This window comes from Mesorhizobium sp. M0571 (assembly GCF_040320985.1).
Lineage (GTDB): Bacteria > Pseudomonadota > Alphaproteobacteria > Rhizobiales > Rhizobiaceae > Mesorhizobium.
Window position 1 is genome coordinate 163,918 of sequence record NZ_JAMYQT010000006.1, and the last position, 55,986, is coordinate 219,903.

General features: G+C 62.0%; 53 protein-coding genes, 1 tRNA gene and 3 pseudogenes (1 of these 57 only partly in view). 26 read left to right on the plus strand and 31 right to left on the minus strand.

The window, feature by feature from the left end; genetic code table 11:
• Positions 1–8 precede the first annotated feature (8 nt).
• The gene (locus NKI85_RS10315; protein WP_352523313.1) at positions 9–800 is read left to right on the plus strand and encodes an SDR family NAD(P)-dependent oxidoreductase; all 792 of its coding nucleotides are present in this window, start codon (positions 9–11) and stop codon (positions 798–800) included.
• A gap of 15 nt (positions 801–815) precedes the next feature.
• Here NKI85_RS10315 and NKI85_RS10320 read toward each other — a convergent pair whose 3' ends face one another.
• On the minus strand, positions 816–1,415 hold the full coding sequence (locus tag NKI85_RS10320; RefSeq protein WP_352523315.1) for a LysE family translocator: 600 nt from the start codon (positions 1,413–1,415) through the stop codon (positions 816–818).
• A gap of 92 nt (positions 1,416–1,507) precedes the next feature.
• On the opposite strand from NKI85_RS10320, the gene NKI85_RS10325 reads away from it, so the two are divergent.
• Positions 1,508–2,377 carry a LysR family transcriptional regulator gene (locus NKI85_RS10325; RefSeq protein ID WP_352523404.1) on the plus strand — a complete coding sequence of 290 codons (870 nt, stop codon included), beginning with the start codon at positions 1,508–1,510 and terminating at the stop codon, positions 2,375–2,377.
• A gap of 55 nt (positions 2,378–2,432) precedes the next feature.
• On the opposite strand, the gene NKI85_RS10330 is transcribed toward NKI85_RS10325, so the two are convergent.
• Entirely contained in the window at positions 2,433–3,086 is a 654-nt protein-coding gene (locus tag NKI85_RS10330; RefSeq protein ID WP_352523317.1) for a dihydrofolate reductase family protein, read from the minus strand.
• A gap of 146 nt (positions 3,087–3,232) precedes the next feature.
• Positions 3,233–4,600 carry an Nramp family divalent metal transporter gene (locus NKI85_RS10335; RefSeq protein ID WP_352523319.1) on the minus strand — a complete coding sequence of 456 codons (1,368 nt, stop codon included), beginning with the start codon at positions 4,598–4,600 and terminating at the stop codon, positions 3,233–3,235.
• A 236-nt stretch (positions 4,601–4,836) separates the two neighbouring features.
• Between NKI85_RS10335 and mntR the strand changes: the two genes are divergently transcribed.
• Both mntR and NKI85_RS10345 read left to right on the plus strand, forming a co-directional pair.
• A complete protein-coding gene (gene mntR / locus NKI85_RS10340) occupies positions 4,837–5,292 on the plus strand; it encodes a manganese-binding transcriptional regulator MntR (protein WP_352523321.1) in 456 nt (151 codons plus the stop codon).
• Positions 5,293–5,396: 104 nt separating this feature from the next.
• Complete coding sequence (locus tag NKI85_RS10345; RefSeq protein WP_352523323.1) at positions 5,397–5,585, plus strand: hypothetical protein; 189 nt, start codon at positions 5,397–5,399, stop codon at positions 5,583–5,585.
• A gap of 54 nt (positions 5,586–5,639) precedes the next feature.
• On the opposite strand, the gene NKI85_RS10350 is transcribed toward NKI85_RS10345, so the two are convergent.
• Entirely contained in the window at positions 5,640–7,667 is a 2,028-nt protein-coding gene (locus NKI85_RS10350; protein WP_352523325.1) for a hypothetical protein, read from the minus strand.
• A 228-nt stretch (positions 7,668–7,895) separates the two neighbouring features.
• On the opposite strand from NKI85_RS10350, the gene ypfJ reads away from it, so the two are divergent.
• On the plus strand, positions 7,896–8,819 hold the full coding sequence (gene ypfJ / locus NKI85_RS10355; protein ID WP_352523326.1) for a KPN_02809 family neutral zinc metallopeptidase: 924 nt from the start codon (positions 7,896–7,898) through the stop codon (positions 8,817–8,819).
• Between the two features lie 151 nt (positions 8,820–8,970).
• Positions 8,971–10,248, plus strand: coding sequence for a TCR/Tet family MFS transporter (locus NKI85_RS10360; protein ID WP_352776703.1), 1,278 nt, complete (start codon positions 8,971–8,973; stop codon positions 10,246–10,248).
• A gap of 79 nt (positions 10,249–10,327) precedes the next feature.
• On the opposite strand, the gene carA is transcribed toward NKI85_RS10360, so the two are convergent.
• Positions 10,328–11,533: a glutamine-hydrolyzing carbamoyl-phosphate synthase small subunit gene (gene carA / locus NKI85_RS10365; protein ID WP_352523327.1), complete on the minus strand. Its 1,206-nt coding sequence runs from the start codon at positions 11,531–11,533 to the stop codon at positions 10,328–10,330.
• 262 nt (positions 11,534–11,795) lie between these two features.
• Here carA and NKI85_RS10370 point away from each other — a divergent pair, with 262 nt between their 5' ends.
• Both NKI85_RS10370 and NKI85_RS10375 read left to right on the plus strand, forming a co-directional pair.
• Positions 11,796–12,245, plus strand: coding sequence for a GatB/YqeY domain-containing protein (locus NKI85_RS10370; protein WP_292658734.1), 450 nt, complete (start codon positions 11,796–11,798; stop codon positions 12,243–12,245).
• A 60-nt stretch (positions 12,246–12,305) separates the two neighbouring features.
• Entirely contained in the window at positions 12,306–12,863 is a 558-nt protein-coding gene (locus NKI85_RS10375) for a GNAT family N-acetyltransferase (RefSeq protein ID WP_352523328.1), read from the plus strand.
• Between the two features lie 2 nt (positions 12,864–12,865).
• Here NKI85_RS10375 and NKI85_RS10380 read toward each other — a convergent pair whose 3' ends face one another.
• From NKI85_RS10380 to NKI85_RS10390, 3 genes are all read right to left on the minus strand, one after another.
• Positions 12,866–14,047 (minus strand): MFS transporter, encoded by a 1,182-nt coding sequence (locus NKI85_RS10380; protein WP_352776704.1) that lies wholly within the window; start codon positions 14,045–14,047, stop codon positions 12,866–12,868.
• Between the two features lie 128 nt (positions 14,048–14,175).
• Positions 14,176–14,385, minus strand: a complete 210-nt coding sequence (locus NKI85_RS10385; protein WP_352523330.1) for a DUF2061 domain-containing protein — start codon at positions 14,383–14,385, stop codon at positions 14,176–14,178.
• A 135-nt stretch (positions 14,386–14,520) separates the two neighbouring features.
• The gene (locus tag NKI85_RS10390; protein ID WP_352523331.1) at positions 14,521–16,185 is read right to left on the minus strand and encodes a Na/Pi cotransporter family protein; all 1,665 of its coding nucleotides are present in this window, start codon (positions 16,183–16,185) and stop codon (positions 14,521–14,523) included.
• Positions 16,186–16,560: 375 nt separating this feature from the next.
• Between NKI85_RS10390 and NKI85_RS10395 the strand changes: the two genes are divergently transcribed.
• From NKI85_RS10395 to NKI85_RS10425, 7 genes are all read left to right on the plus strand, one after another.
• Positions 16,561–16,950 carry an RcnB family protein gene (locus NKI85_RS10395; protein ID WP_352523333.1) on the plus strand — a complete coding sequence of 130 codons (390 nt, stop codon included), beginning with the start codon at positions 16,561–16,563 and terminating at the stop codon, positions 16,948–16,950.
• Between the two features lie 130 nt (positions 16,951–17,080).
• Positions 17,081–19,042: a DNA primase gene (gene dnaG, locus NKI85_RS10400; protein WP_352523336.1), complete on the plus strand. Its 1,962-nt coding sequence runs from the start codon at positions 17,081–17,083 to the stop codon at positions 19,040–19,042.
• A gap of 373 nt (positions 19,043–19,415) precedes the next feature.
• Positions 19,416–21,437 (plus strand): RNA polymerase sigma factor RpoD, encoded by a 2,022-nt coding sequence (gene rpoD / locus NKI85_RS10405; protein WP_352776705.1) that lies wholly within the window; start codon positions 19,416–19,418, stop codon positions 21,435–21,437.
• Positions 21,438–21,638: 201 nt separating this feature from the next.
• The gene (locus NKI85_RS10410; RefSeq protein WP_352523340.1) at positions 21,639–21,932 is read left to right on the plus strand and encodes a GYD domain-containing protein; all 294 of its coding nucleotides are present in this window, start codon (positions 21,639–21,641) and stop codon (positions 21,930–21,932) included.
• Positions 21,933–22,139: 207 nt separating this feature from the next.
• Entirely contained in the window at positions 22,140–22,520 is a 381-nt protein-coding gene (locus tag NKI85_RS10415; protein WP_352523342.1) for a thiol-disulfide oxidoreductase DCC family protein, read from the plus strand.
• Between the two features lie 186 nt (positions 22,521–22,706).
• Entirely contained in the window at positions 22,707–23,378 is a 672-nt protein-coding gene (locus NKI85_RS10420) for a PadR family transcriptional regulator (protein WP_352776706.1), read from the plus strand.
• A 114-nt stretch (positions 23,379–23,492) separates the two neighbouring features.
• Positions 23,493–23,783 (plus strand): HlyU family transcriptional regulator, encoded by a 291-nt coding sequence (locus NKI85_RS10425; protein ID WP_352523344.1) that lies wholly within the window; start codon positions 23,493–23,495, stop codon positions 23,781–23,783.
• Between the two features lie 7 nt (positions 23,784–23,790).
• Here the strand turns inward: NKI85_RS10425 and NKI85_RS10430 are convergent, their stop codons facing one another.
• The 3 genes from NKI85_RS10430 to NKI85_RS10440 form a co-directional block, all read right to left on the minus strand.
• Entirely contained in the window at positions 23,791–26,367 is a 2,577-nt protein-coding gene (locus tag NKI85_RS10430; RefSeq protein WP_352523345.1) for a polynucleotide kinase-phosphatase, read from the minus strand.
• Complete coding sequence (locus tag NKI85_RS10435; protein ID WP_352523346.1) at positions 26,364–27,797, minus strand: 3' terminal RNA ribose 2'-O-methyltransferase Hen1; 1,434 nt, start codon at positions 27,795–27,797, stop codon at positions 26,364–26,366. The genes NKI85_RS10430 and NKI85_RS10435 overlap by 4 nt, the downstream gene beginning before the upstream one ends.
• Positions 27,798–27,873: 76 nt before the next feature.
• Positions 27,874–28,518, minus strand: coding sequence for an FMN-dependent NADH-azoreductase (locus NKI85_RS10440; protein ID WP_352523347.1), 645 nt, complete (start codon positions 28,516–28,518; stop codon positions 27,874–27,876).
• Positions 28,519–28,627: 109 nt separating this feature from the next.
• Here NKI85_RS10440 and NKI85_RS10445 point away from each other — a divergent pair, with 109 nt between their 5' ends.
• Entirely contained in the window at positions 28,628–29,584 is a 957-nt protein-coding gene (locus NKI85_RS10445) for a LysR family transcriptional regulator (RefSeq protein ID WP_352523405.1), read from the plus strand.
• Here the strand turns inward: NKI85_RS10445 and NKI85_RS10450 are convergent.
• Entirely contained in the window at positions 29,517–30,143 is a 627-nt protein-coding gene (locus tag NKI85_RS10450; RefSeq protein ID WP_352776707.1) for a TetR/AcrR family transcriptional regulator, read from the minus strand. The two genes, NKI85_RS10445 and NKI85_RS10450, sit on opposite strands and share 68 nt — an antisense overlap.
• 66 nt (positions 30,144–30,209) lie before the next feature.
• On the opposite strand from NKI85_RS10450, the gene NKI85_RS10455 reads away from it, so the two are divergent.
• Together NKI85_RS10455 and NKI85_RS10460 are read left to right on the plus strand one after the other, a co-directional pair.
• The gene (locus tag NKI85_RS10455) at positions 30,210–30,632 is read left to right on the plus strand and encodes a VOC family protein (protein WP_352523349.1); all 423 of its coding nucleotides are present in this window, start codon (positions 30,210–30,212) and stop codon (positions 30,630–30,632) included.
• A 116-nt stretch (positions 30,633–30,748) separates the two neighbouring features.
• Positions 30,749–31,660, plus strand: a complete 912-nt coding sequence (locus NKI85_RS10460) for an arginase family protein (protein WP_352523350.1) — start codon at positions 30,749–30,751, stop codon at positions 31,658–31,660.
• Between the two features lie 103 nt (positions 31,661–31,763).
• Here the strand turns inward: NKI85_RS10460 and NKI85_RS10465 are convergent, their stop codons facing one another.
• The gene (locus tag NKI85_RS10465) at positions 31,764–32,711 is read right to left on the minus strand and encodes a S1C family serine protease (RefSeq protein WP_352523351.1); all 948 of its coding nucleotides are present in this window, start codon (positions 32,709–32,711) and stop codon (positions 31,764–31,766) included.
• A gap of 170 nt (positions 32,712–32,881) precedes the next feature.
• Between NKI85_RS10465 and NKI85_RS10470 the strand changes: the two genes are divergently transcribed.
• Both NKI85_RS10470 and NKI85_RS10475 read left to right on the plus strand, forming a co-directional pair.
• Complete coding sequence (locus tag NKI85_RS10470; protein ID WP_352523352.1) at positions 32,882–33,751, plus strand: S1C family serine protease; 870 nt, start codon at positions 32,882–32,884, stop codon at positions 33,749–33,751.
• A gap of 7 nt (positions 33,752–33,758) precedes the next feature.
• Complete coding sequence (locus tag NKI85_RS10475; RefSeq protein WP_352523353.1) at positions 33,759–34,394, plus strand: helix-turn-helix transcriptional regulator; 636 nt, start codon at positions 33,759–33,761, stop codon at positions 34,392–34,394.
• Between the two features lie 7 nt (positions 34,395–34,401).
• Here NKI85_RS10475 and NKI85_RS10480 read toward each other — a convergent pair whose 3' ends face one another.
• Both NKI85_RS10480 and NKI85_RS10485 read right to left on the minus strand, forming a co-directional pair.
• Positions 34,402–34,791: a type II toxin-antitoxin system VapC family toxin gene (locus NKI85_RS10480; protein WP_352776708.1), complete on the minus strand. Its 390-nt coding sequence runs from the start codon at positions 34,789–34,791 to the stop codon at positions 34,402–34,404.
• Positions 34,788–35,054 carry a type II toxin-antitoxin system VapB family antitoxin gene (locus NKI85_RS10485; RefSeq protein ID WP_352523356.1) on the minus strand — a complete coding sequence of 89 codons (267 nt, stop codon included), beginning with the start codon at positions 35,052–35,054 and terminating at the stop codon, positions 34,788–34,790. Before NKI85_RS10485 ends, NKI85_RS10480 begins: the two co-directional genes overlap by 4 nt.
• Positions 35,055–35,234: 180 nt before the next feature.
• Here NKI85_RS10485 and NKI85_RS10490 point away from each other — a divergent pair, with 180 nt between their 5' ends.
• Positions 35,235–36,101, plus strand: a complete 867-nt coding sequence (locus NKI85_RS10490; RefSeq protein WP_352523357.1) for an SDR family oxidoreductase — start codon at positions 35,235–35,237, stop codon at positions 36,099–36,101.
• Positions 36,102–36,131: 30 nt separating this feature from the next.
• On the opposite strand, the gene NKI85_RS10495 is transcribed toward NKI85_RS10490, so the two are convergent.
• Both NKI85_RS10495 and NKI85_RS37910 read right to left on the minus strand, forming a co-directional pair.
• Entirely contained in the window at positions 36,132–36,647 is a 516-nt protein-coding gene (locus NKI85_RS10495) for a TIGR00645 family protein (protein ID WP_352523358.1), read from the minus strand.
• A 237-nt stretch (positions 36,648–36,884) separates the two neighbouring features.
• Positions 36,885–39,035: an OmpA family protein gene (locus NKI85_RS37910; RefSeq protein WP_502896043.1), complete on the minus strand. Its 2,151-nt coding sequence runs from the start codon at positions 39,033–39,035 to the stop codon at positions 36,885–36,887.
• Positions 39,036–39,258: 223 nt separating this feature from the next.
• On the opposite strand from NKI85_RS37910, the gene NKI85_RS10510 reads away from it, so the two are divergent.
• On the plus strand, positions 39,259–39,705 hold the full coding sequence (locus NKI85_RS10510) for a YcgN family cysteine cluster protein (RefSeq protein ID WP_352523406.1): 447 nt from the start codon (positions 39,259–39,261) through the stop codon (positions 39,703–39,705).
• Positions 39,706–39,953: 248 nt separating this feature from the next.
• Positions 39,954–40,310 (plus strand): hypothetical protein, encoded by a 357-nt coding sequence (locus NKI85_RS10515; RefSeq protein ID WP_352776710.1) that lies wholly within the window; start codon positions 39,954–39,956, stop codon positions 40,308–40,310.
• Between the two features lie 133 nt (positions 40,311–40,443).
• Here NKI85_RS10515 and NKI85_RS10520 read toward each other — a convergent pair whose 3' ends face one another.
• Positions 40,444–41,154 carry an SIMPL domain-containing protein gene (locus NKI85_RS10520; protein WP_352523363.1) on the minus strand — a complete coding sequence of 237 codons (711 nt, stop codon included), beginning with the start codon at positions 41,152–41,154 and terminating at the stop codon, positions 40,444–40,446.
• Between the two features lie 172 nt (positions 41,155–41,326).
• Here NKI85_RS10520 and NKI85_RS10525 point away from each other — a divergent pair.
• Positions 41,327–41,402: transfer RNA gene (locus NKI85_RS10525), tRNA-Ile, on the plus strand.
• 21 nt (positions 41,403–41,423) lie between these two features.
• On the opposite strand, the gene NKI85_RS10530 is transcribed toward NKI85_RS10525, so the two are convergent.
• The 4 genes from NKI85_RS10530 to NKI85_RS10545 form a co-directional block, all read right to left on the minus strand.
• On the minus strand, positions 41,424–42,641 hold the full coding sequence (locus NKI85_RS10530) for a tyrosine-type recombinase/integrase (RefSeq protein ID WP_352776711.1): 1,218 nt from the start codon (positions 42,639–42,641) through the stop codon (positions 41,424–41,426).
• Positions 42,642–43,309: 668 nt separating this feature from the next.
• On the minus strand, positions 43,310–44,623 hold the full coding sequence (locus NKI85_RS10535; RefSeq protein ID WP_352776712.1) for an HlyD family type I secretion periplasmic adaptor subunit: 1,314 nt from the start codon (positions 44,621–44,623) through the stop codon (positions 43,310–43,312).
• Entirely contained in the window at positions 44,598–46,367 is a 1,770-nt protein-coding gene (locus tag NKI85_RS10540) for a type I secretion system permease/ATPase (RefSeq protein ID WP_352776727.1), read from the minus strand. Before NKI85_RS10540 ends, NKI85_RS10535 begins: the two co-directional genes overlap by 26 nt.
• A 396-nt stretch (positions 46,368–46,763) precedes the next feature.
• Positions 46,764–47,555 carry a calcium-binding protein gene (locus NKI85_RS10545; RefSeq protein ID WP_352776713.1) on the minus strand — a complete coding sequence of 264 codons (792 nt, stop codon included), beginning with the start codon at positions 47,553–47,555 and terminating at the stop codon, positions 46,764–46,766.
• A gap of 436 nt (positions 47,556–47,991) precedes the next feature.
• Between NKI85_RS10545 and NKI85_RS10550 the strand changes: the two are divergent.
• Positions 47,992–48,372, plus strand: a pseudogene (locus NKI85_RS10550) (transposase domain-containing protein); the annotation flags it as partial.
• A gap of 77 nt (positions 48,373–48,449) precedes the next feature.
• Here NKI85_RS10550 and NKI85_RS10555 read toward each other — a convergent pair.
• The 9 genes and pseudogenes from NKI85_RS10555 to NKI85_RS10595 form a co-directional block, all read right to left on the minus strand.
• A pseudogene (locus tag NKI85_RS10555) lies at positions 48,450–48,712 on the minus strand (hypothetical protein); the annotation flags it as partial.
• A 31-nt stretch (positions 48,713–48,743) separates the two neighbouring features.
• Entirely contained in the window at positions 48,744–49,694 is a 951-nt protein-coding gene (locus NKI85_RS10560) for a LysR family transcriptional regulator (RefSeq protein WP_352776714.1), read from the minus strand.
• 67 nt (positions 49,695–49,761) lie between these two features.
• Positions 49,762–50,550 carry an ABC transporter permease gene (locus NKI85_RS10565; RefSeq protein WP_352516374.1) on the minus strand — a complete coding sequence of 263 codons (789 nt, stop codon included), beginning with the start codon at positions 50,548–50,550 and terminating at the stop codon, positions 49,762–49,764.
• 3 nt (positions 50,551–50,553) lie between these two features.
• The gene (nodI, locus tag NKI85_RS10570; protein WP_023719311.1) at positions 50,554–51,465 is read right to left on the minus strand and encodes a nodulation factor ABC transporter ATP-binding protein NodI; all 912 of its coding nucleotides are present in this window, start codon (positions 51,463–51,465) and stop codon (positions 50,554–50,556) included.
• A 55-nt stretch (positions 51,466–51,520) separates the two neighbouring features.
• A pseudogene (locus NKI85_RS10575) lies at positions 51,521–51,754 on the minus strand (carbamoyltransferase N-terminal domain-containing protein); the annotation flags it as partial.
• Between the two features lie 35 nt (positions 51,755–51,789).
• Positions 51,790–52,386, minus strand: coding sequence for a nodulation methyltransferase NodS (gene nodS / locus NKI85_RS10580; protein ID WP_352776728.1), 597 nt, complete (start codon positions 52,384–52,386; stop codon positions 51,790–51,792).
• A gap of 80 nt (positions 52,387–52,466) precedes the next feature.
• Positions 52,467–53,792, minus strand: coding sequence for a chitooligosaccharide synthase NodC (gene nodC, locus NKI85_RS10585; RefSeq protein WP_352776715.1), 1,326 nt, complete (start codon positions 53,790–53,792; stop codon positions 52,467–52,469).
• A 14-nt stretch (positions 53,793–53,806) separates the two neighbouring features.
• Positions 53,807–54,466, minus strand: a complete 660-nt coding sequence (gene nodB / locus NKI85_RS10590) for a chitooligosaccharide deacetylase NodB (RefSeq protein WP_352776716.1) — start codon at positions 54,464–54,466, stop codon at positions 53,807–53,809.
• The gene (locus NKI85_RS10595; protein ID WP_352516371.1) at positions 54,463–55,056 is read right to left on the minus strand and encodes a NodA family N-acyltransferase; all 594 of its coding nucleotides are present in this window, start codon (positions 55,054–55,056) and stop codon (positions 54,463–54,465) included. Before NKI85_RS10595 ends, nodB begins: the two co-directional genes overlap by 4 nt.
• A 266-nt stretch (positions 55,057–55,322) precedes the next feature.
• Between NKI85_RS10595 and NKI85_RS10600 the strand changes: the two genes are divergently transcribed.
• Positions 55,323–55,986, plus strand: the 5' portion of a protein-coding gene (locus tag NKI85_RS10600) for a LysR family transcriptional regulator (protein ID WP_352523371.1). 266 nt of this gene lie beyond the right edge of the window; only the first 664 of its 930 coding nucleotides appear in the window; its start codon is at positions 55,323–55,325; its stop codon lies off the right edge, out of view.

Consider the following 55,986-nt stretch of genomic DNA (forward strand, 5'->3'; position numbering starts at 1 on the left):
ACAAGACAATGAGCAAACAGGACAAAGGCACGGCGGTCGTCACCGGCGCCTCCTCCGGCATCGGCGCAGTCTATGCGGACCGGCTCGCCGGCCAAGGTTATGATCTGGTGCTGGTGGCGCGGCGCGCCGACCGGCTGGAGGAATTGGCGGAGACGCTCCGCTATGCGTATGGCCGCAAGGTCGGTGTCATCAGCGCCGACCTGGCCGACGACGCCGATCTGCGACGGGTCGAGCAGGCGATATCAACCGACGACAGCGTGACGCTGCTGGTCAACAATGCCGGCCTTGGCGGCGCGCAGGTGGTGGCAACGGCCGACGCCGATGTGGCCGAGCGCATGATCAAGGTCAATGTCGTGGCGCTGACTCGGTTGACGCGCGCGGTGCTGCCGGGACTGCTGTCCCGTAACCGCGGCACCATCGTCAACATCGCCTCGGTGCTGGCCTTCGATACCTCGTTCGGCGGCATCTACAGCGGCACCAAAGCCTATGTCGTCAACTTCACCGAGGCCTTGCAGCGGGAAGTCGCCGATAGCAAGGTAGCTGTACAGGTCGTGCTGCCGGGGGCCACCCGGACCGAGTTCTGGGAAGTTGCCGGAAGCGATATTGCCAACATGCCGCAAGAGATCGTCATGACGGCCGACGATCTGGTCGATGCAGCGCTTGCCGGCCTGGCCAAGGGCGAAACCGTCACCGCGCCCGGCCTCTCCGATCCGGCTGGATTGGAAACCTATCTTGGTGCGCGGCAAGGCTTCTTCGGCAGCCTGCTGGCCGGCAAGCCGGCGGCGCGTTACGCTGCCTGAATACTAACGCTGGTCTCACGCCGTCCGCCACATCGGAATGATCGAGGCGGCGAGAAACAGGCCAAGCATGATATTGAGCATACGCCACTGCCGCTCGGTTTTCAGCAACCGGGCGAGCAGCGTGCCGGCTACGCACCACGCCGCCAGCGATAGAGCCGCTGCAAGCCCGAAGACCGTGCCGAGCAGCAAGGCGAGCTGCAGTGGCCCGTTGGCGAGCGCGGCAAAAGATGCAGCCGCTCCCAATCCCATGGCCCAGCCCTTGGGGTTCATCCATTGCAGACCGGCGCCGCCGAAAAAGCTGTTCGGCTTTGCCATGGCCACGTCCGGATTGGGCGGGCCGCTGCGGCCGATCGTGAGGGCAAGCCAAACCAGATAGAGCGATCCGGCTATTTTCATTGCCAGTTGCAGGGAAGGGGCGGCGGCCAGCAGGCCGGCGAGCCCGGCAGCACCTGCCGCAGCCACGGTGGCCAGGCCGGCTGCACTTCCGGCCATCAGCGGGATAGAGCGGCGAAAGCCGAATTGCGCGCCGGACGCCGTCGACAATGTGGTGGCCATGCCGGGCGTGGAGGTTGAGACCAGCGCGAACAGGACGAGGGGAAGGACGGTTTCAAGCATGCTGCTTCCTTTGAAGCCAGCACGATAGGCTTTTGGACTCATCAGTAAATGCAATGTTTGCTATGATCTGCATTAGCAAATATAATGGCGTGATGCTCCGCAACCTCGATACTGCCTTGGTTCGAACCTTCGTCACCGTTGCCGACAAGGCAAGCATGACGGCGGCGGCCAACGCACTGCATTTGACGCAAGGCGCCGTCAGCCAGCAGATCAAGCGCTTGGAAGAGGTTCTCGGCTGCAGCCTGTTCGAGCGCGACCGGCGCGGACTGCGGCTGACCCGCTCCGGCGAGCAATTGTTCGGCAAGGGCAAGCGCCTGCTTTCCCTCAATGACGAGATCTTGGCGGAGATGGCGGGCCACGCGGTTGCCGGTCAGGTGCGGCTTGGCGCGCCGTACGACCTTGTCGGCACCTTGCTTGCGCCGGTGCTCAAGGTCTATGCCGAGACCTATCCGCAGGTCGAGATCTCGCTTGTCTGCGCCTCGTCGCCGGAGCTGGCTGCGGCCTTGGCGGCCGGCACGATAGAGCTTGCGGTGATCGAGGAGCCGGTCGGTCGGTCGATCGGCGAATGCCTTGTTTTGGACCGGCTGGTCTGGGTCGGCGCTAAAGGCGGCGGCGCCCGCAGCAAGCGCCCTTTGCCGGTATCGATGGTTGCCGAGACCTGCGCGTTCCGCCCGGTGGTCCTGGAGGCGCTCAACGAGCGCGGGCTGGAATGGCGCACCGTGTTCGAAAACGGCAGCATCGACGCGACGACGGCGACGGTGCGCTCGGACCTTGCCATCACCACCTGGTTGGCCTCGACAGTACCTGCCGATCTCGATGTTTTGGCCAACGATCCGGAGCTGCCGTCGCTGCCGAATTTTTCGATCAATCTGCACTTGCCCAAGCATGGTATCGGGCCGGCAGCACTGGCGTTTGCCGCCCATATCCGCGCTGGGTTGGCACGGCGGCAACAGGCGGCTTAGAAAACAGCAAAAAGGACGGCCGGTGTTCAGCCGTCCTTGATCGCCTCCACAGCGTCTATTTCCAGTTCTTGCGCCTCTCCATCTCGGCGTCGGAAGGCTCTTCCGTGGCAAAGGACCCGGTCTTGATCTCACCGGAGCGTTCATAGCTCGCCATGATGACACCGGTGGTCGATGCCTGCGAACGGGTCAGCTTGAAGGCGGCGGGTATTGTGCCGCTGCCGAACAGTTTTTTGCCCTTGCCCAGCACCAGCGGGAAAATCAGCAGGCTGATCTCGTCGATCAGGTCATTGGCGAGCAAGGTCTGGATCAGCTCGCTCGATCCCTGGATGAGCAGGTCCGGGCCGTCCTCCTCCTTCATCCGGCGCAATGTCGCCACGACGTCGCCGCCGAGTGGCTGGCTGTTTTGCCAGGACAGTGTGTCGGGCCTGTGCGTCGCCACATATTTAGTGACGGCGTTGAAACTGTCGGCGATCGGGTCGTTCTTCTGATAAGGCCAATGGGCGGCGAAGATGTCGTAGGTCTTGCGGCCCAGAAGCAGCGCGAACGGTTTTGAAAACGTCTCGCCCATGGCGGCGCCCATCACATCGTCCCAGTAGTGGAACGTCCAGCCGCCGAATTTGAAGCCGCCGACCGGGTCCTCTTCCGGCCCGCCGGGCGCTTGCATGACGCCGTCGAGGCTGACGAATGTTGCGGCGATGATCTTCCTCATTGGAGCTCCCTTTCCCTGATCCGTGCCGTCATGGCCGGACTTCGGCCCAAGGACGCGGGCGCCTGCCCGACACGACCGGCGGCACTTCTACGGCAAGGGCCGGATGACTGCCGATTGCCGGGTCTGTTTGGAGCAGAGAAACGCTATCAGCCCAGACCGACGACCGTATCGTAGAGCAGCTTGAAGTTGAGCACCAGGATGAGCCCGGCGACCACCCAGGCCAGCACCGCGACGGCGCGGGAAATGGCGAAATTGCCCATCTTGCGCTTGTCCGAGACGAACTGCACCAGCGGGACGACCGCGAAGGGAAGCTGCATCGACAGGATCACCTGGCTGAAGACGAGCAACTGGCCGGTGCCCTTCTCGCCATAAAGTGCGGTGACGACCACCACCGGAACGATGGCGATGCCGCGCGTCAGCAGGCGGCGCGCCCATTGCGGGATGCGCAGCCGCAAGAAGCCTTCCATCACGATCTGGCCAGCGAGCGTCGCCGTCACGGTCGAGTTCAGGCCGGAGGCAAGCAGCGCTACGGCAAACAGGATGGAAGCGATGCCGAGGCCGAGCAGCGGCGACAGAAGCTCGAAGGCCTGGCCGATCTCGGCCACGTCATCATGACCGGTGCCGTGGAACGCCACCGCCGACACGATCAGGATGGAGGCATTGACGAACAGCGCCAGTATCAGCGCGATGGTCGAGTCGGTCGTGGCCCATTTGATGGCGTCGCGCTTGCCGCGATCGGTGCGCTCATAGGCGCGGGTCTGCACGATCGAGGAGTGCAGATAGAGATTGTGCGGCATCACCGTGGCGCCGATGATGCCAATGGCGATGTAAAGCATGGCCGGATTGGTGACGATCTCGGACGACGGCACGAACATCGCATGCAGGATCGAGCCCACCGGCGGCGCGGCGGCAAAGATCTGGATGGCGAAGCAGCCGAAGATGATAATCAAAAGCGCTATGATGAAGGCCTCGAGGAAACGGAAGCCCTTGTTCATCAGCAATAGCAGCAGGAAGGCATCGAGCGCGGTGATGATGGCGCCGCCGATCAGCGGAATGCCGAACAGCAGTTGCAAGGCGATCGCCGTGCCGATGACCTCGGCCAGGTCGCAGGCGATGATGGCCAGTTCGCACGCGACCCACAGCATGAAATTGACCGGCCGCGGGTAATAGGCGCGGCACGCCTGCGCAAGGTCACGGCCGGTGGCGATGCCGAGCCGGGCGGCGAGCGCCTGCAGCAGAATCGCCATCAGGTTCGACAACATAATGATGAACAGCAGCGTGTAACCGAACTGGGCACCGCCGGCGAGGTCGGTCGCCCAATTGCCCGGATCCATGTAGCCGACCGAAACCATGTAGCCAGGCCCCACGAAGGCGAACAGCCGGCGAAACCAAATCCCCGAGTGCGGCACCGCGATCGTGGCGTTGACTTCGCGAAGGCTGGGCTGCTCGTCCTCCTCCGGGCGGGCAAATCGCCACATGGATCGGGGGGCTGAGGTGGCTTCGGCTTCCGACATGAAACGGCTTTCTACTGGAGCGATCGATGTTCTCTCCTTATCTATGCCACGGCTGAACATTATGCAATATGCTATATTTCATTGTCCGTGCTTTTTCGTGTGGCCGCTTGACGGTGCGACCGGAACGGCAGTGAACGCCGGTTGCGCCGGCCACTGAATGGAAATAAACGGCCAGAACGAACAGGGTTCCGTGTTATGACTGCAATGTCGATTCAAACTGCCGGGAGGAGCGCGTATTGGCGCTGAAGAAAAGACCGGTTCCTCGCGAAAAGCCGCTGCCTGACGCCGAAATCCACTCGAAAGGGTTCCGGCAAACGCGTGAGGCGCGCCGCAGCGCGCTGGTCGAGGACTATGTCGAGCTCATCGCCGACTTGATCGAGGACGGCAACGAAGCGCGCCAGGTCGATATCGCGGCGCGGCTCGGCGTCGCCCAGCCGACGGTGGCGAAAATGCTGACGCGGCTGTGCGCCGACGGGCTGGTTTCCAGAAAGCCCTATCGCGGCGTGTTCCTGACCGATGCCGGCCGCAAGGTCGCGGAAGAGAGCCGTATTCGCCACCAGACGGTGGAGGCGTTCCTGCGCTCGCTGGGCGTTAGCGCCGAGACGGCGCGCATCGACGCCGAAGGCATCGAACATCATGTCAGCGCCGAGACGCTCGAAGCCTTTCGCAAGGCGATAATCGCCGCCCGCTAGCTCCCTCCTTCGCCAACGCCTCCCTATGCCGACAGCGGAACCGCCGCACCGCACGACGCGTTTGAGTCATGCCGCGCGATTGTCGCGAGACCGAGGAGGATATCATGGGCGTCGAACAGGCACCGACCGCGAAGGGCAAGCAAGCAGCCAGTGGATTGAAGCAGGCGGCGGCGAAGGACGAACGGAGGACCGAAGCGGAAACCGGCCATCCGCTGAAAAAAGGTGCGGCGCGCTTCGAAGAGCGCTCGAAAAGCTCCGACGGCAAGAGCGCCGGCGCCAAGCAGAAGATTTGAGGGTAATCCGCGCCCCAGGGTTAGAAGGCGCCGGCAGGCTGTCCTCGTCGCAGCTTACTCCTGTGTATCCTGCAGCCAGTTGCGCGGATGGCCATCGACGCGGAACTGGAAGATGAAATAGGGCGGGATGCAAGTTCCCTTGCCGGGCTTTGCTTCCGGCACATCGTCATAACCGGCGGTGCAGATATAATCCTCGCGGCAGGGATGGGCCTTGTCGCAAGCACGCAGGCCAGCGGTCTTGGTGAATTCCCTGGTGCAGAATTTGTGATCCTTGCCGGAGGCTATGCAGTCGTTGAAGCCAGTCTTGGCGAGGCGGCCGCAGCTTGCCTCGTCGGGCAGCTTCTCGCAGTTCGCCTTGCGCAGCATGCCGCCAGGAAAGCCGCCGGTCTTCTGCTCGGGATTGTCGTAGCGCTGGCGCGCCGCGCCGTAGCCGGCCAGCTTTATCGGCGGTTTTCTATCCCTGGCCGGGTCGATGGCGCAGGCCTTCGCGGTTGCCGGTGACAGACGGCAATATTGGTCGTTGCCCCATTTCGACATCTTGATCTCGCCGAACTCCACCGGATCGCCGACCGCGGTGCCGGCCTCGCTGACGCAGGTGCCGAAGCCCGGATGGATGACGGTTTCGTGGACCCCGGCGCAACGCAGGCCTTTGCCGCAGGTCCAGTCCACAAAACTGGCGTCGGTGCCGCGATAGCAGATCGAGCCCCAGCCATTGTAGAGATCGGTACCCCTAAGCGCTTCGGCGTATTTTGCCTCCGGACGGGCGGCAAAGCCGCGGCTGAAATCCGGGTGCGCGCCGGCGGCGAACGCCTCGACGATGGCACGGCGGCGCGGCAGGTCGGCGAAAAACACCGCCGAGCCCGGCACGAACACCGCGTTGCGGCGCGGTTCGCTGGCCGGGTCGGCGCCGGTGTAATGGAAGCCGGCGATGCCGTGCGTCTGGTGACAGCCGGTGCAGGTCATCTCGTTGAGGCGCAGATTGAAGCCCGCCACCGATTTGACGGTGCGAAGCGTGTTGCCCCTGGCGACATAGTCCCTGAGCGCCTTGTCGATGGCGTCTTCGTCGAGCAGCCCATAGGCCAGATTGTTTTGCGACCGGCCCATGCCGCCGGGCGCTACCGAAACGGCGCTGGTCGCGAGGAATTTCTCGTCGATCACCAGGCGGCCGCGGTCGAGGTCATAGATATTGCGGTCGGTGAGCAGCCATTTTGCAAACGCCTGGCTGTCGGCCAGCACCAGTTGGCGGTCGATCTGGTTCTCCATCTTCGCTTCCTGGAAGATGGCTTCGGCAGGATCCCATTTGAAGATCTTCAACAGATATTCGGCGTGGCCGCCGAAGTCGCGCCGGCTCGAAGCCGACAGGCGCACGACCTGCATGTTGAGCTCGAGCCGCATGATCTGCGATGAATTCAGCATGGCGTTGGAGAGCGGGCCTTCGTCCGAGCGCAGCCACGCCGCCAGTTGATCCGGCTCGAGGTTCTTCTGCCCGGCGGCAAGCCAGCGCTTCGCCACGTCCGCGCAGGAACCGTTGGCCGAGCGCGGACGGTCCTTCGAGGCGCGAGTCTCCACCGAAGTCGGCATGGCGTTGAAGACCAGGCTCATGGTCAGCGGCAGGCGCGACGAAATGCGTTGCCCAGGCTTCTCCTCGACCGAATAGTGGAAGCGGTAGACCAGCCTGATCTCGCCGCACTCGGTGTGGCCGAGATAGCCACGATCCATGCGGTTGACGACGCCGGTCAGGTCCAGTGTCGAGCCGTCGTCGTCAACGTAGTTCGGATTGAATTTCTGGCTGCTGTCTTTCGACTTCTCCAGAGCGGCGACATAAGGGTCGGGGCTGTTTTTCGGCTCGTCGACGATCTGCTGTTTGACGGCGTTGCGCACCGGGGTCAGCGCGCGCACCGAAAACAGCCCGCGATTGTCGACGTCGCGTGTCAGTCCGAGCGCTGGCCCAAGCAGACGGCTGATCGATAGGCCGCCGCGCTCGAGCGCCTGCAAGGTCTCGGGATCGGTGATGGCGACACTGGAATCGAGGGTAACGGCGCCAGCCGGCCCGCGGCCTAGGCACAATAATGCCGTAAACAAGAACAGAAATCGTGCGATCGTCCGCAAGCGCCCCTCGCTTCCACAAGCAGGACGGATGCTACAGACCTTGCGACGTCTCGGCCAGAGTAGACGGGGCGCCAGCAAGCATTGCTTGTTCACGCGAAAAATACTGTGACTTGGCGTAGCCATTGGGATAATTGTTTGCTGGGTCGGAACCGGCCAGGACATCGGCGGGTTGACTGGAAACGTGCATCACGGGGGATTGCCATGCTCTGGAAGGGCCGTCGTCAAAGTGACAATGTCGAGGACGAGCGCGGCCAGAGCGGCGGGGTTGGCGGCGGCAGCCCCGGCCAGTTCCGCATCCCGATCGGCGGCCGCGCCGGCGGTGGTTCGAGCATCTTTATCATAGTTCTGGTTGTCCTCGCCGGATGGTACTTCGGCTTCGATCCGTCGCAGATCCTGGGTGGTGGCGACGGCAGCTTGGTGCCGGGCGGCGGCGGCCAGATCACCGACAATAGCGGTGCGCAAGGCGGCGGCACCGGTGCGCCGGCCTCCGACGACATGAAGCAGTTCGTGTCGACTGTGCTGGCCGAGACCGAGGACACCTGGACCGGTATTTTTCAGTCCGAGGGCCTGACCTATCAGGATCCAAAACTGGTCCTGTTCAGCGGACGGATCGGCTCTGCTTGCGGCTCTGCCACGTCGGCGGCCGGGCCGTTCTACTGTCCCAGCGACCGCAAGGTCTATCTCGACACCACCTTCTTCCAGCAGCTCGACCAGCAGTTCGGCGCCTCGGGCGACTTCGCACAGGCCTATGTGATCGCGCATGAGGTCGGCCACCACGTGCAGAACCTCGTCGGCATCCTGCCCAAATTCAACCAGATGCGGCAGAACATGGGCGAAGCCGACGCCAACCACATGTCGGTGCAGGTCGAGCTCCAGGCCGATTGCTTTGCCGGCATCTGGGCACATTTCACCGGTCAGAAGGGCATCCTGGAACAGGGCGATATGGCTGAGGCACTGAACGCCGCCAAGCAGATCGGCGACGACACGCTGCAGAAGAAGATGCAGGGTTACGTTGTGCCGGAAAGCTTCAACCATGGCACGTCACAGCAGCGGCAGACCTGGCTGGCGCGCGGCTTCCAGAACGGCAAGCTTTCGGACTGCGATACGTTCAACAACCCGATATGAAGCGGCGGTTTTCTTGCTAATCTGAGAGACTGGATTGCAGTCAGGGGATGTCAGGATGGAAACATCCTGCTCGTTCCCTCATTGTTCCAAGCGATGTGCTCGCCTATAAGGTGCCTCCGCCTTCGCCCGGGCGGCTCGAGGAGATACCATCATGATCGATCCCAAAACCGCCAGGCGGGGCCTTGCGCTTGTTTTCACCACCCTGCTGCTCGACATCATCGGCTTCGGCATCATTATGCCGGTGCTGCCGGCCTATCTCAGGGAATTGACCGGCGTCGGCATCAGTGAGGCGGCTATCGAGGGCGGCTGGCTGTTCTTCGTCTATGCGGCGATGCAGTTCGTTTTCGCACCGGTGATGGGCGGGTTGAGCGACCGGTTCGGGCGGCGGCCGATTCTGCTCGCCTCGGTGCTGACGTTCGCTATCGACAATCTGATCTGCGCCATCGCCTGGTCCTATCCGATGCTGTTCATCGGCCGCGTGCTGGCCGGCGTTTCCGGCGCCAGCTATTCCACGACGTCGGCGTTCATTGCCGACATCTCGACCGACGAAAACCGTGCGAAGAATTTCGGCCTGCTCGGCATCGCTTTCGGCGTCGGCTTCGTTATCGGTCCGGTTCTGGGCGGGTTGCTCGGCACGTTCGGGCCGCGCGTTCCGTTCTATTTCGCCGCCGGGCTTGCTTTCGTAAACTTTTTGATCGCGCTGTTTCTGTTGCCGGAAACGCTTGATAGCAAGCATCGTCGCCGCTTCGAGTGGAAACGCGCGAACCCGGTCGGCACGCTCATCCAGATGCGCAACTACGAAGGCATCGGCTGGATCGGGCTTGTCTTCTTTCTGATGACGCTTGGACACATGATGTATCCCGCGGTCTGGTCGTTCGTCTCCAATTACCGCTATGGCTGGAGCGAACAGCAGATCGGCTTCTCGCTCGGCGCCTTCGGCCTGTGCGGGGCTATCGTCATGGCGACGGTCCTGCCGCGCGTGATCCCCAAGCTCGGCGAGTGGAGGACGGCGGTGATCGGTCTGGCATTTACGGCACTCAGCGCCTTCGGCTATGCGTTCGCGTCGCAAGGCTGGATGATCTATGCAGTGATCGTTGTCGGATGTCTCGAGGCGTTGGCCGACCCGCCGCTCAGAAGCTTGGCGGCCGCCAAGGTGCCGCCTTCAGCGCAGGGCGAACTCCAGGGCGCGATGACCTCGATCTTCTCGATCACGTCGATCATCACCCCGCTGCTTTATACGGCGATCTTTTCCTGGTTCACCGGTTCGGACGCGCCGGTGGTTTTCGGCGGGGCTCCCTATCTGCTTGGCGCGATTTTCCTGACTCTGGCGCTCATCGCGTTCGTCACAAAAGTGGCCAAGCCGACGCCGAAGGAAGTCAAACGCATGCATGCGCAGGAAGCGGTGGAAGCGGTGACGGACGAGGCTTGATCTGCGCTAGGACCGGAAAATGAAACGTGGCGTTCTGCCTCGCCGGCATCGTCAGCCGAATGCGTTTTGACACAATGTTCTAGCAGCGCTCGGCCAGTGCCGGCTCGCCACGCTTTTCGCGGATCAGGTTGACGAAGCGGCGGAACAGATAGTGCGAATCCTGCGGGCCGGGCGAGGCTTCCGGATGATGCTGGACCGAGAAGACCGGCTTTCCGGTGAGCGCGATGCCGCAATTCGAGCCGTCGAATAGCGAGACATGGGTTTCCTCGACGCCGCTCGGCAATGAGTCGGCATCGACGGCAAAGCCGTGATTCATAGAGACGATTTCGACCTTGCCGGTGGTGTGGTCCTTGACTGGATGGTTGGCGCCGTGATGGCCCTGATGCATTTTTGCGGTCTTGCCGCCCAGCGCCAGCGCCAGCATCTGGTGGCCGAGGCAGATGCCGAACAGCGGGATATCGGTCTTCAACAGATCCTGGATGATCGGAACGGCGTAGTCGCCGGTGGCTTCCGGATCGCCGGGGCCGTTGGACAGAAAAATGCCGTCCGGCCGCATCGCCAGGATTTCCTCGGCGCCGGTCTTGGCCGGCACCACGGTGACCTTGGCGCCGAGGCCGGCAAGCAGGCGCAATATGTTGCGCTTGACGCCGTAATCGATGGCAACGACGTGCATCGATGGATCGGCCTGTTCGCCAAAGCCCTCGTTCCAAATCCAGGGCGTCTCGCGCCAGACCGAGGATTGGCCGGAGGTGACCTCCTTGGCCAGGTCAAGCCCGATAAGGCCCGACCATGCGGCGGCGCGGCGCTGGAGATCGTCGACGTCGAAGATACCGTCGGGGGCGTGCGCGATGACGGCGTTGGGCATGCCCTTTTCGCGGATCAGCGCGGTCAGCGCGCGGGTATCGATGCCCGAAAGTGCGACGATGCCGCGTTTTTTCAGCCATTGGTCGAGGCCGGTTGCGGCGCGATAATTCGACGAGTTGGTGACATCGGCCTTGAAGACGGCACCGACGGCACCGGCGCGGGCCAGCGGGTTGAGGTCCTCGATATCCTCGTCATTGGTGCCGATATTGCCGATATGCGGGAAGGTGAAGGTGACGATCTGGCCGGCATAGGAGGGGTCGGTAAGGATCTCCTGATAGCCCGTAAGCGCAGTGTTGAAGCAGACCTCAGCGACGGAGGAGCCGGTGGCGCCCAGACCGCGGCCCTCGATGACGGTGCCGTCGGCCAGCACCAGCAGGGCGGTCGGCTTCTCGGTGGCCCAAGGGGCGGTCATCGTTGCCATGGCGGCACTCCTAAAGGCTGCGCCCCTCAATCGGCGCAACAAAAGGCGCGAAGCGGCAATCTCACAGCCTCGGCGCGCAACAAAAATTCAGTTCATGCAAGGCCCAGTACATAGGGGAAGGCGCCAAGGCGGTCAATGATGCCGCGCCGTACGAGTCTGGATTTATTTCGTGGAACAATATCAGCGGTTTGCCGGACGCTATCGAGTTTGCCTTGGGCTTTCGGCACGGCTATTGTCCGCCGCATTCGAAGGAGAAAGCACCATGCGAGGCAAAATCGCCGAATCCCTGAAGAGCGCGATGAAGTCGCAGGACAAGCGCCGGCTGCCGACATTGCGGCTGATCCAGGCGGCCATTCATGATCGCGACATCGCCAATCGCGGCGCCGGCAAGGAGCCGGCCAGCGATGACGAAATCCTGCAGATCCTGGCCAAGATGGTGAAGCAGCGCGAGGAATCGGCCAAGGCGTTCGACGACGGCAAGCGGCCGGAGCTTGCAGCGCAGGAGCGCGACGAGATGGCCATCATTCGCGATTTTTTGCCGACGCAACTGGGCCAGGCCGAGACGGAAAGCGCCGTCCGTTCCGCCATCGCCGAGACCGGCGCCAGCGGTGTCAAGGACATGGGCAAGGTGATGGCGGCGCTCAAGGAAAAATACGCCGGCCAGATGGATTTCTCCAAGGCGAGCGGCATCGTCAAGAGCCTGCTTCAGTAGGCTGCGGAAGGCCTTGCTGTCCTGCCCGCAAATCTGGCGGCAGCCAATCGCTCGTGCATCATGATCGAACTCGTCAAACCGGCGTTTGAACACCTGCCGTCCTACAAGGCGGCCCTCGAGCGCGGCTGGTCGCCGGACAATGTGCGGCTGCGTGAGGCTACACGCGAGCAGCTTGCGGCTATCGAAAGGGATCCGACGGCTTTTCTTGCCGATCTCGATGATCCCGGCGCCAAAGGGCCGCCGATCGCTTTGCCGGACGGCACGAAAATGCCGCGGCTGCCTGGATTCCGGCGCTGGATATGGAACGGGGAAGTCGCAGGCTCGATCGGCTTGCGCTGGCAGCCCGGCACCGCGGCTTTGCCGCCGCACGTGCTCGGCCACATCGGCTACGCGGTGGTGCCGTGGAGACGGGGACGCGGCTATGCGACCGAGGCGCTGCGGCTGATGTTGGGCGAGGCGAGGGCGGTTGGCCTGCCCTTCGTCGAGATCACCTGCAAGCCGCACAATGTGCCCTCGCAGAAGGTTGTTCTGGGCAATGGTGGCCGGCTTGTCGGGCGTTTCTTCGAGGACGCCGCCTATGGCGGCGCCGAAAGCCTGCGCTACAGGATCGATCTGTAGCCCTATTCGGCGGCAGTCGGCAGCGGCGGCGCAGCCCTGCTGCGCCATTCCCAGACATGCGAGGCAATCGCGACCGCGACCGCGACCAGCATGGCGATCGCGCCAACCACCGGCAGGCTGCGGTAGCCGTAGCCGGCATTGAGCATGGCCGCTCCGAGCGATGCGGCGAGCGCGATGCCGACATTGAAGCCCGATGGAATGAGCGACGAGGCAAGGTTGGAGGCGTCCGCGGTCCAGGTAAGGATGCGGGTCTGGATCGGCGTGCCGGTGGCGAAGTTAAGGCCGCCCCATATGATGATCGCCGTCACCATCGGCAGTGGATAAGGGCTGACGGCATAGATTAAGGCAAGCATCACCGCCTGCAGGAAAAGCATGGCGATAAGCGACGGCATCAGCTTCCAGTCCGCGAGCCGCCCGCCGACAAAGACGCCGATCGTAGCGCCGACGCCATTGAGCAAGAGCACCCAAGGTATCCATTTCTCGTCGAGGCCGGTGACCTCTAGCAGCGTCGGCGTTATGTAGGTGAACAGGCCGAACTGGCCGATCATCAGCATCAGCATGATGATGAGCGAGGTCCAGACCTGCTGGCGCGCGAGCACGCGTACCTCGCTGCCAAGGCTGACGGACGGGCTCGACGATCCCGTCTTGCGCGGCAGCAGGGCGCTGATGGCCGCGAAGGCCGCCACGCCCAGCGCGCACATCACCCAGAACGTTGAACGCCATCCCCAGATGTTGCCGATTGCTGTGCCGGCCGGCACGCCGATGACGTTCGATACTGTGAGGCCGGACAGGATCAGCGCCACCGCCATCCCGCGCTGGTCTTCGCGCACAAGGCCGACGGCCACCACCATGGCAACGCCGAAATAGGCGCCGTGCGCCACGGCCACCGCAATCCGTAACAGCAACATCGAGGCGAAGTCCGGCGCCAGCGCGCAGGCCGCCTGGCCGATGGTGAAGGCTGCAGTCAGTCCAAGCAGCAGGGCCTTGCGGGAGAGCCTCTTGGTGGCGAGCGCCAGCAGCGGGCCGCCGACTGCAATGCCGCCGGCATAGCCGGAGACGAGGAAGCCGGCGGTCGGGATCGAGACGCCAAGTCCATTCGCCACCTGCGGCAGCACGCCGGCGATGACAAATTCGGTGGTGCCGAAGGCGAAGGCGGCAATGAACAGGGCAATGAGGGGAAGCATGGCGGGAAGGCGATCCTCGGATAGGATGGCCTCAAACCATGGATGAGGGCAGCGGGCAATCCAGAAATTGTCGACGCCGCTTTAGCTTTTCTTGATCGTCAGCCAGGGGCCTGCCGCGCCGGCAAAAACTACGCGGCCGTCTTCCTCCCGTAGGGAATTTTCAGCCACGCCCGTTCGTGGAGATAGTAGAGCAGCGACTTGGTGACGACTTCGGTCAGCCCGATGGCCGCGGCGAGCTTGATGCTTCCCGTGACCACCAGAGAGATGATCATTGTGTCGATGGTTCCGGTGGCACGCCAGGATAGCGCCTTGGCGAAGCTGCGCGAATGGGTATCCATCGATTGACTATCTCCCAGTAATCGGAACCGATCTCTTAGCCGACGTACGGGAAGGCGGAGCAAAGGTTAATTATCGTGTGTTTGGCTTGACGCAGTTTCCGCGCCGACGTTTGGGCTGTGTTGTGCAAGCCGAACCTATCCCGCCTTCAGGCGCGAACCGGTGAGCAGGCCGCGTTCCTCAAGCACGGGGTAGGCCATCGAGGCGAGCAGCGAGTTGATCTGCTTGAGGTCGCGGATGGTGTCGAGGTGGATGGAGCTGGTCTCGACGCTCTTGGCGGTGCCGTCGCGCAGCCGCACGAAATGGCTCTGGCTGGTTTCCTTCTCGCGGTCGCGCAGCCGGTCCTTTTCCAGCACCAGCTGGCGAGCTGTTTCAGCATCGCGCGAAACCAGCACGTTGAAGGCAAGCCTGGCGTTGTCGAGCACCAAAGCATGGAAGGCGCAAAGCTCGCGCCAGCCTTCCGGCGTGAACTCCAGCCCACGCTCGAATTTCTTCTTCACGTGGACCAGCATGTTGCGCACGATGATGTCGCCGACCTGCTCCAGCTTGACGCAGGCGCCGATCAGCTCCTGGCAGCGCAGTGCCTCGTCCTCGCTCAGCGGGTTCTTGGTGACCTTGGCCAGATAGAGCTTTATCGCCGCGTGCTTCCTGTCGACGCGGTCGTCGAGTGCGGCCAGCGCGCTGATCTTGTCGGCGTCGGCGCTCTCATAGAGTTCGATGATCCGCTTCAGCATGATCTCGACCGTCTCGCAGACCCGTACCACCTCGCGGGTGGCGTTGGCGAGTGCTTGGCTTGGCACGTCGAGCGCACTGTCGTTGAGCGCGGAAAGCTCGACGACGTCGAGCGCGTTGGCCAGCTCCGGCTTGGTGCCCAGCGCCACGATCTTTTCCGAGGCGCGATAGACTAGGCTCGCCAGCGGCAGGCCGGCGATCAGGATCAGGATGTTGAAGACGATGTGAGCATTGACGATCTGGTCGGGCACGGTGCTGCCCAAAAAGGCGACCGGCGGCTTGAACGTCAGGAACAGAATCAGCATGATCAGCGAGCCCATGCCGCGCATCAGGAGATTGCCGATCGGCACGATGCGAACGCCGGGTTCTGCGTTGCGGGTTAGAAGCGGCGCGATGATCGAAGAGCCGAGATTGACGCCGAGCACCAGCACGATACCGAGTTCGGGCGGGATGAAACCGCGGCTGGCCAGCGTCACCATCAGCAGCACGGCGGCGATCGAGGAATGGAACAGCCAGGTGACCAACGCCGCCAGAAGATAGGCGGTGACCGGATCGCCGGAGAAGTAATCGACGATGAGCGGCATCAGCGTGCTCTGGCGCAGTGGCTCCGACGCCTGGCCGATCATCTCCAGCGACAGAAGCAGCAGGCCGATGCCGACCAGGATGCGGCCGAACTGGCGCCAGTCGCGCCGCTCGGTGGCCATGAACATGACGGTGCCGGCGACCAGGCAGATCGGCACCAGCAGCGACAGATCGAAGGTGAGCAGCTTGACCACCAGCGCCGAGCCGATCTCGGCGCCGCGCACCGCAAGCTGGCCCGACATGCCGCTGACGATGCCGGAGCCGGCGAATGAGCCGACCAGCAAGGTAACGGCGGTCGAGCTCTGCAGCGCGACCGCCAGGCCGCAGCCGGCCAGAACCGCCATGAAGGGATTGCGCATGGTGGCGCGCAATTTGTGGCGCAGCACGTCGCCATAGGCGCGCTCGACGCCGGTCTTCACCAAACGGGTGGCGAACAGCATCAGTGCGACCGCGCCGGCAAGGTGCAGTAAAACGACGGAGCCGCTCATGCCCAGCCCCGCAATCCGACAGGTACCAGCGACGCGGGCGCCGTGAAGTCAAAGGGGCAAAAGTGGGTGCGAATCGTGGACATTGCAGAAGTTGATATTACTCCGATTTATTTTAGCCGAATAATAAATTTTGCCCGGTTCGGACGAGCGTTGGCACGCGACGGGGCGTGTCGGAAATGGATGGCTGGCAAAATGGTTGCATTGCCTGCGGGGGCGCGGAGGGTCACGCAGCCCAGTTCGGACGCCCGCTCTAAAGGTAATACTGAATTAGGCATTCTAAATGCAAGTAATCATTACGAAAATGTAATCCCTGCGTTCAGTTTCGGTTCATCCTTCCGGCTCTATTCCATAGGCATCAACCAAGGAGTACCCGTCATGAAACGCATCGTTCTTTCCGCCATTGCCTTCTCGATGCTGGCTGCAACGGCGTTGCAGGGCGAGGCTGCACCGCTGAACACACCAAACGCGCCGCGGTCGAACTACAGCCAGGTCGACTGGCAAAAGCCCGGCAGGCATGTCGACGTGAACAAGCATGTCGACGTGAACAAGCGCGTCGTAGTGAAGAAGAAGGTCGTCGTGAAGCGCAGCCATTGGCGCAACGGCCAGAGATACTCCAGCTGGAAGCGCCATCAGCCGATCCGCGACTATCGCCACTATGGCCTGCGCCGCCCCGGTCCCGGTCAGGAGTGGATCCGGGTCGGCAACGACTATCTGCTGGTCAGCGTGCTCTCCGGCCTGATCTTCGGCGCCATCGCCACGCAGTGAATCATCCAGAAGGCGGCCCGCAGTGGCCGCCTTTTCTTTGTGCGCCCTGTGAAAACCGGGTATGGTCGCCATTAGGAGTCGTCGCACTCCGCCGGCGTGATTATATGGAGGCCAAACGAGCTGTCCCCCCATGCGCTTTCCGCCTGCTTTCCTCGATGAGATCCGCGACCGCGTGCCGATTTCTTCGGTGATCGGCCAGCGCGTCGCGTGGGACAGGAAGAAGACCAACGCGCCGCGCGGCGATTATTGGGCGTGCTGTCCATTCCATGGCGAAAAGAGCCCGTCCTTCCATTGCGAGGACAAGAAGGGCCGCTATCACTGTTTCGGCTGCTCGGTTTCGGGCGACCATTTCAAGTTCTTGACCGAACTCGATGGGATGAGCTTTCCCGAGGCCGTCGAGAAGATCGCCGACATGGCCGGCGTGCCGATGCCGGTTCGCGACGCCGATGAGGAACGGCGCGAAAAGGAACGCGCCAGCCTGACCGATGTCATGGAGATGGCGACGGTGTTCTTCCAGGAACGGCTGCAGGGACCGGAAGGGGCAAAGGCACGCGCCTATCTGCGCGACCGCGGGCTGACGCCGGCGACGCAGCAGTCCTTCCGTCTCGGCTATGCACCCGACAGCCGCAATGCGCTGAAGGAGCATCTTGCCGCCAAGGGTATCCCCAAGGCCGACATCGAGGCGTGCGGGCTGGTGCGCCATGGCGACGACGTCCCGGTTTCCTACGACTGGTTCCGCGACCGCATCATGTTTCCGATCCCCGATTCGAGGGGCAAGATCATCGCCTTCGGTGGGCGGGCGCTGGCGCCGGATGCGCTGGCCAAATATATGAACTCGCCCGATACGGAGCTCTTCCACAAGGGCAACGTGCTCTACAATTTCGCTCGGGCGCGCCAAGCGCTGGGAAAGGGGGCGCTGGCCAAGGGCGGCACGGTCATTGCCGTCGAAGGCTACATGGATGTGATCGCGCTGGCGCAGGCCGGCTTCGAGAACGTGGTGGCGCCGCTCGGCACGGCATTGACTGAAAACCAGCTCGAACTTTTATGGCGCATGGCCGGAGAGCCGGTGCTGTGCTTCGACGGCGACCAGGCCGGGCTGAAGGCTGCGTGGCGCGCCGCCGACATGGCACTGCCGGCGGTCCAGGCGGGCCGCTCGGTGCGCTTCGCCCTGCTGCCGGAGGGCAAGGATCCCGACGATCTGGTCAAGGCCGAAGGGCCGGACGCGTTCCGCGCCGTGCTTTCCGACGCGCGGCCGCTCGCCGATCTCTTGTGGATGCGCGAGACGGCCGGCGGCATCTTCGACACGCCGGAACGGCGGGCCGAACTCGAAAAGACGCTGCGCGAACTGACCAGCCGCATCCGAGACGAGAGCCTTCGCTATCACTACCAACAGGAAATGCGCGAGCGGGTGCAGAGCTTCTTCGGTGCCCAGCGCGGACGCCAGGGGCGTCAGGACGGACGGCCCGGCGAGCGTTTCCAAGGCAGGGCTTCAGCACCCGGCGGACAATTTGCGCGCGGCGGCAATGCCGGTGGGCGCACCGCGATCACCGAAAGTCTCGGCCGCTCGGCGCTGGTCAAGCGCGGCGGCGAGGGCATGTCGGTACGCGAGGCGACGATCATTGCGGCCCTCGTCAACCATCCCGTGCTGATCGACGAGAATTTCGCCCATGTCGAGTTCCTCGATCTCGCCAACTCCGATCTGAAGCGGCTGCATGCGGCGATCCTCGACGCCATGGCGCATGATATGGCCAACGACCGCAACGCAGTGATCGCGACGATCGAGCGGGCCGGCTGCGGCGAGATCTGGCAGCGCGCGGTGACGCTGATCAAGCGGGCGCGGCAATGGCCGGCGCTGGAAACAGCGGCACTCGACGATGCCCGCGATGCGTTCAGCCAGGCTCTCCACTTGCAGCGCAGCGCGCGCACCTTACATAAGGAGCTGAAGCAGGCGGAAGCAGCGCTCGCCAGCGATCCCACGGACGAAAACTATCGGCACCTGGTCGAAATCCAGGCGCAATTTCGTGATGTGCAGGCAACGGAAGCGCTGATCGAAGGGTTTGGCGTATCGTCGGGCAGGGCTGGGCGCGTTTAGACAGAAGCCTCCAGAAGACTGAAATGTAAGGACGTGCTTGCGCGTTGAATCGGGCGTGCGGTGCTCTAAGTCGGGTAATTGATTCGCTTTTTTCATGCGAATCATGCGAGAGGCGCTTGACCTTCCGGCAGAATGGCGGAATCAGGTCGATTCGAAACGTTAACCCGCCCGGCATCGACGGGAATGCAGCGATGTAAGGTACTGATCACTGGACAGGCGGTCAGCTTGCCACAGATATCAGGGTTAATCTGGACTTAACGAGAGATGCAGTTACTGGCCCGGTAAAGCGCGTTCTGGAAGGAGCGCATCCAATTTGACCGGACTAGCAGCTTACGCGGCTTTGATACTCAGCCGCTTGGAGAAAATAAAGACTATGGCGACAAAAGAAAAGGAAGAAGTCGAGACCGAACGCGAGGCCGCGACCGATGGCCCTCTGCTCGACCTTTCCGACGATGCTGTCAAGAAGATGATCAAAGCCGCCAAGAAGCGCGGCTATGTCACCATGGACGAGCTGAATTCGGTGCTGCCCTCGGAGGAAGTGACGTCCGAGCAGATCGAGGACACGATGGCCATGCTTTCCGACATGGGCATCAACGTGGTCGAGGACGACGAGCAGGGCGAGGAGCCCGAAGCCGCCGATACCGCAGCTGATGCCGAGGAAGATGCCAACGAGCTTGCCGAGCAGACCGGCACCGCCGTTGCCGCCACCACGACCAAGAAAGAGCCGACCGACCGCACCGACGATCCGGTCCGCATGTATCTGCGCGAGATGGGCTCGGTCGAGCTTCTGTCGCGCGAGGGCGAGATCGCGATTGCCAAGCGCATCGAGGCCGGCCGCGAGACGATGATCGCGGGCCTCTGCGAAAGCCCGCTGACCTTCCAGGCCATCATCATCTGGCGCGACGAGCTCAACGAATCGAAGATCCTGCTGCGCGAGATCATCGACCTCGAGGCGACCTATGCCGGGCCGGAGGCCAAGCAGGCGCCGGTGGTCGAGCGTATCGAGGAAGCCAAGACCGAGGAAAAGCCGCGCCGTTCGCGCGAGGACGAGGACGACATTACCAATGTCGGCGGCGACACCCGTGGCCTGGTGGATGACGACGAGGAAGACGAGGACGAGGCGAGCCTGTCGCTGGCGGCGATGGAAGCGGAACTGCGCCCGCAGGTGATGGAGACGCTCGACGTCATTGCCGACACCTACAAGAAGCTGCGCAAGCTGCAGGACCAGCAGGTCGAGAACCGGCTGGCCGCCGCCGGAACGCTGTCGCCCAGTCAGGACCGCCGGCTGAAGGAGCTGAAGGACCAGCTGATCAAGGCGGTGAAGTCGCTGTCCTTGAACACGGCGCGCATCGAGGCGCTGGTCGAGCAGCTCTACGACATCAACAAGCGCCTGGTGCAGAACGAGGGCAAGCTGTTGCGGCTGGCCGAAAGCTATGGCGTGCGCCGCGAAGAGTTCCTCAAGGAATATCAGGGCTCGGAGCTCGATCCGAACTGGACGCGCTCGATCGGCAATCTGACCTCGCGCGGCTGGAAGGAATTCACCAAGAACGAGAAGGACGCGATCCACGACCTGCGCGCCGAGATCCAGAACCTCGCCACCGAGACGGCGATTTCGATCCAGGAATTCCGCAAGATCGTCAACCAGGTGCAGAAGGGCGAGCGCGAAGCCGCGATCGCCAAGAAGGAAATGGTCGAGGCCAATCTGCGCCTCGTCATCTCCATCGCCAAGAAATACACCAATCGCGGCCTGCAGTTCCTCGACCTGATCCAGGAAGGCAATATCGGGCTGATGAAGGCGGTCGACAAATTCGAATACCGCCGCGGCTACAAGTTCTCGACCTACGCGACATGGTGGATCCGGCAGGCGATCACCCGTTCGATCGCCGACCAGGCGCGCACTATCCGCATTCCGGTGCACATGATCGAAACGATCAACAAGATCGTGCGCACCTCGCGGCAGATGCTGCATGAGATCGGTCGCGAGCCGACGCCGGAAGAGCTGGCGGAAAAGCTCGCAATGCCGCTGGAAAAAGTGCGCAAGGTGCTGAAGATCGCCAAGGAACCGATCTCGCTCGAAACGCCGGTCGGCGACGAGGAGGATTCGCATCTCGGCGATTTCATCGAGGACAAGATGGCGATCCTGCCGATCGACGCGGCGATCCAGGCCAATTTGCGCGAGACGACGACGCGCGTGCTGGCCTCGCTGACGCCGCGCGAAGAGCGCGTGCTCAGAATGCGCTTCGGTATCGGCATGAACACCGACCACACGCTTGAAGAGGTCGGCCAGCAGTTCTCGGTCACCCGCGAGCGCATCCGCCAGATCGAAGCCAAGGCGCTGCGCAAGCTCAAGCACCCGAGCCGGTCGCGCAAGCTCAGAAGCTTCCTCGACAGCTGAGGCCAACAAGGGTTAGGGATTCAAAGGGCGCCGTCGGCGCCCTTTTTTGTGCATAGGCGATCGGCTATTCGACGCTATCGCTCTTGCGGCCTGCGGCTTGCGGGAGGATAATTTCGTATCGGATGCATTTCTGGGCGACAAACCCGGATGCCCGCCCCGGCGGTTGACGCCGTGCTCCGTGGCCCCGGAGGGAGGTGTGCCATGACAACTTACATCGTGCTGATCAACTGGACGGAACAAGGCGCCAAAAATGTGCGCGAGTCGCCGAAGCGGCTCGATGCCGCCAAGAAGATGTTGGGGGACATGGGCGGATCATTCAAGGCATTTTATCTCACCATGGGGGATTGCGACATGGTGGCGGTGGTCGAAGCGCCCGACGATGCCGTCTTGGCTCGTTTCTCGTTAATGCTGGCGACGGCTGGCAACGTCAGGACCCGGACGCTCAAGGCTTTCCCGGAGGATGCCTATCGCGAGATCATCACCTCGCTCGGGTGAGCCGCTGCTCCTGAAGCGCGTCGCGCTGAACGGCCCTTGCGACGCGCTTTAAGCTCTTTTATGCATGTCGTTATCGCAAAACCGCTGCGTAGCCTTTGGGCGACATGCATCAGCGAAGCCGGCCATTCCGCCGGTATCGTGTCACGTTGCGGCGCAACGGCATTTCTCGGATAATCCGTGCGCGTCCCTCAGGTGCCGTTTCGAAACATGGCCGAGCCTCTGCTGACCGTCTGGTACAATACGCGCTGCCCCGTCTGCGATGCCGGCATCAGCCGGCAAAAACGACGGCTGATCGAGGCGATCAAGGCCGGGCGAATCGAATTTCGCGACATCAATGCCGAACCGGCGGCGCTGGCCGGATACCGTATCGGGCTGGAGGACATCCGGCGCCGGCTGCATGCGACCGACGCCGACCGCAAATTGCTGGTCGGCGCCGACGTTGCCATTGCGGTGTGGCGGGCGACACCCGGCGAAGGCTGGCTGGCGAGGTTGTTCGGCAATCCCGCCGCACTGCCTCTGACGCGCTATGCCTATGATCGCTTCGCCGATCTTCTCTATGCCTGGAACCGGCGCAAAGGCCGCTGGTGACGGGTATTCGTTTGCATCGGAGACGCTTACGGAGCGGTCCCGACCCTCATGTGCCTTCTGGCTGCCGTCGCTTGAGAAATCATTCCGGCCGGGCTATCTTCAGATACATCGTAAGATATATCTTGACGAGGCCATCGCGGGTAGCTAATTGAGATATATCGTAAGACATAACTCAAGGAGCAGACGATGCACAAACATTTCGGACATCATCATTTTGGCGAACGCGCCGAACGCGTTTTCATGCATACGGCCGGCAAGTTCGGCGGACGCGGCGGCGGCTTCGGCCCGTTCGGGCATGGCATGAGAGGCGGCAGATGCGGCGGGCCGGGCGACATGTTCCGCGCCGGGCGCATGCTGGCCGACGGCGATCTCAAGCTGATCACGCTTTCGCTGCTGGCCGATGCGCCGCGTCACGGCTACGACATCATCAAGGCACTGGAGGAGCGCACCAGCGGCGTCTACAGCCCAAGCCCCGGCGTGGTCTATCCGACGCTGACCTTCCTGGAAGAGGCCGGCTATGCCGTTTCTTCGGCGGAAGGCAACAAGAAGGTGTTTTCGATCACCGAGGCGGGGCAGGCGCATCTCAATGAAAATCGCGAGATGGTCGACCGCGTGCTCGACCATCTCGAGCGCTTCGGCCGGAAGATGGCGAAGGCGCGCGACTGGTTCGGCTGGAACGACGACGGCGATGGTGGCCGGCGCGGCCGCTCGGAAAAGCGCGACGAGTTCCGCGCCGTGCGCCACCGGCTGCGCGCCGCGCTCGGTGAAATCGTCGATGCGCCTGAAGGAAAGCAGGCCGAGGCAATCAGCATATTGGAAGCTGCCGCAGAGGCCTTGGAAGCGCTGTCACGCGACTGACCTCTGACTGCCAAGCCAGCTGCGGCCCTTGCCCGCTCGGCCAAGGACCGGTACTGAAAATCATCCTGCACCACGCTATGTGGTGCAGGATGATTGCCGTTGGAGGATTACCCCATGTCTTTTCTGAAGCGTCTTTTCGGCGGCGGCAACGAGGCCGCTGAGCCAAAGACAGCGGCGCCGGTAAAGCAGATCGAGCACAAGGGATTTTTGATCAGCGCCACGCCCTACAAGGCGGAGGGCCAATACCAGACCTGCGGCGTGGTTTTGAAGGAGATCGACGGCGTGATGAAGGAGCACAAATTCATCCGCGCCGACCGCTTTGCCGGGCTCGACGACGCCGTCGACGTCTCGATCAAGAAGGGCATCCAGCTGGTCGATGAGCAAGGCGAGAAGATCTTCGGGTAGATCGTTACTACAGCCTTGGATCGATTGGCTCACTCTCCAGCGCCAGTACGGCGAAAACACACTCGTGAATCCGGCGTAGCGGCTGCTTGGCGACAAATCGCGTCAGCGCCTCGTGACCGAGCGCGAACTCCCTGAGTGCCAGGCTGCGCTTGCCGCCCAGGCCGCGTTCTCGCAGGCGGATGAGATTGTCCGGCGCGTCATATTCGGGGCCATAGATGATGCGCAGGTATTCCGGGCCGCGGACCTTCAGCGCCGGCTGGATGAGCCCCTTCTTGCCGCGGCTGACGAAGTCGCGCGGCTTGACAACCATGCCTTCGCCGCCTGAGCCAGTCAGCGCCTCCCACCACGACACGGCCTCCGCACAGGCGCTGCCGTCGACCAGATCAACCGTTCGCCACCGCGTTGGCGTGACCACGCCATCGTCAGCGGCCAGACGGTCCGCGAGCGTCATGTGCCAGACGTGGTCCTGGTCAAACCAAACACGCCCCTCGCTGGCGAGCAGGTGGAAGGGCGCGATCTTCAGGTCGTCGACGCCCGAGACTGGCCACACGTAGGGCGCCCAGGCCGTGGCGTATTTGGCCGCTCGGGCAGCCCGGTCCTCAAGACGTGCGTTCAAGCCGGCTGCATCGACGCCGCGCGCTATTGCACGGGCTAGGGCATCACGGCTGACCTTGAAACCAGCGGCAGAGGATGTCGCCACCGGCGCATATTGGCTTTCGATCAGGCTGCCGGCCTTGGCCGACCAGGGCATTATCTCGGTGTCCAGCAGCAACCAGTCGCTGCTCAGTTCCCTCCACAGATCCGCCGCCTCGACCTCGGCGCAGAGACGCGCGAGCAGACCCTCCGTCATGGCGCGGTCGTTGAAAAAGGAACGTCCGGTGCGGGTCCAGATTGCGCCGGTCTCATTGCCCAGGGTCCCGAAGCGGTTGCGCGCCGTCTGCGCGTTCCGGCACAGAGCGATCACTGCCCGCGAACCCATGTGCTTCTCCTCGCACACGACCTGAGCGACACCGCGCTCGCGGAAGTAAGCGAAGGCATCCTCCGGACGTTCCAGCCAGCCGTCTTTGCTGCTGGTCTCGGAGGGCGACATGGTCGGCGGCAGATAGATCAGCCATTGCGGCGACAGCGCGAAGCGGCTCATTACCTCCAGTGCTGCCGAGGCGTTCTCCTCGGCCACGACGATCCGACCCCGCAGTCCTGTCTCGATCCAACGGCGACCCGAGACATCCTGGTAATCGAGCACGCCGTCGGCGTCGGCCTGCGCCGGTTTGCCTGGACCGGACCCGCCCAGCGGACGTATCGGTTCCGACCAGGTCTGGATTGCCGGCACCTCGATCAATTCGCGTTCCGGCCAGCGCAAGGCCGTCAACTTGCCGCCGAATACGCAGCCAGTGTCGATGCACAGGGTGTTGTTGACCCACTCGGCGGCTAGCGTTGGGGTGTGTCCATAGATTACGGCTGTCTTGCCACGGTAGGCCGCGGCCCAGTCGGCGCGGACAGGCAGCCCGAACTCGTCGGTTTCGCCTGTGGTCTCGCCGTACAGAGCGAATTCGCGCACGGCGCCGGAGCCGCGTCCGATCATCTCCTCCTTGAGGCCGGCATGGGCGACGGCGAGGCTTCCGCCATCGAGCCAGACATGGCTGTGCAGACCGTCGAGAAAGGCCGGAAGGGCCTCTCGCAAACCACGGTCCTGTGCACTTAGCTGGTCGATAGTCTGCTGGAGGCCGTGGGCGACCGTAACCTTGCGGCCTTCCAGCCAGCGGCTGAGTTTGCGTTCGTGGTTGCCCTGGACACAGTAGGCTGTCCCGGCCGCGACCATGCTCATGGCGATGCGCAGAACGTCCGGCGCGTTGGGGCCGCGGTCGACGAGGTCGCCGACGAAAACGATCTTGCGGCCCTCCGGCGGGATCACGGTGACCGTTCGTTCGTCGCGATCCTCGGACCAAGCGACACTGTAGCCGAGTCGACTGAGCAGGATCTGAAGTTCATCGGCGCAGCCGTGGATATCGCCTATGATATCGACCGGACCGTGATCGTCGCGCTTGTCGGTCCACAGCGGTTGGCGCGAGACCTTGGCCGCGTCGATGCTGGTCTCGCTGGTGAGTTTCCAGACCTGGCGGAAGCCCTCGCGTTGCAGGCCGCCAAGACCCTTGCGGATCTCGGTCGTCATGCGTTGGGCGACCCCGGCGCCGAACGGTCGGTCGGCTCGAACCGCGTTGCGCGCGACGCAGACCTCGACACCTGGATCGAGGACCACTGCGACGGGCAAAGCGTGCCACTTGCGTGCCAGTTCAACCCAGGCCTTGCGGTCGGCGGCTCGTACGTTGGTGGCATCGATGACGGTGAACTTGCGGTGCTTAAGCCGTTTACCGGCAATTTCGCGCACCAGATCGAAGGCATCTGCAGAGACGTCCTGGTCGGTCTCGTCGTCGGAAACAAGTGCGCGGCACTGATCCGATGAGATGATCTCGGTCGGCAGGAAATGCCTGGCGGCGAAAGTCGACTTGCCCGATCCGGTCGAGCCGATCAGCACCACGAGGGCGAAGTCAGGAATGGCGAGGTCGGTCTTGTCGGGTTCCCTCATCGCGTGAACACCGCCATCTGCGTTGGTGCGCCGAGAACTGGGTCCTCTGCGCCAATACCGCTGAAGGCGGTTGCATAGCCATAGGTCTCTCCGATTTTGGCAGCCCAGGCTTCGAACTGATCCCGGCTCCACTCGAAACGGTGATCGGGGTGGCGAAATGCGCCGGGGGCCAGTCTGGCGAACAACGCATTATAGTCCGCGTTCGGAGTGGTCACGATCACGGACTTCGGCGCCGTCTCGCCGAAAACGATGCGCTCGACCAGCGGCAGCCTGTCCTCATCAAGATGCTCGATGACCTCGACCAGCACGGCGACGTCGACCGCGGCCCAGCGGCTGTCCCGATATGTCAGCGATCCATGCAGCAGCGTGACCCGGCCCTCGGGCGGCCCGCCGAACTCGTTCAGCTTGAGACGCTTTGCCGCCCATTCCAGTTCGCGGGCGGCCGGGTCGAGGCCGAACAGCTTGTGCACCCATCGCTCGCGCACGAGCCGATAGAGTAGCTTGCCTTCGCCGCATCCCAAATCTGCAATCGAAGTTGCCCCCGTCGCCTGAATGACCTGAACCACAGCTTCCATGCGCAAATCGTTCAGCCGGATCGGCGTCTCCAGCGCCTCCTCCGGCGTGACTCGCAGCTCCGCAAGTTGTGCCTCGCCGGCCGTCTCGGGAGCCAGTCGCTCCAGGGCGATGCGGGCCAAGGCCCTGCGATTGCCAAGATAGCGGCGCACGATCAGGTCTTTGGCCGGGTGTTTTTCCAGCCAGCCCTCTCCCTTGGACAGCAGCTTGTCGATCTCTGCTTCACCGACCCAATAATGCTTGGCATCGTCCATTACCGGGATGAGCACATAAAGGTGGTTCAGCAGACGACTTAGCCGGCCCGTGCCGGTCAGCTTCAGATGGCCATACCTAGGGGCCCCAGCAGACCCGATTCCTTCGATCGGCGTCAGGTTGACTGTCCAGCCCAAGGGTTCGAACAGACTTCGAACCAGAGCCTCACCGCCGCGCATCGGCAGTGGAGTGACCACGGCCTCCAGCGGCAGTTCGCTGTGGGCCAGTTCCGGGCGCTCCTTCGATATGCCGGTCATCGCCGTCCGCAGCATTTTGTTCAGTGCCACCGACATGAAGGATGATGCCGCGTAAGGCCGGTCGTTCACATATTGGTCGAGCAAGCCTTCTGCCTGGCCCTTGCCCCGCACGAGCCCCACCGGGTCGACGTCGAGCAGGAGTGCAGCCTCGCAACGGTCTTCGGTTGCCTCGGGATAGAACAGCCACGCCTTGCCGAAGGACAGGTCAGTCTCGTGCAGGCGATCCGGATGCTTGTGCAGCAAGAAACCGAGATCGGTGGCCGGACGGTGCGTTGTGGCAACGGAAAGAAACATCCGCGACGGATAACGCAGACAAGCGGAATAACCAATGGCGGTTGTGTGGTCCACCACAGGCTGTCGCTAACGACAAACAAGGGCAGGCGCTGGGCGCCTGCCCTCATTCAATTCAGACGATGCTGACGCTTTACGCCGCCGCAGCGACGCCCTCGGTATTCCCGGTCGCAGCCACAATGGCGTCGACCTTGGCCGATGCCTTGGCGAGTGCTGCTGCCACCGCATCGGCGCCCATGCCGACGCCTTCGATGCGGATGACCTCGACGTCGGTCATGCCGAGGAAGCCAAGAACGCTGCGCAGGTAAGGAATGGCGTGGTCCAGCTGCACCGCGGCGCCCTCGGAATAGATGCCGCCCGAAGCCAGCACGATGTAGACCTTCTTGCCGGTGACGAGGCCTTTCGGGCCAGTCTCGCCATAAGCAAAGCTCTTGCCGGAGCGGGCGACGTGGTCGACCCAGGATTTCAACGTCGACGAGATGTTGAAGTTGATGAAGCCGGTGGCGAGAATGACGGTGTCGGCCGCAAACAGCTCGTCTAGCACCGTGTCAGATACGCCGACCACTTCCGCTTGGCGCAGGGTGCGGGATTCGACGGGTGTGTAGATGCCGGTCGCATAATCCGTATCGATATGCGGCAGCGGGTTGGCGACGAGGTCGCGCACGACAAGCGTGTTCGACCAGTCGGCGGCGACAAGCTTTTCAGCGAATTCAGTCGCAATGCGGGTCGAGTGCGAGGCAGCGCCGCGCGGGCTCGATGTGACGAGAAGGATGGACATGGTGGGCTCTCCAGGGTTGAAATAATTTATCCGCTGGATATGGGGCCATCGACCCATTCGAAAAACTGGTATATTTTCTATACTATCCATCTATAAAGTGGATATTATGATGCAACCCAACCCGACGCTCGACCAACTTCAGATCTTTGTGGCCGTCGCCGAAGCCGGCAGTTTCTCGGCCGCCGGCCGCAAGCTCAACCGGGCGCAGTCCGTTATCAGCTATGGCATCGCCAACCTCGAGGCGCAGCTTGGGCTGAAACTGTTCGAGCGCGAGGGTATGCGCGAGCCGCAACTGACCGAGATCGGCCGGGCGATGCTGGAGGATGCGCGGCGCATGACGGGTGTGCTGCAGCGCATCCGCTCGCGCGTAGACGGCCACCATCAGGGGCTGGAGGCCGAAGTGGCGTTGTCGGTCGATGCGGCGCTGCCCTCACCGGTGCTGGTGCGGGTGCTGAAGGCGTTCGAGGCCCGGTTTCCGACCGTGATGCTGCGCCTGCATATCGGCACGCTCGGCCTGATCCCCGATCATGTCGTCAGCGGGCACGCCGATCTCGGTGTTGGCGGCCTGCTGGGCGAGGTCGACGTCCACCTCGTGCGCATCGGCTTCATGTCGATAGTGCTGGCCGCCGCGCCCAGCCACCCGCTGGCGCTGCTGCCGAAGCCGGTGGCGATCGAGGATGCGCGCGAACACACTCAGCTCGTTGTCACCGACCAGTCCGAGCGCACCAAGGGGCGCGACTTTGGGGTCTTTGCCTACCGCACCTGGCGGCTGACTGATCTGCGTACCAAGCATATGCTGATGCGCGAGGGGCTGGGCTGGGGTGGGCTGCCGCGCTGGCTGATTGCCGACGATCTGGCGAGTGGCCGGCTGGTGGAACTGGATCTGGAGCCGTTCAGCGAGGTGCGTTCGCCACTCTATGCGATGCACCGGGCCGACCGCAGTCCGAAACCGGCGGCGGCTTGGCTGATCGACCAGTTCAAGCGCCAGCTCGGCTGCTTCAACGAGTTCGAGCCGGGCGAGGTGCCTGAGGAGGAGTCGGAGATAGACCGTCGATCAGCGCCATGAGAACGGCGCGATAGTCCTCGGTCGACGCGCCCGCTTCGATGGCGAGCGCTGCGCGGTCGAAGGCGGCGGCAAGCAAGGCGGTCAGCGCTTCCACCGGCAATCTCGCCATGGACTGCGAGCGCATCGCGGCGACAAGGCCCTCGCGCAGCGAACGGTTGCCATGGCGGTTGTCGATCGCGTCCATGGCGGCGCGGCCGAGCACGGCCGGTCCGTCGAGCAGCAAGAGCCGCGTGCGGCCGGGAGCGCGCATAGCGACCAGATAGGCATCCGAGCCGGCAATCAGCGCGTCGCGGGCAAGCAGCGAGGGCGGCGAAGCGCGCTCGATCTCTTCCGCGACAGCCTGCGCCTCCTGCTCGACCACGGCGGCAAACAGCGCCTGCTTGTCGGCAAAGTGATGATAGAGCGCGCCGCGCGTGACGCCGGCGGCTGCGACGATCTCAGGTGTGCCGGTCTCGGCATAGGATTTTTCGGTGAACAGTTTTCGCGCCGCGGCGATGAGTTCTGCGCGGGTCGCTTCGGTGCGATCGCGGTTGGAGCGGCGCGTGGATTCTTCTTGCATACATGCAGCCTGTATGTTAATTCAATATACATGCAGACTGTATGTTATTCGCTAGGAGAAGGAAAGATGAGGACGACGAGCTATTATCCGGTGCTGATGACGGGCGACGTTGCCGGCACGACAGCCTTCTATGTCGCGCATTTCGGCTTCAGGCCGCTATTCGAGGCCGACTGGTACGTGCATCTGCGCTCAGCCGAAGATCGCCGCGTCAATCTCGGCATCGTCCAGGGCGATCATGAGACGATCCCGGAGGAAGGGCGGGGCCGCACGTCGGGCCTGCTGATCAATTTCGAGGTCAGGGATCCGGATGCCATCTATGAGCGGATCACCGCCGCCGGCCTGCCGATCCTGCGAACGCTGTGCGACGAACCCTTCGGCCAGCGCCATTTCATCACCAGCGACCCCAACGGCGTGCTGATCGACGTGATCAGGCCGATCCCGCCGCGCCCGGAATTCCTGGCGCAATATGCCGATGGCGCGGCGGGCTGAGCGAGACAGCGCCGCTGGCAGGAACTGTCGGCAGACGCGACGTGAAGGCTTCAGCCGCGTGGCCGATCACGCCTTTGCGGTCTATGGTTAGGGTTCATCAATCTTGGGCCTTCTCCATGCGTGAAATCTGCCTTGTCCGCGCACCTTCCAACCTTGGCCTCCGTCCGCTCCGGCCGCATCATATACCGGGGACCTGGCACGCGCCGCAGGCTCTGACCGAAGCCGGCTTGGTCGAGATGCTTTCGCCCGCCAAGGTGGTTGATCTTGATCGGCCCGCCTATCTCACCGAGCCACAGCCGGGCACCCGGCTGCGCAACGGCAACGCGATACGCAGCTTCAATCTCGCACTCGCCGAGGTCGTTGCCGGCGCGCTGGGACGAGGCGAGTTCCCGCTGGTCGTGGGCGGCGACTGCGCCGTCCTGCTTGGCGCGCTGGCTGCCGCACGGCGATATGGTCCGGTTGCACTGGTCCATGTCGATGGTCACAGCGATTTCCGCCATCCGGGCAACTACGACGTCAACGCCTTACTCGGCTCGGCCCCCGGCATGGACCTTGCGCTTGCAACCGGACGTGGTGAGCCGTTGCTGACCGACTGGCCTGATATCGCAAGACCGCTTGTGGCGGACGAACAGGTGATACAGATCGGCGAACGCGAGAACCGCAACCCCGACTTCGGCTGGCCGGACATCAATTCGACCGCGATGACGTTGATCGACGTCTTTGCCGTGCGTGAGCTTGGCGCGGCGAAGGTCCTGGACAAGACCTGGAACACGCTGGCGCGAACCGGCTGGCCCTACTGGGTGCATTTCGACGTCGATGCGCTCGATCAGACAGTGATGCCGGCGGTGGATTCACCGGGCAGCCCCGGCATCGATCCGGACGATCTCGTCGACATCCTCGCGGCGCTGGTGGCGGATCCGCGCTGCACCGGAATGGACATGACCATTTTCGATCCGGATCTCGATCCGACTGGCGAGCTGGCAGCGCTGCTGGTCTCGCTGCTTAGCCGGATCTATGCGCCGCGATAGAGCCTCATCCATCCCGATGGATCGGGATGGGGCTCTATCTTTTGTTTGACCATGATCTTGTCCGAAAAACCGGTTCCCACTTTTCGGGATCATGGTCGAGAGCTCAGCTTCGCGCCACTGGCATCACCGTGACCTGAGTAATGCCGGAGCGGCGCACCACCGTGCACAGCGTCTCGTGGCCGATGCGCTCGGCGTCGAGCATGCGCACCAGATCGTCGACGCCGGTGACCGGCCGTCCGTCGATGGCGGCAATGATGTCGCCTTCCCTGAGGCCAGCCTTGTCCGCCGGGCTGTTCTTCTCGACGCTGCGCAGGCGCACCGCGGTGCTGCTCGACACTTGCGACAAAAGTGCTGCGCGGCGCGGCAGGTTGGTGGTGTCGGCGGAAACGCCGATAAAAGCGCGGCGGACGCGGCCGAAGCGGATGATTTCCGAGATGACGAAATTGGCGGTGTTGGAGGCAACCGCAAAGGCGATGCCTTGCGCGCCATGGATCATCGCGGTGTTGACGCCGATGACCTCGCCCGCCGAAGACACAAGCGGCCCACCGGAATTGCCGGGGTTGAGCGCGGCGTCGGTCTGGATGACGTCGTCGATCAGCCGGCCGGTGGAGGCACGCATCGAGCGGCCGAGCGCCGAGACGACGCCTGATGTGACGGTCCATTCGAAGCCGAGCGGGTTGCCAATGGCAATGGCGATCTGGCCGCGCCTCAAACGCTTGGAATCGCCGAGCGGCGCGATATCGGCAAAGCTGCCGTCGGCGCGAACGAGCGCGATGTCGGTGTCGGGATCGCGGCCGAGCACGCGGCCCTCCCTGGAGGCGCCGTCCGGCATCGACACGCGCACGCTGCGCGCATCGCCGACGACGTGGAAGTTGGTGACGACCAGCCCGTCCGGCGCGATAACGAAACCGGAGCCATGGCCGCCGGGGCCACCGACGCGCTCGATGCGGCAGACGGCGGGTCCGATGCGGTCGACGGCATCGGCGACGGTCGCCGAATAGGCATCGAGAAGGGCATCGTCATATTGCAATTGCTGGGCGGGCAGGGCCATCTGCGGGGCTCCGTGTCTTTTAAAATGAAGGATGCCTATATGTGCGGAGCGGCTAGACCGGCCGCGACCTGACCAGATGGCCAGTCAAACGCCCAACTAGCCGTCAGGCGAGTATTCGCGAACGCCCTGCCGAGCGATATCTGGGTCACGAAGAACCCAGGAGACAAATCATGAGCGATTTCAATCTGAGCACGTTTTCCGACGCCATTGCCGACATAGCGGCAGCTGCGGCACCAGCGACGGCCAGCTTCGCGACGCACCACCGCACGGCAACTGCTTTCCATTGGCGGGACGGCTATTTCGTCACTGCCGAGGAGTCGGTCGAGGCCGGCGAGGAGATCGAGCTGACGTTTTCTTCGGGCGAAACAGTCAAGGCCGAACTGGTCGGCCGCGACCCGTCCACCGGCACGGCCGTTTTGAAACCGGCCGGCGCGCCGAGCATGCCGTCGCTGACCAAGGCGGATGCGGTGCGGCCGGGCAATCTGGCGATCGTCGCGGGCAATAGCGGCGGTGCGGCGCTCGCCACCTTCGGCACGGTCGGCGAGGTCGGTCCGGCCTGGCGTTCGATGCGCGGCGGCACGATCGACCAGCGCATCAACCTTGCCGTCAATGCCGGTGGCCGTTTCGAGGGCGGCCCCGTGCTCGACGCCAAGGGCGGATTGATCGGCATGCTGCTGTTCGGACCGCGCCGGCGGGCGCTGGTCATGCCTTACGAGACGATCGAGCGGGCAGTCACGACGCTGCGCGAGAAGGGTCATGTGGCGCGCGGCTATCTTGGCGCGGGTCTGCATCCGGTCCGCAATGGTGATACACAGGGCGCCATGGTGATGAGCCTCGACGATAACGGCCCGGCGAAAGCGGCCGGTCTCAGTCTCGGCGACATCATCGTGTCGTGGAACGCAGAGGCGGTGCATGGCCCGCGCGAACTGATCCGCAAGCTCGGGCCGGACAGCGCCGGCGCCTTGGTGACGCTCGGCGTGGTGCGCGGCGGCGAGAACCGTGAGGTCTCCTTGACCATCGGCGAAAAGCCACTGAGCTGAGGGATAGATGGTAAGCGGTGAGGTCGCTGGCAGACGGCTGACGGTGCTGATCGCCCTCGACGACGTCGAGCGCGCGCGAAGTCTGTCCGCAGCTCTTGCCGCGACCGATGATCTGCGGCCGGTTCTGGCGGGCGAAGTCGACGGGAGCGGGGCGATGGATGTCGCCATCGTCGATGATCATGACGTGCAAGGCAGGCTCGTCGACGCCGCTATGCCCCGGGTGCTGCTGTCGTCGCGGGCGACCCGGCAGCGGCCGGCCGATACAGTGTTTGCCGTGCTGCCGGCGGCAGCGGACGAGTTGCTGATCGCCGCCGCCGCGCGGCTGGCGGCGGCGGGCTACCGTGTCTCTCGTGACAGCCACGCTCTGTCCGACCGGCATGACGATTTTGCCTTTCATGACAGCGACCGGTTCGAGGAGGAGCCGACTGACGAGCATATCGTCCGGCCGACGCTTTCGCCGCGCGAAAGCGAGGTGCTGGCACTGCTGGCCGAAGGCGCGCCCAACAAGGTTATCGCGCGGCGGTTGAACATCTCCGTGCACACGGCGAAGTTCCATGTCGCGGCGATCCTGACGAAGCTCGGTGCTGCCAACCGCACCGATGCGATCGCCATCGCCATGCGGCAGGGCCTGGTGCTGGTCTAACCGTGGATCAAACAGCCGGTTCGATGTCGGTCAGCCGGAAATCGTCGCCCTTGAACAGCAATGGCATGGCTTCGATACGGGCCGTAGCATAGGCAATGCAGTCGCCGAAGTTGAGGGCTGCCGGATGCCGGCCCTTGCCATAGCGCAGGAACGCCTGACGAGCGACCGCGGCGTGGTCGGCCGTGAAGGGCATCGTCTCGATCGAGGCGGTGCGCAAAAAGGCTTCGAAGCGATCGATAATCTGGTCCTGCCAGCGGCCGACGAGCACCATTGTCGTTTCGAGCAGTGTCGGTGCCGGAAGCAAACGTCTTCCAGCCTGGGCGATCGCCAAAACGAAGCGGTCGTAGCCCGGCTCCGTGCGTAAAATGGCGACCAGCGCCGAGGAATCGATGATCATCGCGTCGGGATACCCAGCTCGTCGTAACCGAGAATTTCATCGTCGCTCATCGCGTCTTTGCGCTCCGGTATTCGTGCGGCTCGTTCGGCAATCGCCATCAGACGTTGAAAAAGGTCACCGGTGTCGTCGCGCGGCACAAGCCGCTCGCGCGCAACCTCGCGCTCGAGGCTTTGACGGATGGCCTCCGTCACCGATACCCGGCGGCGGCGGGCGAGCTCACGTGCCAGTTGCTCGACCTCCATATTCTTGATCGACAAAGCCATTTATATATTCTCCCTTCTCGTATAGAATATATACCAAGTTGCCGTCAGTTTCAACGCGCCCCGCGAAATCCACGATCCTCCGTAGCGTCACCACCGCTAAGGGTTAGGGGCGCTTGTATCCGTCGGCGGTGCAGGCAAGGATCGCAAGGAGAAAAGAGAGTAGCACAGGGAGGCGCAAGGATGTCGCTCAAGGGAAAGACGCTGTTCATCTCCGGCGGGTCGCGCGGCATCGGGCTGGCGATTGCGCTGCGCGCCGCGCGCGACGGCGCCAATGTGACGATCGCGGCCAAGACCGCCGAGCCGCATCCGAAGCTGCCGGGGACGATCTACACGGCGGCGCAAGAGATCGAGCAGGCCGGCGGCAAGGCGCTGCCCGCGCTGTGCGACATCCGGGACGAAGCACAGGTCGCCGAAGCCGTCGCCAAGACCGTGGAGACGTTCGGCGGCATCGACATCTGCATCAACAACGCCAGCGCCATCCAGCTCACCGGTACGCTGGAGACCGATATGAAACGCTACGACCTGATGCACCAGATCAACACTCGCGGCACTTTTCTCGTCTCCAAAATGTGTATTCCGCACTTGAAGTTGGCGGAAAATCCTCACATTTTGAATCTGGCGCCGCCGCTCGACATGAAGGCCAAGTGGTTCAAGAACCATGTCGCCTATACGATGGCGAAGTTTGGCATGTCGATGTGCACGCTGGGCATGAGCGCGGAGTTCGCCAGGGACGGCATCGCGGTCAATTCGCTATGGCCGATCTCGACCATCGACACGGCGGCGGTGCGCAACCTCCTGGGCGGCGCGACGGTGGCGGCGATGAGCCGTTCGCCCGACATCATGGCCGATGCCGCATACGCCATTCTGGTCAGGCCGTCGCGCGAGGCGACCGGCAATTTCTACATCGACGAAGAAGTGCTGCGCGCCGAGGGCGTCAGCGATTTATCGGCCTATGCGCCGGGCACGACGGGTCCGCTCGCCGGCGACTTTTTTGTGCCGGACGAGGTGTTCGACCGGACGGATACCCAAATCCAAAGTATCTACTGACAGAAATATCAAGCGGGCACCGACGCGTGCTCACTCCTCTGCCTTCTTGGCTTTGCCCAGACCCATCAGCCGGTCGATATAGGCAAGCATAAGTGCCGAGAGAACGAAGGCCAGATGAATGACGGTCAGCCACATCAGCTGGTCGGTCGTGTAGGAGACCGAGTTCAGGAAAACCTGCAAGAGGTGGATCGAGGAAATGGCGACAATTGTCGAGGCGACCTTGACCTTGAGCGAGCCGACATCGATTGTGCCCAGCCAATGCACCTTGCCGTCATTTTCATCGAAGCGGCTGACGAAGTTTTCGTAGCCCGAGATGATCACCATCACCACCAGCGAAGCGACCAGCGCGGCGTCGATGAGGCCGAGCATCTTCAGGATGGTGTCGGTGTCGTCGAGCGTGAAGGCCACGGAAACGAACTCGAACAGCTTCTTGCCGAAGGACACGGCATAGATGGCAAGCGCCGCGCCCAGTCCGAGATAGAAGACGACCAGCAGCCAGCGCGAGGCGAGAATGATCGATTCGACGGCGAGTTCGAGGCGCTTCATGCGGCGGTTCCGGGCTCCGTTGTCGGAGCGCCGTATTTCGGGCAGGCTGCGGCGGTTTGCAAGGTCCTAAAAAACGAAACCCCGCCGGGAGGGGACCGGCGGGGCTCGTGTGTCCCGCTGGAGTCGGGACGGGGCAGGGAACGCCCTGTCCAGAATTTGGGATTGGTGATCGCGCGTTTCAAGATTGATGACCGCGCGATTCAATGGTTGATCGAATCGCGCGGTTCACATTGCGGTTTATTGGGCGCTGGCCACCGGCGCCACCAAGGGGGTGATGCGGCGGATGGCGACGCGGCGGTTCTCACGATTGGGTCCCGACGTGTCTACCTTGAGATACTCCTCGCCATAGCCCTGTGTCGTCAGGTTCTCCGGCGGGATGCCGAAGGCATTGGTCAGAGCTTCGGCGACCGCCTCGGCGCGGCGGTCGGACAGAGCGAGGTTCGCTTCCGGCGTGCCGACTGCATCGGTATGGCCTTCGATCAGGAAGGTTTCGGCCGGGTTTTTCTTCAGCAGCTTCTCCATGGCGTTGGCAACACCCTCCAGCTTCTGGACCTCGATGTCGGAAATCGAAGCCGAACCGAACTCGAAGTTGAGCGTGTCGAGGTCGATCCGGCGGGCGATGTCACGCACGCGGGCCGAGCGCTTGACCTCGTCGATCGAATAGAGGCGCTGGACCCTCTCCACCGGCGGCCGTTCGAGGAAGGTGTAGTAGTCGTCCGGATCCTCGACCTCTTCGGAATCCAGAATGTACTCCTCTTGCGGAATGGTAAGGCGCATCGGCGGCAGGTCGTCGCCCGGGTCGCGCCAGTCTGCATCATCGTCATAGTTGCGCTCGTCGACATAGCTCAGCACATATTCGCGCCCGTCAGGCGCGATGCGTGAACGCTGGATGACATCACCGTAGCGGTTGCGGATGGTGACGATCTGGACACCATTGTCACGCTCGACGATTTCCCGGGTGCGATCGCCCGACAGGTCCTCATAATAGACATTTCTGGCGCCGCGGTGCATGCGCGGTGCATCGCTGCTTTCCACGTAAGTCTGGTTGTTGAACTGAAGGATGACGCGGTCGCCGAATTCCCTGAGAACGTTGGCGCCTTGCGGGCGGCGCCTACGACGAACGTCCTCGAAATCGGCCGAGCGCTCGATGCGCTTGCCTTTTTCCTCCGTCACTGGAGCGATCTTTTCAGGCTTGATCTCCTGCTGGGCTGTCCGGTCGTCGGTGGGCGGCGGTCCCTGGTCGACTGGAGCCGGTTTCGAGACTTCCGCCTGGTTGCCGTTCTGCTCGACAGGCTGGTTGCTCTCCTGACCACCCGTTTTGCCGCCATTTTGGCGACCCGCGTTTTGGCCGCCTTGGTCCTTGCCGTGCCTGCGCCTGACATCCTTCTGGCTGTCGAGGATGGGCGCCTCGTTCGGGTTGGCCGCGGCTTCGCCCTGAGCAGGGGTCCCACCCTCGGCGGGTGCTGCCTGTTCGCCCGTGGCGGGCTGCTCACCGGTTGCGGGCTGCCGTTCGCCTGTCACCGGCTCTTCCCCAACGGGCTTCTTGCCGCGCTTTTTCGCCTGGTCCTGGGGCTGTTCGCCTTGGACAGGAGCCGCTTGCTTGTCGGTTGGAAGTGGCTCGGTCTGTGGGAGAGGCTCGCCGGCGGGGCGTTCCTTCTTGCGCGGCGCCTGTTCGGCCGGCGCCGCCTCGATCTGCTGGTCCTGCTTGTTCTTCCTCTTGCGCGGATTGCCCAACTGGTTGTTGTCGTTTGCGGGGGCAGCCTGCTCGGCCGGCTGTTCGGCAGGCGCGGCTTCCTGCTGTTGCCGGTCGCGCTTCTTCCTGCGCGGCGTGAGCGGCTGATCGTCGTTTGCAGGGGCAAGCTGCTCGGCGGGTTGTTCAGCAGGTGCGGCTTCCTGTCGTTGCTGGTCACGCTTCTTTCTGCGTGGCTTTTGCTGCTGCTGATCATCGTTCGCAGGAGCGGCCTGCTGGTCGGCCGGTGCGGCTTCGATCTGCTGCTGCTGTCTGTTTTTCTTCCTGCGTTGATTGCCCTGCTCTTCGCCGGAAGGCGCAAGCTGTTCGGCGGGTGCGGATTCGCTCTGCTGCTGCTCGCGTTTGTTCCTGCGCGGCTTCTGCTCGGGCTCGCTCGATTGTTCGGCGGGCGCCGCTTCGGTTTGCTGCTGCCGGTCGCGCCTCTTGCCAGGCTTCCGTTCCGGCTCCGACTTTCCGCCTTGGGCGCAGGCTTCGGCCGACTCGCCTTCGGCACAATTCGACTGCGCCGGGATAAGCATTGCGCTGTTCTGGGCGGGGCCGAATGCGGCACTGCCTTGCAGCGGGAACGCGCCTAACGGCGCGGACGCCATCAACAGGCCAAGCGCCGTGCCTGCCAGAATCCGTGGTTGGCGTTTCATCATAAACACTCCTTGTGGCGTCCCATCCCCGCCCAAACTTTCAGCAACCATGTTTGGTTCCTGTTTGTAGGTTTTAGCGGTGGTACAGGGCGATTGACCGGCGTTTTGAAGGCGACTTCATGTCATTCGTATGTCCCGGCGTATGGTCCCCGCGTATGGTTCGGACGAGGGTGCACGCGTTGCCGTGCTTGACCTTGACGCGTCCGAGGGCCACATGCCGACAATGGAAAAGCCGTTCTGGAAAACCAAGACGCTCGAGGCGATGACCCCGGTCGAGTGGGAATCGCTCTGCGACGGCTGTGGCAAATGTTGCCTGGCCAAACTCGAGGACGAAGACACCGGCGATATCTACTGGACCAGCGTCGGCTGCCGGCTGTTCGACGCCGGAAGCTGCCGCTGCTCCGATTATGCCAACCGGCTGGCGCGCGTTCCAGATTGCGTCGGGCTGACGCCGCAGAATGTGCGCACCATCAGCTGGCTGCCCAAGACCTGCGCCTACCGGCTGGTTGCCGAGGGCCGCGATCTCTATTGGTGGCACCGGCTGGTGTCGGGAAGCGACGAGACCGTACATGAGGCCGGCATCTCGATGCGCGGCCGCGTCAGCGCCAGCGAGACCGACCTTGCCGAGCCGGACGATTATTTCGACCATATGCTCGCTGACGAGCCGTAGGAGTCACTCCGGAATCGAGGACGCGGAACCGACGGCAAAACGGACGTTGCCCATCCACCTATGCCCATCCACCCTATATAGCACCGCCGTCCATAGCACCGGTTCCAGGAGCGAGAGACTATCCCCGTTTCTGCCGCATGAACTGGAGATGAACGGCCGGTTCGTAAAAAATTCAGACAGACGGGTGCATTCTCCTCCCATCGGTTTGAAGAAAACGGGTGGAAACCCTCAACAAGGAGAGAATTACAATGTTCAACACCATCAAGATGGCGGCTCTTTCGGCTCTTGTCGGCCTTGGCACGCTTGCTGCCATCCCGGCCCATGCAGACAGCATCTATCTCGGCTTCGGCAACAACCAGGACCCGCGCGTTGGCGTCTATACCGGCGACGACGATGGCAATTACCGCGAACACCGCCGTCATGGCAACTGGCGCCGGTCCTGTTCGCCGGAGCGTGCCCTCGACAAGGCCGAACGCATGGGCCTGCACCGCATCCGCATCATCGACATCAACCGCCGTACGGTCAAGGTCGCTGGCCGCCAGTATGGCGACCGCGTGGTGATCGTATTCGCCAACGACCGCGGCTGTCCGGTCCTCTATCGCTAAGATCTTCGGGCTTGCGGCCGGCTGACTTGCAGCCGGTAGAGTAGCGGAGCCCCTTTCCGCCAGGACGGAAGGGCGCGGCTCAAATAACCCCGGGGGATCGATCCTCCGGGGTTTTTCATGCTGCGAGCGATGATCACTTCAGTTCGAAAGTCACCGTCACCTGCGCGGTATAGGAATTTTCGCCGGCTTGCACCGGAACCGATGCGCCGGCGGCATCGAAAGCCTTGGCGTTGATCGGCATCGGCGGTGGTGCGAAATTCTGGTCGGTGATTTCCAGGACCCGGCCGATGCCGACGCCGGCCGCTTCGGCCAGCGTCTTGGCTTTCGCCATAGCATTGGCGACGGCCTTCTTGCGGGCCTCGGTGACGGCTGCCGCCGGATCGTCGTTGGAGAAGGAGATGCCGCCGCCCTGGTTGACGCCGAGTGACACCGCCTTGTCGAGAATGTCACCGGTCTTGTCGATGTCGCGGATGCGCACCGAAAGCGTGTTGGTCACCTGATAGGCGACAAGCTCGGCCTCCTGGCTGCCGTCGGGCTTGTTGGTGTAGTTATAGCGCGGGTTGATCTGGATGCCCGCGGTCTGTAGGTCGCGCTCCTTGATGCCGGAAGATTTCATCGCGGCGATCACCGCGGCCATGGCGTCGTTATTGGCATCGAGCGCTGCACGTGCTGTCTTGGCCTCGCGCATGACGCTGAGCGTCAGCAGAGCCAGATCGGGTGCTATCGCCGCCTCGCCTTCGCCGGTGACGACGATGCGCGGTGGCGGCGGCGAATCGGCGGCCCCGGCGATCGTCGGAAATGCGATTGCGGCGGCAATTGCCAGGGGCAAAATACGTCTGGTCATGAAATCTCCTCGATCTGCGATCCCAAGACAGCCGAGTGTTGAGCGGCGTCCAATGGGCTACGTGCAATAGGTTATCAATATGGGCTGATTTGGGCGATCTCTGCCAGCCCCTTGGAACGCCTGCTCGGAAAGCCTTGTGCGGTTCAGGGAAAAACACTAATCCAGCGCCGTGGGGCCTGTAGCTCAATGGTTAGAGCCGGCGGCTCATAACCGCTTGGTTGGGGGTTCGAGTCCCTCCGGGCCCACCATTGGCTTTTGTGGCCGTTGATTTAATTGGATTTTTTGGCGACTTTTGTCCCACCTCTTTCAACCCCCTCAGAAAGTGGGACAATTTTGTTCTCTTTTCGATCGATAACCAGCAGGTATTTCGCCGCTCTCGCTACCTTCCGGCGACGCGCTTTCTTGATGTAGTGGTCGGGCTGCTGGTACGTAGTCCACCCATATATCGCCTTCAGCTGCTCGTGCGTCGCGCCGTTCTCAGCGGCGATCGTCGCGCCGGCCTTGCGAATTCCATGAGCACTGCAGTGCGGCAGCTCAGCTTGATCACACCACTGGCGCATCTTGTTGCCCAGACCGTTCTCCGAGAACGGGCGACCATACTCATTGACCAGGAAGGTCATCTGGTCGGAGGGCGTGTGCTCAAGTTCCGCCTCTAGTTCGGGCAGAAGCGGGAGCTCCACCAACACCGCATCCTTGTTACGACTGGTCTTCCCAGGCTTAATTCTGATCCACTTCTCCCACTGCTCGGTCTCCTCGTTGTAGACGAGCGTGATGTGCTGTCGACCGAAGATCGCGACGTCGGACAACCGCAGGCCAGTAAACATGAAGATCGAGAGCGCACGTCTGGCTGCGGTACCCAGCGGATGCCGCTTCTCATATTGAACGATCTCCGACACGTCCCATGGGTGCCAGCCGTCGCCGCTCTTTAGCCGTCTGATGCCGCGGGCGGGATTGGAGTCGACGCCCGGAATCTCTGTGTCCTTTGCCCACTCAAACATCGCGCTGATGGCTTTTACGATATTGTTTGCCGCGCCAAGGGCGTCGAGCCTGGTGTCCCTGATCTCCTTAACATGAGACCGTTTCATACCGGCGAATGGCAGAGATCCCTTGGTGGGATACTGAGGATCCGGGTCACCTTCGAGGGGATGAGGTAATTCGCATACGCGCTCCAGAATTGCTCGTCGGCGCGCCATAGTGTCTTGGGTGATTTCCGTGCCGCCCCGACGGTAATACTCCTGGCAAAGCCACAGCAACGTGCCTTTCTTCGCTGGCTCGGAAGGCTTGGGGAGGCGCCGGCAAATCTCGGGAAGAGTGCCGGGCCGAACATAAGTGACCTCGGCGCGCGCGCACCGCAGTTCCTCGAGGAACTCGTCGCTGCCGGTCGGTTCACGGAGCCGGACCTTCTTCCGACCCGGTGCGCGAAAATAGTACCGATCATTGCCGTGGCGATCAGTGTCCTTCACTACGCCCTTAAGATCGACCTTCACGGGCTCATCCGTCATGTTCGTGGTTTTCGATCCCAAGGATTGTCTAGTGGCGGCGAATCTTCGTCAAGCTTTGGTGCTCCTCCGATTTGGCGGTGAGGGAGCTTTCGAAACGCCAATACAAGTTCCTCGACGTCCCAAACAATGCGCCCCTTGCTCGGCATTCGTGGCTGCGGCATCCGGCCGTCCTGGACCATTTCATCAAAGGTCGTTGAGCTTACGCCGATGAAAGTCGCAGCCTGCTCGCGATTGATTCCTACCGGCGGGAGCGAGGGCGGCAAGACGCTCGGGGTGCGCAGCATCGGTTTAGTGCGTTGAAAGCGCGTCTTTGGCGCCTGCCTGTCTTTCTATGCACCTGTCCGAATATTGCAGACGCTCAATCATATCCTGGCCCTGTGCTTGCAGGCTCACCCTAGGTCTCCAGACCTAGGATCGCTCAAGACACCGGACTCTTTTCCAGCCTTTGTGTACGATGATGGGTATCTTAATGCGCTCGAGGCCAAGAACTGAATGGGCGGCGACTTGCAAGGGCAAAATGACCGCGGAACCACGTATCTGAGTCAGAGGCGCAATCCAACTGAGGAACGGCATGGTTGTGTTTTCAGACGGTTATGACTCTCATGCATGCGTAACAACCAACAAGAATAACAAAATATTTCTGTGGATCACTTTCATTCCTCATGGAATGCGCGACTGATTTGGTCCGACAGCGGCTTCACAAAATAAGAAAGCGCCGTACGCTCGCCCGTCTGGATCATCGCTTCGGCCGGCATGCCGGGCACGAGCGTCAGGTCCTTGAGCTTCGTCAGTTCCGCATGCGGAACCGACAGACGCACCAGGTAATACGAAACGCCGTTTTTTTCGTCCGTCGCCAGATCGGCTGCGATCCGGCTGACATATCCGTTCAATACCGGCGTGGTCCTCAGATTGAAGGCTGACATCCGCAGCACGGCCTTGTGACCAAGCTGGATTTGGTCGATGTCCTTCGGGGTGATTCGTGCTTCAAGCGCAAGATCGTCGCCTTCCGGCACGATTAGCATAATCGGATCGGCCGGCGTGATCACTCCTCCGACCGTATGAACTGCGAGTTGTTGAATGGCGCCTGACTGCGGCGCGACAATATCGATCCGTCGCAGTTCCTGTTCAGCCGCCACCTTGCGCTCAACATACTCCCCAACCTGCGCCTGAACCTCTCTGAGCTCCTGGCCGACTTCCGTCTTGAAATCCGGATCGATCTGCAGGATCTGCAGGCGCGTTTCGGCTATGCGGGCTGCCGTCTGTGCCTGATGTGCAATCTTCTCACCGCGTTCGCCGCCGAAAGTGGCAACCTGCGTCTTCAGACTGTTCAAGCGTTGGTCCGAGACAATGCCTTGGTCGCGCAGCCCACTCAGGGCAGCAATTTCCTTTTGGAGGATCTCGGTGCTTTTCTCACAAGCAATTTCCTGCGCCTTGAGTCCCTCGATCTCGTGCTCATATTGAGTGATGCGTTCCGCTAGCTGCGCCTGCCTTCCGTCGCGGGATTGTCTGCGGAATTCGAACAGCCGCGTCTCGCCATGTACTGCCGAAACTACGTCCGGAACATCTCTGCGGGCGAGCAGCCAGTCCGGGAAGGCGATCTCCGCCAGATCGTCACGCTCAGCTTCGAGTCGTGCCAGGTTGGCGGCCAGCTCATCGAGCCGCTTGGTGACTACAGCGAGATTGGCGCGCGTCTGGGTGGCGTCGAGCCGCATGAGGATGTCGCCGGCTTTTACTTTATCACCTTCGCTCACCAGGATTTCTCCCACCACCCCGCCGGTCGGGTGCTGCACCTTCTTCACATAGGAATCGACGACAAAGTGTCCGGACGCGACAACCGCGCCGGAGAGATTCGTGAAGGCCGCCCAGGCTCCGGCTCCTCCCACAAAGATCACGCTCGCCAGAAGGCCCGCCACCAGGTGCCGGCGAATGGACCTGGAAACGTCATTGTTCTGATGAATGCCGGACACCGGGATCCTCCATGTCAGCGCGCTCGTTATCCTGTGTAGACTCGATGGCCTTGACCCCAGCGCCTGATGCCATCGCTGCCCCCTTAAGGACTTTGGAAAGCGCTTCATCACGCGCACCGAATGCTCGCTGCCGTCCACCTTCCATCACCAACACCAAATCCACGGCGCGGAGGGCGCTCGGCCGATGGGCAACGACAACCGCAATGCCCTTGCGCTCGCGCACGGAGGCGATCGCCTTAACGACCGCAGCCTCGCCTTCCGCATCGAGATTGGCATTGGGTTCATCCAGCACAACAAGGAAAGGGTCTCGATAAAGGGCACGGGCAAGACCGATACGCTGGCGCTGCCCGGCGGAAAGTGCCGATCCGGCCTCACCAATCGGAGTTTCGTAGCCGTGCTCAAATCGGAGGATCAGTTCGTGCGTGCCCGCTGCCTTCGCCGCGGCGACAATAGCCTCAGGGTCAGGATCGTCTTCAAAACGAGCGATGTTTTCGGCAATGGTGCCGTCGAACAGTTCAACACCTTGCGGCAAATAGCCGATATGACGGCCTAGCGCTTCCCGGTCCCATTGATCGAGGCTTGCGCTGTCGATGCGAACCTTTCCGGCGACCGGCGCCCATGCGCCGACGATGGCGCGCGAGAGTGTCGACTTGCCCGAACCCGATGCACCGATGATCCCGAGTGCGCTTCCCGCCTGAACGGCAAACGCAAGGCCGGTCACGGTCGGCTTCCTTTCGCCGGGCGGAACGATTGTCACGCCTTCGAGGCGGAGTTCGCGTTCAGGTGCAGGCATTGGCATAACAGGAGCGGTTTCAGGAACCTTTCCCAGGAGGTCCTCCAGCCGCGCCCAACCCTGGCGCGCCATGAGGAAGGGTTTCCAGCTTGAAATGGCCAGATCGACCGGAGCCAGCGCACGCCCCATCGTGATCGAACTGGCAATCATGACCCCGGCCGTAGTCTCCTGCCTGATGACAAGGTACGCGCCGACGGCAAGAATGGCCGATTGCAGCAGCACGCGCAGCGACTTTGAAATGGCACCGAGCCCGCCTGCCACGTCCCCGGCTTTCCGGTTGGCGGCCAGATACTTGGCATTGGCCTTGTGCCATCGGGCAGCGATCCGCTTTCCGAGACCGAGAGCTTGCACGACCTCGGCATTGCAACGCGCTGCTTGCAGTAGACCAATGCGTGCCATGTTGTGGGCAACGGTATCGCGTATCGGCCGTTGCGAGAGAGTGTTGGCAAGAAGTGTCAGAGATGTGAGACCGATCGCCCCGATAAGTGCCGTCATGCCAATCCAGAAATGAAGTAGGAAGCAAATGCCAAGATAAAGCAGCATCCATGGCAGATCGAAGAACGCCGTCGGACCGTTTCCACCTAAGAATCCGCGAACATTGTCGAGGTCGCGAAGCGGCTGCAAGCCGTCGCCCGGCATGCGCGTTGAAAGCGGAAGTCGAACGATCGCATCGTGAACGCGTCCGGAAAACTGTTCATCGAAACGCTCGCCAATCCGCAGCAGCACGCGCGCGCGCAAAATGTCGAGCAGGCACTGGAACGCATAAAGCCCTGTAGCAAGCACGACGAGCCCCACTAGCGTCGATACGCTGCCACTTGCCAGAACGCGGTCGTAGACCTGAAGCATGAACAGCGGCGAGATCAGCGCAAGCACGTTCACCACGCCGCTGATCAACAGAATTCCCCAAATAGCGGAAGTCAGAGGGAAAGGTCTCAAAGCTGAATCCTTCAAGGAATGGTTACTCACGTAGGTCTCCGTGAGGATCTGGCGACCCAGCTCCCCATATTGCTCCCCGAGCGGCGACCGACTGCATCCGCTCGCTGATTGAGGATCAGTGCTCCCGCCGAATATGTTTGGTTTGGCATCTAATGGAGCGGGTCAACAACAACACCGTCCGGCTGAAGGTTTGGAAGGGCAACGTCATCGTGGCCGGCCGCAAGGGCCCGAACAGGCTTCCGCCTCCACGCCTTCAGGGAGATTTCGGTGTACGACCAGCGCGACGTGCAGGGCTTCGTCAAGCTGTACACGCTGCGACTGCTCCCGGGCGCCCCGGCCCATCGCACGTAGCGGAAACGGAAAGCGCCCGCCCCCGGGGGGCGGGGCGCTGTTCCGTATGGGTTTTCTGGATCAAACGAAGGTGAAGTCCGACGCGGTCAGGCCTAGGTCGGCCACGGTGACCACACCGCCCAGGTGGACGAATTCATGCGCGCTGTTGTCGGCGGTGACATAGGCCAGAGTTGCGACTCTATCGGTGTAGCTGCTTTGGTAGACAATGATGTCGCCGGCGTGCTCGCCGGAGATCGCACTCGCGGCTTCAGAAGCAGAGTTGAAAGATTCGCCAGTGATTACCACGACGTGTTCGCCGTTCGCACCCGAGGCCGCACCACTGTAGAAGCTGCTCACCGGGTAGCCGGACTGTATGCTGGCGTTGTTGACGAAGTTCGCGCCAAAACCGTCATTGTAGAGGCCCACCGCATCGAAGGCGAACTTGTCCTCCGCCGGGTTGAAATCGGTGATAGTGGTAATGTCCGACTTCGACCCGACAACCCCAGGCACCGGATTGTGGAACTGGAACACGAACGTGTCACTGTCGGGGCCCCCGGTCAACGTGTCCTGGCCGTCACCCACGTAGAGGACATCCTGGCCGGGACCGCCGCTGAGCCTGTCATTGTCCTCACCGGAGACGCGCGGGTTGAAGCGGCCGTTGTCGCCGGAGAGATCGTCCCAGCCATCTCCGCCGAAGATGCGGTCGTTACCCTTGCCGCCGATGAGTCGGTCACTGTCCGGGCCACCCGAGATCTCGTCGTTGCCGCCACGACCGTCAATCCAGTCACCGCCCTGGAAACCCTCCATCCAATCGTCAAGCTCGGTGCCGATGAGTGTTTCGGCACCCGGGCCACCCTCGATAATCTTTGCCATCGAAAATACTCCTAATGATGCACCCTGCCTGACGCGTTGATATTCCTCATCGGATAATTAGAGAAATCGATTGCTTGGATAGACACACATTTACGAAATGGATGCATTCACGTTCACTTCGCCCTTCTGCTGAGCAGTTGCGGGCTCGCTGGCGGCGGGGACGCTGGTCGCCCAAGCAATCGATGAAGATTCGACACTCAAACCGGGACCAGGACGAACTTCGTAACGGGGCCGTCCTGGTTGGGCCCCAAACTTCTCTCTGTTTGCTCGACGCCGGCATACCCGCACCGTGAGCGCTGGACGAGGACAAGTTCCGCTGGCGGAGAACGGCGTGATCGGCTTGCCGCGCCGAAACTGATGGCGCTCGTCGAAGGCATGGACTGGACACGCGTTCGAGCCGAACGGCGACGGCGTCCGGCCGGAAGGCGGTGGCGAAGTGACTCAGGCGCAAAAGGCGGGCTTCAGGCCGTGCACAATAAGCTTCTGTCGGCGTCATGACGAGAAGCGCTTCGCCCCGTCCCCACGAAATCGATACGCTCAAGGCGATGTTCGTCGCCATGGCGGCGGAGAAGGCCGAACTGCAACAACTCCGGAGCGAAACACTCAAGGCCGAGATCGTCCGGATGGCGACACTCAACGAGCCTGCCCAGGAGCGAATCGCCGACCTTCATGGGATCGTCAAGCAGCTGGCGCGCGCCGCTTCGGTCGCAGCTCCGAGAAGCTCGAACGTGACCAGCAGGCCTTCGCCTTCGACGAAATCCAGACCGGGCTCGGCGCGATTGAGTCCGAGCTCGAGGCCGCAAGACCGACAGGCGAGCCGCGACGTGCTGCGCGACCGCGCAAGGCGTTCCCGGCGCATCTGGAGCGGGTCGAGATCGTCATCCAGCCCGAGCCATGGGGGAAGAAGCGCTCCCGCAGCCAATCGTCCAGTCCGTCAAACGCGGTCGGCCGCACAGGCTTGCGAAACGGAACAGTCCCGCCCTCGCTTAGATACCGAGGCACCGTGTTGCGCGCGCACCCGAATTCCTACGCCCGTCGGTTCCCCAGCCAAGCTCATGCAGCCGCAGCATCGCTGCCACCTCTTCAGGCTGAAGGATCTGCTCTCCCTGCATCGTTCTCGACAATGCAGGAATCGCCCAATCCCAATCGCCATCCATGCCTCCTCTCATAACCGAGGGGGTCAGTTTCTCAATTCGGCCGACAACTGAGACGTCCGGTGCTCTTAGGCGGGGTAATCATACGAGATGCCTCCTGCAACATCATTTCCCGCATCCATAGGCTTGCCGGATCATTATTGTGAAGCGCAGGCCATTGGACGGCCTCCGTGAATGCGGCAGGAAGTGGCGGCGGAAGTTCGACAATCCGCAGGGGTGTTAATTTTGCGAAATGCTGCGCCAGCCGTAAGGGCATTGTCCCGATGCGGTTGGTGCCTGATAGAAGGGGCGGGATCATGCTAAAGCCCTGTACGACGACCTCGATACGTCTCTCGAAACCGTTCTCGAGCAAATACCATTCCTCGATGGAGGGCTGCCGGGTGTCCCCGAATTTAAGCACAACCTGCCCCATCGACAAGTATCGGTCGAATGTAAGTGGCTCTGACAGCTGCTTGTTCGTGCCGCAGCCTACGCATACGAGTATATCTTCGAACAGGGCTGCGCGAGGATGTTTCGACATGAACACTTCCGGCATAATCAGAAAATCAACGTCGCCGCGCCGGAGAAGCTCCTCGGGGTCGTCGGAAATAAGCAGACATTCGAAGCGGACGGCGGGAGCTTCCCGCGCAGCACGCTTTACGATCTTCTTAAAAAATACGAGTGTGAGGTAATCGGAAAGGATGATGCGGAAGCGACGATCCGATCGGGCCGGGTTAAAGGCGTCCCAGGAAATAATCGACAGCTGGATGTGCAGCAATGCCTCCCGGACTGCTGTGGCGAGCCCCTCCGCGCGCGGTGTCAAAATGAGTTCGCGGCCGTTCATCGTAAATAGCTCATCGCCGAAATAGGCGCGTAACCGACCGACGGCGGCGCTCATGGCCGGCTGACTCAGGTTAATACTGCGGGCCGCGGCGGTGACTTTACGCTCCCTGATCAAAGCGTCCAGCACAACGAGGAGATTTAGATCGAGTCCCTTAAAACGCATGTATTGACCTATCCGACGCGTGGATGGGTATCGCCCAAAGAATCAATTTTACGAATGGTGAGTAGCGTCAACGCATCAGCCGACGACGAAATAGAGCAACCGATAGGAAGAACGGCAAAACCGTGTATATGCAAAGCGCGCCGATATGCAGGCCCATGCTGCCGGCCGGACGGCCAAGCATCGCCGGACGAATGAGGTCAATTGCATGTGCGAGCGGCAACAAGGAGGCGACGTCCTGAAAAGCGCCGGGCAATTGGTTGACCGGAAACATCGCGCCGCAAAGGAACAGCATGGGTGTTATAACAAGCGTATTATAAAATATGAAATATTCATAACTGGGCGCAAGCGCCGTGACGACCATCGCTAGACTCGCGAAGGCGAGGCCACTGAGAGCGATGACTGGCAGCAAGCAGAGGATGGATGGCCACGATGCGTAGCCGAGCGTGGTGGCAACAATAGTGATTGCTGTGCCCGCCATCAGGGCCTTGGTGGCTGCCCACGCCAATTCGCCGAGTAAGATATCGCCGAGCGTCAGCTGAGTGCATAGCATTGCTTCCCAGGTGCGCTGGTGGTCCATGCGGCCGAAACTCCCGTAAACCGTTTCAGCGGTCGCCGATGCCATCGCGCTTGTGGCAACCATGCCAGCCGCGAGAAACGCAATGTACGAAGTGCCATCAACAGGACCTATCATTGTTCCGATGCCAAAGCCGAGACCGAACAGATAGATCATCGGATCGGCGAGGTTGCCGAGAACCGATGCAAGCCCGATTTTCTTCCATCCAAGATAGTTGCGGCGCCAAACCGCGACCCAATTCCACGCATTGGCGGGCATGCCCGCCGCATAACGTTCGCCCATTGTTCAGTCCTCCATCTCGCGCCCGGTTAGCCGCAAAAACACATCCTCGAGATTGGGGGGACGCTGCAGAAGGCGTAGACCCGCGCGCCCGCGTAGCTGCACCAGCACCTGCTCCGGATCGGGTGCATAGCAAAAAAGCGTCTCACCGCTCACCTCGATGCGCTGTGCGTACGGCCGGATCAGCGCACCCAGTTCATGCGGATTGCCGCCGTAGACCTCGACCACGTCACAGCCGATCTGCTCGTCAATGAGTGCGGACGGGCGGCCTTCGGCGATCTTGCGCCCCTCCTCCATAACGCACAGCCGATCGCACAGCCGCTCGGCCTCTTCCATGAAATGGGTAGTCAAAAGAATAGTCTTGCCCCGCGCCAGCAGCGATCGCAGCCGTTCCCAGATCAGGTGGCGGGCCTGCGGATCGAGGCCGGTGGTCGGCTCGTCCATCACCAGCAAGTGCGGGTCATTGATCAGCGCACGCGCGAGCGTCAGGCGCCGCTTCATGCCGCCGGACAGTTCGGCGACGCGCGCATCCGCTTTGTTCTCGAGGCGGGCGAACTCAAGCAGCGACGGTATAACCGCTTCGATCTGGCGTCTGCTCATCCGGAAGTAGCGCCCGAACACCAACAGGTTCTCGCGTACAGTGAACGCGGTATCAAGATTGTCGAACTGCGGGACCACGCCGATGCGCATACGTGCCAAACGCGCGCGCGCCGGCACTGGAGCGCCGAGCACAGTAATCTTCCCCGCATCAGGCGATGTCATGCCGAGGACCATACGCGCAATCGTGCTTTTGCCCGCACCGTTCGGTCCCAAGAGCCCGAAGCATTCCCCCGCTGCAACGCGGAACGACAGTCTGTCGACAACGAGCTTGTCATAAGTTTTGCTTACGTCAGTAAGATCGATCGCTACCATGGACATGGGTTCATTTTACCGAGAGGGTCGCCAAGACTGGCGGTTGCTTGGTTGCCTGCCCGACCTGAAACTGTGACTCGTCTTCGCCATCCCAGCCGTCGATAACGAATTGATCGACATCACAAGGATTTAGCCCCTGTTCCGCCAAAGCGGCGACAATTGCGTCGAGATTATCGATGGTTTGGTAACGCGGATTGTTGTGCCGCTTTTCCTGCTCAACGCAGAAGACGAGCCGTCCATCCTCGACAAGGGCGATCGCCCCGTCATGGGTCAGCTTGATACCACAGATGCGCATAGTGTCTCCACGTTAACGGCGATAAATTCGATTCATCAGGAAGCGGAAAGCGGGTTCCGGAAACGGACGAGCAAGCAGTGTTCGTTAGCCGACTCGCCCCGACACTCAAGACGCTCTACCTCGATCAACGTTTCGTTCAGCATGGCGATGACCGGCTCAGCACCAGCGGCGTGACCCCAGCGACGGCGATTAGCATCCCTTGCCGATCCGAAGATCAGATGCCCGCCTGGCGCAAGCACCCGCACCAGGTTTTTGACGGCCGCGCGCATCTCGGCTATGTCTTCGAGGTAGTATAGGACCTCCGCCACAACGATCAGGTCAAACAACTGGTCGGTCGAAAACTGTTGAACATCGGAGACTATCCAGTTGATGCGCGACGGCTCCTTTATCCGTTGACGTGCTCGAGCAATCGCTTGCGCCACGACATCGATGACGGTGAGCCCTTGGCAGTAGGGAGCTAGTTTTTCCGTGAATGCGCCGGCAGCGCACCCGACTTCGAGGGCATTTGTAATGGAGCCTTGGGCAAGCGCCAGCTGGAGCATTTGCGTTTGGCGCTCCCGCTCGAACGGATTGCCGTCGAGGCGCCACGGATCGTCTGCGGCCAATTCCCGATCGAGCAACTGATGATTCATGTTCTGGGTCAAACTCGTCCACCTCTCGTCCACCTAGGTAATTAGCGATCACTCGTCGCCGCAGATGTTGCTCGACAGCGCTAATCCCGAAGAATCCGCGCAAGATTGAGCCTGCGAAGCGGAGCCGCATGCGGTGAGAATTCTGCCCTGCTTGATCCAGTGATCGGAGTTTGGGTGGGGGCCTGTTTTCCCCCAGTGTTCGATGTAGCGACAGCAGAGCTTCGCGACAGCCAATCGCTATTGCTCAATGTACACAGCGCGTAGGCCTTCAAGGGAAGTAAGAGAAAGATGTTGATGAACGTGTGCAGGGAAAAGCCCAGAAATCGAAACTGTCGAGCACGAAATGCTACCACGCTGCATCGGAGCATGGTCATGGACACAATCATCAGTCCTGTCCACCAAGGCACAGTGCCTGTCAGTGCGAAATGTGCGAGGCCCGTTAGTACCGATAGGGCGAGGAGTAGCGGCCCGAGATTCTGTCCGACCACGTCCAACGTGAGATAGCTATTGAGGCCGGGCAGCAAGCGCAGCCCAAGCAGCGTGTCCCGGAATGTGCTTCGTGCCCAACGGAGTTGTTGGCGCAGATACGGTCCGAGTCTGTTCGGAACGACTGTGGCCGCGATGGCGCCCGGAACGTACTCGGTTCGAAAGCCTGCTTTCAGCATGAGGATAGTGAGATGGCGATCCTCCCCGAAGTCGCTTGGCTTGCCCCGAAAAAATTGCGACTCGTACTGGTCCAGTAACAAAAGGAGCGCAGACCGGCGGTACATGGCACATGGGCCGCAACAGCACATAACGGCACCGAAGCGAGCCTGTGCCGCGCGCTCCTCGTTGCAAGCCAGCCAGTACTCCATGTCTATCAGCCTTGTCAGCCAGCTCTCGCTCCGGTTACTGGCAATCAACTGACCCATGACTGCGCCGACCGCTGGATCTCGCATCTTCGGTACAAGCTTGGTGATGACGTCGGACGCGAGTATCGTGTCTGAATCAACGTTAAGCACCAAATCCCCGGATGAGCGGCGTATCGCGGAGATCTGCGCCTTGCGCTTTCCAACATTCTCGGGAAGCAAAATGATGTCGAACCTAGGGTCGCGCGCGTAGGTTTCGTGGACAGTTCCTACGGCTTCGCGATTTCCAGAACCGTCATCAACCACATAGACCCGAAGTCTTCCGGCGTATTCTTGGTCTGCAATGGACGCCAGGCACTCTGAAAGCGTGCGCGGATCCTCGTTGAAGCAGGGGACGATGACATCCACGCTGGGCAGTTGATCGGAGCCGACGAGATCCTCCAACGCCGATGAGTCGTTTGTCGGCAGAGCATAAATCCCCTGCATGCTCTTATAAGCAGTCGAGAGCAGTGCATAAAGCGAAATGGCCACAGTGCTGGTTGTACCAAGAAGAGTCATGGGATCTCGTTTGTTCAGTGATGTTGAGGAAGTGAGCGGATTACAAATCCGCGCTCATGAAGTGCTGGAATCAGCCGGGACAGCGCCGTGACCGTCTGGTCGCGCAGACCGGCGTGAGCGCCCTGGCTCAACTCGCCGGGAGGGCATCCGTCGTGCAAGAGTACGATTGCGCCCGGCCGGACAGAGGCGAGCACGGTATCGATAATCGCGTCGACCCCAGGGCGAGACCAATCTCGAGGGTCGACGGACCAATGGAGGGCCGTCAGCCCGCAGATCTGTGACGCTGTGAAGACTTCTTCGCTCCAGGCCCCGTAGGGCGCGCGAATATAGCGCACCGAGGCCTGAGGGCACGCCCTCATGATGGCGCCGTTCGCTTCAAAGATCTCACGTTGCACTTCGCCGAAGCCGCATTTGTACAGATCCGGATGAGTCATCGTGTGGTTGCCTAGCTCGTGCCCTTCTGCAAACATTCGTTGGATTAGATCCGGGTGCTCTAAGGCGTAGGCGCCGATGACGAAGAAAGTCGCCGGCACCCGCTGCTCTGCCAACACATCCAGAATCTCCGGTGTGAAAAGTGGATTGGGACCGTCGTCAAACGTCAGATAAACGCTGCGACGGCCGGTGCCGTCAGAGCACTCACGGCGCACTTCGTACAAGCAATCGGGACGGCTCATAGCTCTGGTCCGTTCCGATCGATCATCGTGCCCGTGGGCCATTCGCTGATCGGCCGTCCAACTGGCAGAACAATGGTGAGTGCGTCATCGATGCGTGTGGGCGGCAGGTCGAGGCGCGCCTCTGGTCGGGTGGAGCGCACGCGAATTCCCGACAAAACGGCCAAAGGGCTGTATCGCCGCCCGAACCTCTCAACATGATTCCGCAGCGCGTCCCGGACCGTTCCGAAAGCGAATGGAACGCCAAGCTCCTGCAGTATTGGAAGCATGACATGGATTGAATGGGCGATTCCGAGACCATCAAGGTCCGGACGTACCCCGTACAGGCCCAGCTCAGCCACCAACAGGTCGACCGCGTCAACCTTGATGAAACGGCGCAGTACGCCCATGTGAGCCGCTACACCGCTTGAATCATAGGCGATTGCGCGGAGTTCAGGCCTGGCTCCGGCCCAGCTTCGACTACCCACGAACGGTTCTGCGTTGGACGCCCCAGTCGGCCCGTAGGTATCACGGAAGAACTGGGCGAGCTCGACGTGATCGGAGAGCTGCAACTCGTTTTCCCAGCACAATTTCCACTGCACCTGAGGGCGCATTCAGGACCTCTCTTCAAAATAGTTTCTTGCGGGCCGCATTACCCGGCCAAAGCGGCGGCGTTGTTGGCTGCACTCAACCGTTGTCGTTAGCGAAGGTGAGCCAGCCGGTGGGGCTCGCCAATGAGCTCTCTCGATGTTCCCGCCCGTGTCGGCGCCGTCGATTTGAGCTTGACGTCGGTCATTTACGTTCCTCTAATGCATGGTTCGTAAATTCGTAAAATTGATTGTTTAGATGATGCCCATCCACACGCTGGATAGATCAGGATATGCGGTTTAAGGGGCTGGATCTGAATCTCCTCGTTGTGCTGGACGCTCTGATCAGGGAGCGTAAAGTCACTGCCGCGGCCAACAGTATTAATCTGAGCCAGCCGGCCATGAGCGCCGCCGTCGCTCGGTTACGCGCCTACTTCAGCAATGAGCTGTTTACGATGAACGGCCGCGAGCTCATTTTGACACCGCGCGCGGAGGGGCTTGCCCCAGCAGTCCGGGACGCATTGCTGCACATCCAGCTATCGATTATTTCCTCCGACGCCTTTAACCCAGCCCAATCGGATCGTCTCTTCCGAATCATGCTTTCCGATTACCTCACGCTCGTGCTTTTTAAGGGGATCGTAGAGCGTACTGCGCGGGAAGCTCCCGCCGTCCGCTTCGAATGTCTGCCTATTTGCGACGACCCCGAGGAGCTTCTCCGGCGCGGCGACGTTGATTTTCTGATTATGCCGGAAGTGTTCATGTCGAAACATCCTCGCGCAGCCCTGTTCGAAGATATGCTCGTATGCGTAGGCTGCGGCACGAACAAGCAGCTGTCAGAGCCACTTACATTCGAGCGATACTTGTCGATGGGGCATGTCGTGCTCAAATTCAGGCACACCCGGCAGCCCACCATGGAGGAGTGGTATTTGCTCGAGCACGGTTTCGAGAGACGTATCG

Coding starts and splice junctions, on each gene's coding strand:
- NKI85_RS10315 (WP_352523313.1), top strand. CDS start 9: ATGAGCAAACAGGACAAAGGCACGGCGGTCGTCACCGGCGCCTCCTCC.
- NKI85_RS10320 (WP_352523315.1), bottom strand. CDS start 1,415: ATGCTTGAAACCGTCCTTCCCCTCGTCCTGTTCGCGCTGGTCTCAACC.
- NKI85_RS10325 (WP_352523404.1), top strand. CDS start 1,508: ATGCTCCGCAACCTCGATACTGCCTTGGTTCGAACCTTCGTCACCGTT.
- NKI85_RS10330 (WP_352523317.1), bottom strand. CDS start 3,086: ATGAGGAAGATCATCGCCGCAACATTCGTCAGCCTCGACGGCGTCATG.
- NKI85_RS10335 (WP_352523319.1), bottom strand. CDS start 4,600: ATGTCGGAAGCCGAAGCCACCTCAGCCCCCCGATCCATGTGGCGATTT.
- NKI85_RS10345 (WP_352523323.1), top strand. CDS start 5,397: ATGGGCGTCGAACAGGCACCGACCGCGAAGGGCAAGCAAGCAGCCAGT.
- ypfJ (WP_352523326.1), top strand. CDS start 7,896: ATGCTCTGGAAGGGCCGTCGTCAAAGTGACAATGTCGAGGACGAGCGC.
- NKI85_RS10360 (WP_352776703.1), top strand. CDS start 8,971: ATGATCGATCCCAAAACCGCCAGGCGGGGCCTTGCGCTTGTTTTCACC.
- carA (WP_352523327.1), bottom strand. CDS start 11,533: ATGGCAACGATGACCGCCCCTTGGGCCACCGAGAAGCCGACCGCCCTG.
- NKI85_RS10370 (WP_292658734.1), top strand. CDS start 11,796: ATGCGAGGCAAAATCGCCGAATCCCTGAAGAGCGCGATGAAGTCGCAG.
- NKI85_RS10375 (WP_352523328.1), top strand. CDS start 12,306: ATGATCGAACTCGTCAAACCGGCGTTTGAACACCTGCCGTCCTACAAG.
- NKI85_RS10380 (WP_352776704.1), bottom strand. CDS start 14,047: ATGCTTCCCCTCATTGCCCTGTTCATTGCCGCCTTCGCCTTCGGCACC.
- NKI85_RS10385 (WP_352523330.1), bottom strand. CDS start 14,385: ATGGATACCCATTCGCGCAGCTTCGCCAAGGCGCTATCCTGGCGTGCC.
- NKI85_RS10390 (WP_352523331.1), bottom strand. CDS start 16,185: ATGAGCGGCTCCGTCGTTTTACTGCACCTTGCCGGCGCGGTCGCACTG.
- NKI85_RS10395 (WP_352523333.1), top strand. CDS start 16,561: ATGAAACGCATCGTTCTTTCCGCCATTGCCTTCTCGATGCTGGCTGCA.
- dnaG (WP_352523336.1), top strand. CDS start 17,081: ATGCGCTTTCCGCCTGCTTTCCTCGATGAGATCCGCGACCGCGTGCCG.
- rpoD (WP_352776705.1), top strand. CDS start 19,416: ATGGCGACAAAAGAAAAGGAAGAAGTCGAGACCGAACGCGAGGCCGCG.
- NKI85_RS10410 (WP_352523340.1), top strand. CDS start 21,639: ATGACAACTTACATCGTGCTGATCAACTGGACGGAACAAGGCGCCAAA.
- NKI85_RS10415 (WP_352523342.1), top strand. CDS start 22,140: ATGGCCGAGCCTCTGCTGACCGTCTGGTACAATACGCGCTGCCCCGTC.
- NKI85_RS10420 (WP_352776706.1), top strand. CDS start 22,707: ATGCACAAACATTTCGGACATCATCATTTTGGCGAACGCGCCGAACGC.
- NKI85_RS10425 (WP_352523344.1), top strand. CDS start 23,493: ATGTCTTTTCTGAAGCGTCTTTTCGGCGGCGGCAACGAGGCCGCTGAG.
- NKI85_RS10430 (WP_352523345.1), bottom strand. CDS start 26,367: ATGAGGGAACCCGACAAGACCGACCTCGCCATTCCTGACTTCGCCCTC.
- NKI85_RS10440 (WP_352523347.1), bottom strand. CDS start 28,518: ATGTCCATCCTTCTCGTCACATCGAGCCCGCGCGGCGCTGCCTCGCAC.
- NKI85_RS10445 (WP_352523405.1), top strand. CDS start 28,628: ATGCAACCCAACCCGACGCTCGACCAACTTCAGATCTTTGTGGCCGTC.
- NKI85_RS10450 (WP_352776707.1), bottom strand. CDS start 30,143: ATGCAAGAAGAATCCACGCGCCGCTCCAACCGCGATCGCACCGAAGCG.
- NKI85_RS10455 (WP_352523349.1), top strand. CDS start 30,210: ATGAGGACGACGAGCTATTATCCGGTGCTGATGACGGGCGACGTTGCC.
- NKI85_RS10460 (WP_352523350.1), top strand. CDS start 30,749: ATGCGTGAAATCTGCCTTGTCCGCGCACCTTCCAACCTTGGCCTCCGT.
- NKI85_RS10465 (WP_352523351.1), bottom strand. CDS start 32,711: ATGGCCCTGCCCGCCCAGCAATTGCAATATGACGATGCCCTTCTCGAT.
- NKI85_RS10470 (WP_352523352.1), top strand. CDS start 32,882: ATGAGCGATTTCAATCTGAGCACGTTTTCCGACGCCATTGCCGACATA.
- NKI85_RS10475 (WP_352523353.1), top strand. CDS start 33,759: ATGGTAAGCGGTGAGGTCGCTGGCAGACGGCTGACGGTGCTGATCGCC.
- NKI85_RS10480 (WP_352776708.1), bottom strand. CDS start 34,791: ATGATCATCGATTCCTCGGCGCTGGTCGCCATTTTACGCACGGAGCCG.
- NKI85_RS10485 (WP_352523356.1), bottom strand. CDS start 35,054: ATGGCTTTGTCGATCAAGAATATGGAGGTCGAGCAACTGGCACGTGAG.
- NKI85_RS10490 (WP_352523357.1), top strand. CDS start 35,235: ATGTCGCTCAAGGGAAAGACGCTGTTCATCTCCGGCGGGTCGCGCGGC.
- NKI85_RS10495 (WP_352523358.1), bottom strand. CDS start 36,647: ATGAAGCGCCTCGAACTCGCCGTCGAATCGATCATTCTCGCCTCGCGC.
- NKI85_RS37910 (WP_502896043.1), bottom strand. CDS start 39,035: ATGAAACGCCAACCACGGATTCTGGCAGGCACGGCGCTTGGCCTGTTG.
- NKI85_RS10510 (WP_352523406.1), top strand. CDS start 39,259: ATGGAAAAGCCGTTCTGGAAAACCAAGACGCTCGAGGCGATGACCCCG.
- NKI85_RS10515 (WP_352776710.1), top strand. CDS start 39,954: ATGTTCAACACCATCAAGATGGCGGCTCTTTCGGCTCTTGTCGGCCTT.
- NKI85_RS10520 (WP_352523363.1), bottom strand. CDS start 41,154: ATGACCAGACGTATTTTGCCCCTGGCAATTGCCGCCGCAATCGCATTT.
- NKI85_RS10545 (WP_352776713.1), bottom strand. CDS start 47,555: ATGGCAAAGATTATCGAGGGTGGCCCGGGTGCCGAAACACTCATCGGC.
- NKI85_RS10560 (WP_352776714.1), bottom strand. CDS start 49,694: ATGCGTTTTAAGGGACTCGATCTAAATCTCCTCGTTGTGCTGGACGCT.
- NKI85_RS10565 (WP_352516374.1), bottom strand. CDS start 50,550: ATGGGCGAACGTTATGCGGCGGGCATGCCCGCCAATGCGTGGAATTGG.
- nodI (WP_023719311.1), bottom strand. CDS start 51,465: ATGTCCATGGTAGCGATCGATCTTACTGACGTAAGCAAAACTTATGAC.
- nodS (WP_352776728.1), bottom strand. CDS start 52,386: ATGAATCATCAGTTGCTCGATCGGGAATTGGCCGCAGACGATCCGTGG.
- nodC (WP_352776715.1), bottom strand. CDS start 53,792: ATGACTCTTCTTGGTACAACCAGCACTGTGGCCATTTCGCTTTATGCA.
- nodB (WP_352776716.1), bottom strand. CDS start 54,466: ATGAGCCGTCCCGATTGCTTGTACGAAGTGCGCCGTGAGTGCTCTGAC.
- NKI85_RS10595 (WP_352516371.1), bottom strand. CDS start 55,056: ATGCGCCCTCAGGTGCAGTGGAAATTGTGCTGGGAAAACGAGTTGCAG.